This window comes from Kumtagia sp., from assembly GCF_059502445.1.
The window spans coordinates 1-56918 of record NZ_JCACER010000039.1; the positions used below are offsets into that span (position 1 = coordinate 1).

At 66.8% G+C, this 56918-nt stretch carries 47 protein-coding genes (1 of these 47 running past the window's edge); 20 read left to right on the forward strand and 27 right to left on the reverse strand.

Annotation, left to right across the window (positions count from 1 at the left end; genetic code table 11):
• From AC5JDC_RS14405 to AC5JDC_RS14415, 3 genes are all read right to left on the reverse strand, one after another.
• Positions 1 to 451: endonuclease domain-containing protein (locus tag AC5JDC_RS14405; protein ID WP_495842094.1), on the reverse strand; the 451-nt coding region annotated here is incomplete at its 3' end.
• A 324-nt stretch (positions 452 to 775) separates the two neighbouring features.
• Positions 776 to 1261 (reverse strand): hypothetical protein, encoded by a 486-nt coding sequence (locus AC5JDC_RS14410; RefSeq protein ID WP_495842096.1) that lies wholly within the window; start codon positions 1259 to 1261, stop codon positions 776 to 778.
• Between the two features lie 65 nt (positions 1262 to 1326).
• Positions 1327 to 2109: an ABC transporter ATP-binding protein gene (locus AC5JDC_RS14415; protein WP_495842098.1), complete on the reverse strand. Its 783-nt coding sequence runs from the start codon at positions 2107 to 2109 to the stop codon at positions 1327 to 1329.
• A 130-nt stretch (positions 2110 to 2239) separates the two neighbouring features.
• Between AC5JDC_RS14415 and AC5JDC_RS14420 the strand changes: the two genes are divergently transcribed.
• The gene (locus AC5JDC_RS14420; protein WP_495842100.1) at positions 2240 to 2704 is read left to right on the forward strand and encodes a cupin domain-containing protein; all 465 of its coding nucleotides are present in this window, start codon (positions 2240 to 2242) and stop codon (positions 2702 to 2704) included.
• Here AC5JDC_RS14420 and AC5JDC_RS14425 read toward each other — a convergent pair.
• Positions 2652 to 2798 carry a hypothetical protein gene (locus AC5JDC_RS14425; protein ID WP_495842102.1) on the reverse strand — a complete coding sequence of 49 codons (147 nt, stop codon included), beginning with the start codon at positions 2796 to 2798 and terminating at the stop codon, positions 2652 to 2654. The two genes, AC5JDC_RS14420 and AC5JDC_RS14425, sit on opposite strands and share 53 nt — an antisense overlap.
• Before the next feature lie 194 nt (positions 2799 to 2992).
• Complete coding sequence (locus AC5JDC_RS14430) at positions 2993 to 3229, reverse strand: antitoxin MazE-like protein (protein WP_495842104.1); 237 nt, start codon at positions 3227 to 3229, stop codon at positions 2993 to 2995.
• Between the two features lie 234 nt (positions 3230 to 3463).
• Between AC5JDC_RS14430 and AC5JDC_RS14435 the strand changes: the two genes are divergently transcribed.
• Positions 3464 to 3739, forward strand: coding sequence for a hypothetical protein (locus AC5JDC_RS14435; RefSeq protein WP_495842106.1), 276 nt, complete (start codon positions 3464 to 3466; stop codon positions 3737 to 3739).
• 106 nt (positions 3740 to 3845) lie between these two features.
• Here AC5JDC_RS14435 and AC5JDC_RS14440 read toward each other — a convergent pair whose 3' ends face one another.
• The 4 genes from AC5JDC_RS14440 to aptA form a co-directional block, all read right to left on the reverse strand.
• The gene (locus AC5JDC_RS14440; protein ID WP_495842108.1) at positions 3846 to 4259 is read right to left on the reverse strand and encodes an NUDIX hydrolase; all 414 of its coding nucleotides are present in this window, start codon (positions 4257 to 4259) and stop codon (positions 3846 to 3848) included.
• Between the two features lie 16 nt (positions 4260 to 4275).
• Entirely contained in the window at positions 4276 to 5526 is a 1251-nt protein-coding gene (locus tag AC5JDC_RS14445) for a Zn-dependent hydrolase (protein WP_495842110.1), read from the reverse strand.
• A 253-nt stretch (positions 5527 to 5779) separates the two neighbouring features.
• Positions 5780 to 6073: a cupin domain-containing protein gene (locus tag AC5JDC_RS14450; RefSeq protein ID WP_495842112.1), complete on the reverse strand. Its 294-nt coding sequence runs from the start codon at positions 6071 to 6073 to the stop codon at positions 5780 to 5782.
• A complete protein-coding gene (gene aptA / locus AC5JDC_RS14455) occupies positions 6073 to 7401 on the reverse strand; it encodes an omega-aminotransferase AptA (RefSeq protein WP_106770881.1) in 1329 nt (442 codons plus the stop codon). Before aptA ends, AC5JDC_RS14450 begins: the two co-directional genes overlap by 1 nt.
• A gap of 239 nt (positions 7402 to 7640) precedes the next feature.
• On the opposite strand from aptA, the gene AC5JDC_RS14460 reads away from it, so the two are divergent.
• Genes AC5JDC_RS14460 through AC5JDC_RS14470 form a run of 3 tightly spaced genes read left to right on the forward strand, consistent with a single transcriptional unit; the run spans position 7641 to position 9330 of the window.
• Positions 7641 to 8273 carry a TetR family transcriptional regulator C-terminal domain-containing protein gene (locus tag AC5JDC_RS14460; RefSeq protein ID WP_106770880.1) on the forward strand — a complete coding sequence of 211 codons (633 nt, stop codon included), beginning with the start codon at positions 7641 to 7643 and terminating at the stop codon, positions 8271 to 8273.
• Positions 8274 to 8311: 38 nt separating this feature from the next.
• Positions 8312 to 8956, forward strand: a complete 645-nt coding sequence (locus tag AC5JDC_RS14465; protein WP_495842116.1) for a sigma-70 family RNA polymerase sigma factor — start codon at positions 8312 to 8314, stop codon at positions 8954 to 8956.
• Positions 8953 to 9330 carry a VOC family protein gene (locus AC5JDC_RS14470; protein WP_495842118.1) on the forward strand — a complete coding sequence of 126 codons (378 nt, stop codon included), beginning with the start codon at positions 8953 to 8955 and terminating at the stop codon, positions 9328 to 9330. Before AC5JDC_RS14465 ends, AC5JDC_RS14470 begins: the two co-directional genes overlap by 4 nt.
• Before the next feature lie 315 nt (positions 9331 to 9645).
• On the opposite strand, the gene AC5JDC_RS14475 is transcribed toward AC5JDC_RS14470, so the two are convergent.
• From AC5JDC_RS14475 to AC5JDC_RS14485, 3 genes are read right to left on the reverse strand one after another with little or no spacing between them, the layout of a single operon-like run.
• Positions 9646 to 10014: a DoxX family protein gene (locus tag AC5JDC_RS14475; protein ID WP_106770877.1), complete on the reverse strand. Its 369-nt coding sequence runs from the start codon at positions 10012 to 10014 to the stop codon at positions 9646 to 9648.
• 58 nt (positions 10015 to 10072) lie between these two features.
• Entirely contained in the window at positions 10073 to 10534 is a 462-nt protein-coding gene (locus tag AC5JDC_RS14480; RefSeq protein ID WP_106770876.1) for a carboxymuconolactone decarboxylase family protein, read from the reverse strand.
• A gap of 38 nt (positions 10535 to 10572) precedes the next feature.
• On the reverse strand, positions 10573 to 11070 hold the full coding sequence (locus tag AC5JDC_RS14485; protein ID WP_495842173.1) for an RrF2 family transcriptional regulator: 498 nt from the start codon (positions 11068 to 11070) through the stop codon (positions 10573 to 10575).
• Between the two features lie 206 nt (positions 11071 to 11276).
• Between AC5JDC_RS14485 and AC5JDC_RS14490 the strand changes: the two genes are divergently transcribed.
• Together AC5JDC_RS14490 and AC5JDC_RS14495 are read left to right on the forward strand one after the other, a co-directional pair.
• Complete coding sequence (locus AC5JDC_RS14490) at positions 11277 to 12263, forward strand: TAXI family TRAP transporter solute-binding subunit (protein WP_495842121.1); 987 nt, start codon at positions 11277 to 11279, stop codon at positions 12261 to 12263.
• 71 nt (positions 12264 to 12334) lie between these two features.
• Complete coding sequence (locus AC5JDC_RS14495) at positions 12335 to 14392, forward strand: TRAP transporter permease (RefSeq protein WP_495842123.1); 2058 nt, start codon at positions 12335 to 12337, stop codon at positions 14390 to 14392.
• 47 nt (positions 14393 to 14439) lie between these two features.
• On the opposite strand, the gene preA is transcribed toward AC5JDC_RS14495, so the two are convergent.
• A complete protein-coding gene (preA, locus tag AC5JDC_RS14500; protein ID WP_106770872.1) occupies positions 14440 to 15753 on the reverse strand; it encodes an NAD-dependent dihydropyrimidine dehydrogenase subunit PreA in 1314 nt (437 codons plus the stop codon).
• A gap of 82 nt (positions 15754 to 15835) precedes the next feature.
• On the opposite strand from preA, the gene AC5JDC_RS14505 reads away from it, so the two are divergent.
• Both AC5JDC_RS14505 and AC5JDC_RS14510 read left to right on the forward strand, forming a co-directional pair.
• Complete coding sequence (locus AC5JDC_RS14505) at positions 15836 to 16066, forward strand: type II toxin-antitoxin system HicB family antitoxin (protein WP_106770871.1); 231 nt, start codon at positions 15836 to 15838, stop codon at positions 16064 to 16066.
• 3 nt (positions 16067 to 16069) lie between these two features.
• Positions 16070 to 16306, forward strand: a complete 237-nt coding sequence (locus tag AC5JDC_RS14510) for a type II toxin-antitoxin system HicA family toxin (protein ID WP_495842126.1) — start codon at positions 16070 to 16072, stop codon at positions 16304 to 16306.
• Here the strand turns inward: AC5JDC_RS14510 and AC5JDC_RS14515 are convergent.
• The 3 genes from AC5JDC_RS14515 to AC5JDC_RS14525 form a co-directional block, all read right to left on the reverse strand.
• On the reverse strand, positions 16303 to 17667 hold the full coding sequence (locus tag AC5JDC_RS14515; RefSeq protein WP_495842128.1) for an NAD(P)-dependent oxidoreductase: 1365 nt from the start codon (positions 17665 to 17667) through the stop codon (positions 16303 to 16305). The genes AC5JDC_RS14510 and AC5JDC_RS14515 overlap by 4 nt on opposite strands.
• A gap of 123 nt (positions 17668 to 17790) precedes the next feature.
• On the reverse strand, positions 17791 to 18282 hold the full coding sequence (locus AC5JDC_RS14520; RefSeq protein WP_106770868.1) for a DUF1772 domain-containing protein: 492 nt from the start codon (positions 18280 to 18282) through the stop codon (positions 17791 to 17793).
• A 121-nt stretch (positions 18283 to 18403) separates the two neighbouring features.
• Entirely contained in the window at positions 18404 to 19939 is a 1536-nt protein-coding gene (locus tag AC5JDC_RS14525) for a trimethylamine methyltransferase family protein (RefSeq protein ID WP_495842175.1), read from the reverse strand.
• Positions 19940 to 20153: 214 nt separating this feature from the next.
• Between AC5JDC_RS14525 and AC5JDC_RS14530 the strand changes: the two genes are divergently transcribed.
• Positions 20154 to 20744 carry a transglycosylase SLT domain-containing protein gene (locus AC5JDC_RS14530; RefSeq protein WP_495842131.1) on the forward strand — a complete coding sequence of 197 codons (591 nt, stop codon included), beginning with the start codon at positions 20154 to 20156 and terminating at the stop codon, positions 20742 to 20744.
• 30 nt (positions 20745 to 20774) lie between these two features.
• Here the strand turns inward: AC5JDC_RS14530 and AC5JDC_RS14535 are convergent, their stop codons facing one another.
• The 6 genes from AC5JDC_RS14535 to AC5JDC_RS14560 all read right to left on the reverse strand — a co-directional run bounded on the left by AC5JDC_RS14535 (position 20775) and on the right by AC5JDC_RS14560 (position 35347).
• Positions 20775 to 23213, reverse strand: coding sequence for a dipeptide ABC transporter ATP-binding protein (locus AC5JDC_RS14535; RefSeq protein WP_495842133.1), 2439 nt, complete (start codon positions 23211 to 23213; stop codon positions 20775 to 20777).
• 210 nt (positions 23214 to 23423) lie between these two features.
• Positions 23424 to 24581, reverse strand: a complete 1158-nt coding sequence (locus AC5JDC_RS14540) for an ABC transporter permease (RefSeq protein ID WP_106770864.1) — start codon at positions 24579 to 24581, stop codon at positions 23424 to 23426.
• Positions 24582 to 24593: 12 nt separating this feature from the next.
• Positions 24594 to 25631 carry an ABC transporter permease gene (locus AC5JDC_RS14545; RefSeq protein WP_106770863.1) on the reverse strand — a complete coding sequence of 346 codons (1038 nt, stop codon included), beginning with the start codon at positions 25629 to 25631 and terminating at the stop codon, positions 24594 to 24596.
• Between the two features lie 95 nt (positions 25632 to 25726).
• The gene (locus AC5JDC_RS14550; RefSeq protein ID WP_495842135.1) at positions 25727 to 27379 is read right to left on the reverse strand and encodes an ABC transporter substrate-binding protein; all 1653 of its coding nucleotides are present in this window, start codon (positions 27377 to 27379) and stop codon (positions 25727 to 25729) included.
• A gap of 266 nt (positions 27380 to 27645) precedes the next feature.
• Positions 27646 to 33405 (reverse strand): translocation/assembly module TamB domain-containing protein, encoded by a 5760-nt coding sequence (locus AC5JDC_RS14555; protein WP_495842137.1) that lies wholly within the window; start codon positions 33403 to 33405, stop codon positions 27646 to 27648.
• Positions 33406 to 33415: 10 nt separating this feature from the next.
• Positions 33416 to 35347 (reverse strand): autotransporter assembly complex protein TamA, encoded by a 1932-nt coding sequence (locus AC5JDC_RS14560; protein ID WP_495842139.1) that lies wholly within the window; start codon positions 35345 to 35347, stop codon positions 33416 to 33418.
• 255 nt (positions 35348 to 35602) lie between these two features.
• Between AC5JDC_RS14560 and AC5JDC_RS14565 the strand changes: the two genes are divergently transcribed.
• The gene (locus AC5JDC_RS14565) at positions 35603 to 41068 is read left to right on the forward strand and encodes an alpha-2-macroglobulin family protein (RefSeq protein WP_495842140.1); all 5466 of its coding nucleotides are present in this window, start codon (positions 35603 to 35605) and stop codon (positions 41066 to 41068) included.
• A gap of 125 nt (positions 41069 to 41193) precedes the next feature.
• Here AC5JDC_RS14565 and AC5JDC_RS14570 read toward each other — a convergent pair whose 3' ends face one another.
• Positions 41194 to 41580: a helix-turn-helix domain-containing protein gene (locus AC5JDC_RS14570; protein ID WP_495842142.1), complete on the reverse strand. Its 387-nt coding sequence runs from the start codon at positions 41578 to 41580 to the stop codon at positions 41194 to 41196.
• A 280-nt stretch (positions 41581 to 41860) separates the two neighbouring features.
• Between AC5JDC_RS14570 and AC5JDC_RS14575 the strand changes: the two genes are divergently transcribed.
• Positions 41861 to 42925: an SGNH/GDSL hydrolase family protein gene (locus AC5JDC_RS14575; RefSeq protein ID WP_495842144.1), complete on the forward strand. Its 1065-nt coding sequence runs from the start codon at positions 41861 to 41863 to the stop codon at positions 42923 to 42925.
• Positions 42926 to 43035: 110 nt separating this feature from the next.
• Positions 43036 to 45309 (forward strand): penicillin-binding protein 1C, encoded by a 2274-nt coding sequence (locus tag AC5JDC_RS14580; protein WP_495842146.1) that lies wholly within the window; start codon positions 43036 to 43038, stop codon positions 45307 to 45309.
• Between the two features lie 106 nt (positions 45310 to 45415).
• Here the strand turns inward: AC5JDC_RS14580 and AC5JDC_RS14585 are convergent, their stop codons facing one another.
• Positions 45416 to 46447 (reverse strand): histone deacetylase family protein, encoded by a 1032-nt coding sequence (locus AC5JDC_RS14585; protein WP_495842148.1) that lies wholly within the window; start codon positions 46445 to 46447, stop codon positions 45416 to 45418.
• Between the two features lie 203 nt (positions 46448 to 46650).
• On the opposite strand from AC5JDC_RS14585, the gene AC5JDC_RS14590 reads away from it, so the two are divergent.
• From AC5JDC_RS14590 to AC5JDC_RS14615, 6 genes are all read left to right on the forward strand, one after another.
• A complete protein-coding gene (locus AC5JDC_RS14590) occupies positions 46651 to 48315 on the forward strand; it encodes an amidohydrolase (RefSeq protein WP_495842150.1) in 1665 nt (554 codons plus the stop codon).
• Between the two features lie 138 nt (positions 48316 to 48453).
• The gene (locus tag AC5JDC_RS14595) at positions 48454 to 49548 is read left to right on the forward strand and encodes an ABC transporter ATP-binding protein (RefSeq protein ID WP_495842152.1); all 1095 of its coding nucleotides are present in this window, start codon (positions 48454 to 48456) and stop codon (positions 49546 to 49548) included.
• 2 nt (positions 49549 to 49550) lie between these two features.
• On the forward strand, positions 49551 to 50474 hold the full coding sequence (locus AC5JDC_RS14600; protein WP_495842154.1) for an ABC transporter permease: 924 nt from the start codon (positions 49551 to 49553) through the stop codon (positions 50472 to 50474).
• Complete coding sequence (locus AC5JDC_RS14605) at positions 50467 to 51270, forward strand: ABC transporter permease (protein WP_495842156.1); 804 nt, start codon at positions 50467 to 50469, stop codon at positions 51268 to 51270. Before AC5JDC_RS14600 ends, AC5JDC_RS14605 begins: the two co-directional genes overlap by 8 nt.
• 28 nt (positions 51271 to 51298) lie before the next feature.
• On the forward strand, positions 51299 to 52333 hold the full coding sequence (locus tag AC5JDC_RS14610; RefSeq protein WP_106770856.1) for an ABC transporter substrate-binding protein: 1035 nt from the start codon (positions 51299 to 51301) through the stop codon (positions 52331 to 52333).
• A 61-nt stretch (positions 52334 to 52394) separates the two neighbouring features.
• Entirely contained in the window at positions 52395 to 53561 is a 1167-nt protein-coding gene (locus AC5JDC_RS14615) for a serine hydrolase domain-containing protein (RefSeq protein ID WP_495842158.1), read from the forward strand.
• Positions 53562 to 53699: 138 nt separating this feature from the next.
• On the opposite strand, the gene AC5JDC_RS14620 is transcribed toward AC5JDC_RS14615, so the two are convergent.
• Together AC5JDC_RS14620 and AC5JDC_RS14625 are read right to left on the reverse strand one after the other, a co-directional pair.
• Positions 53700 to 54914: an MFS transporter gene (locus tag AC5JDC_RS14620; protein WP_495842160.1), complete on the reverse strand. Its 1215-nt coding sequence runs from the start codon at positions 54912 to 54914 to the stop codon at positions 53700 to 53702.
• A gap of 253 nt (positions 54915 to 55167) precedes the next feature.
• Positions 55168 to 55482, reverse strand: coding sequence for a hypothetical protein (locus tag AC5JDC_RS14625; protein WP_495842162.1), 315 nt, complete (start codon positions 55480 to 55482; stop codon positions 55168 to 55170).
• A gap of 138 nt (positions 55483 to 55620) precedes the next feature.
• Here AC5JDC_RS14625 and AC5JDC_RS14630 point away from each other — a divergent pair, with 138 nt between their 5' ends.
• Positions 55621 to 56391: a pyrroline-5-carboxylate reductase gene (locus AC5JDC_RS14630; RefSeq protein WP_495842163.1), complete on the forward strand. Its 771-nt coding sequence runs from the start codon at positions 55621 to 55623 to the stop codon at positions 56389 to 56391.
• A 69-nt stretch (positions 56392 to 56460) separates the two neighbouring features.
• On the opposite strand, the gene ilvD is transcribed toward AC5JDC_RS14630, so the two are convergent.
• A protein-coding gene (gene ilvD, locus AC5JDC_RS14635; RefSeq protein WP_495842165.1) for a dihydroxy-acid dehydratase crosses the window boundary here: on the reverse strand, positions 56461 to 56918 show its final stretch. It continues 1378 nt past the right edge of the window; 458 of the gene's 1836 nt are visible here — the last part of the coding sequence; its start codon lies beyond the right edge, outside the window; it ends in the stop codon at positions 56461 to 56463.

Below are 56918 nucleotides of genomic sequence, written 5' to 3' on the forward strand. Positions count from 1 at the left end.
ATTTCGATTCACCAACAACTTTCCCCGGACAGCCCTGCCCTTGTGGGGAGGGGTTAGGGGTGGGGGTACCTTCCTGATTTTCCATCAATCCCAAAGCATGCAGAATTTCGATGATGCAGCCTTCGAAGGAATCAGAAAGTTCGCCAGTGGTAAGGCGCAGCACCTTGTATCCTTGTGACGCAAGCCATTCGTCACGCCGCAGATCTCGTGACATCCGGTCGGGCAGAAAATGATGCTCGCCATCGACCTCGATGACCAATCTATGGTCATGGATCACGAAGTCGGCAACATACGGGCCTATGGGTGCCTGTCGTCGAACATGGATGCCGTACCACCAGCGAAATTCTCGCAACTCGGTCCAGAGTCTGCGCTCCCCGTCAGTCATCCCTCGCCGCAACTTGCGTGCGCGGGATATTGCCGCTGGCGGGATCGAGGTCGGCACGATCAGCATCCCTGCTCCTCAAGGACAACGCAAGATGGGAAAAGCATCCAAGGACGTCGCCTGGCAGCACCCCCACCCCTAGCCCCTCCCCACAAGGGGGAGGGGGACCGGACGGCACGTCCCCCAGGCGCCAATCGTCGCCGGTTTCGCTCGGCATAGCGGCCGGAAAGTCCCCCTCCCCCTTGTGGGGAAGGGCTAGGGGTGGGGGTACCTTGATTTGCCACTGCCTCGCCCACAAGAATGTCAATCCTCATAGCTGTGTCCCGCCCCTCCAGCCGTCGCGCATATGCGCCACCGTTTCCAGGCGCTCCGGGTCTCCCGGATGTCGAGCGGTCATGAGCGCCCCCTGTCGAGCCCCAACCGTTGCCGAAGGGTGCTGACTATATACTCGCCCTCGTCGGAGTCGGCGCCTTTGGCCATCTGGATTGTCTTTGCGCCATAGTCGAAGGCAACGGACGACGGATCGCCGTAACGGCTCCATTGCGATCCACCACCCTCTTTCCAGCGTAGCTTGGTGATGGATGCTGGATTGAACCTGCGGGTACGCGACCAGAAGAGCAGTCGGTAAGAATGGGTCAAACTGACACTAGTCACTCCGATCACTTCGACACCGCAAATCTGCCAGACAATGGTGCCGGCTGCCGCCGCCCAAGCCAAGGCCCATGCACATAACCAGAAACTCAGAAACCCTTGAGCGCCTCCCTGTGCAGCACCTGACCATAACTGGTCGAATGCCATTACCCCGCCGATCGTCCAGCCGCCCAACCACACCAGGAGAAATGCCAAGGCAAACAGGTTGCGACGCGGCGGCACGCGCATCACAGTCTCTCCGTTGACGTTCTCGGTTGCAATCCGCGAAACGCCCAGGATCCTCGAACCCCGAGTCAATCCTCATAGCTGTGCCCCGCCCTCAACCCTTCGCGCACGCGCGCCGCGATCTCAAGAAACTCAGGCGTCTCGCGGATGTCGAGCGGGCGCTCGCGCGGCAGCGTCGATTCGATCACGTCAGTTACGCGCCCGGGGCGCGGCGACATCACCACGATGCGGGTGGAGAGATAGACGGCTTCCGGAATGGAATGGGTGACGAAGCAGATGGTCTTGGTGGTGCGCGCCCACAGCTCGAGGAGTTGCTGGTTGAGATGATCGCGCACGATCTCGTCGAGCGCCCCGAACGGCTCGTCCATAAGCAGGAGGTCGGCGTCGAAGGCGAGCGCCCGGGCGATCGAGGCGCGCTGCTGCATGCCGCCGGAGAGCTGCCAGGGATATTTCTTCTCGAAGCCGGTGAGATTGACCATATCGAGGGTGCGGCGGACCCGCTCCCTGCGGTCGGCTTCTGCGAGCCCCATGACCTCCAGCGGCAGCGCCACGTTCTTCTCGATGGTGCGCCACGGAAACAGCGCCGCCGCCTGGAAGACGTAGCCGTAGGCCCGCGCCTCGCGCGCCTGCTCTGGCGTCATGCCGTTGACCAGGATGGAGCCGGCGGTCGGCTTCTCCAGGTCGGCGATGACGCGCAGGAAGGTCGTCTTGCCGCAGCCCGACGGTCCGATGAAGGAGACGAACTCGCCCTTGCCGATGGTGAGGTCGACGTTGGAGAGGGCGTTGACGGGTCCGTCATTGGTCTGGAAGGTAAGCGACAGGCCGCTTGCGGAAACCACGGGTGAGGTCATGCTGCTCATCTTGCTGGGCCGGCACGCGGCGGCTGGACGGAAACGGATCGCGCCACCGATTTGAACAACGGCGGCGGGCCGACTGCAAGCGGCGGACGCCGCGTCGCGACGAAAGGCTGGGGGAAAGCGAATGGATCAGTCACCGAAACCGACCTGCCGGCTGGTGCGGCCCGACAGCATCTATGACGGGAAGCAGGGTTTCAGCTATTTCGAGGGCATCGCCCGCGAGACCGTCGGCGCGCAGGGCATCTGCATGCACCTGCTCACCGTGCCGCCCGGCAAGCGCGCCAAGGCACATATGCACGAGAGCCACGAGACGGCGATCTACGTGCTCTCCGGCGAGGTCCACACCTGGTACGGGGACGCTCTGGAGCATGTGCAGGTCGCCCGCGCCGGCGATCTGTTCTACATCCCGGCCGGCGTGCCGCACCTGCCCGCCAATCTCTCCTCCGAGCCCGCCTCGGCGGTGATCGCCCGCACCGATCCGCACGAGCAGGAGAGCGTCGTGCTGCTGCCGCATCTGGATGCGCTGGTGCCGGCGCCTAATCCGGAGAGTAGCCTTGCTTCAGCGGATCAAGGTCCAGCATCATCATGAGAGCCAGGTCGATCCGACGCAGGGAGTCGCGATCCAGCTTGCCGATATGCTGATGTATCCTGTGCTCAGGTATTGCATAAAGCTTGTCGACCATGACCTTGGACGCTTGTTTCAGGCCATTTCGGCGCAACGTCGACGCGCAACAGCTTTGCGCCTTCGTCGAAGGTCGTCATAAGAGCGATGATGTAACTTTCCAGTCGCCCTTCCAGCCTGTCATTCTGCAGACAACGGCCGGTCTCGGTTTGCCATAGTCACCCGGAAGCGAAACGATGACGATGTCCCCGCGCTTCACCGGCCATTCTCTTCCATTTCTTCAATGAGCCGCATGGTTTCCCGGGCGGCTCCCTCCACCCAGAGGTTAACGTCGGCCCGTTCTTCGGAAGCGCGGATCAGGTCGCAATCCTTGAAAGCCTGTTCCCATACCTCGTCCGACCAGATATCAGGCACCCACACCTCGACAGGCCGATAGCCCTTGGCGATCAGCTCGGCACGTTCCTCATCCGTAAATTCGCGCGGTCGTCCCATGACGGCCTCCTGTCGTCGATAGCCGCAATATCGGCCTTTTCGCTCAGTCTTTCAACGCCACAGAGCGGCAGCGACGGCAGGCAGTGCGACCGCCGCGAAAACCATCGCCAGTGCGCCGCTCGCGACCGGGGACAAAACCGTCATCGACAGGACATCGAGCCGTCGCCTCAGCGTCACCACCCATTCATGGCGCCGCCATAGGGTCGCTTCCGCAACCCTTTTCCGGAGGCCGACATGGCGGACGAAACCAACACCCTCGTTCACGAACAAACCCCTTCCCCGGCCGCATCCGAGGAAATCGATGCGGCCGCCCGGCTGCAGATTGAGGCCGGCGAGGCGGTCGAACAAGCTGCAACCGACGTCGAGGAAGACGAAGCCGTTGCCGAGGCCGACGAGGAATCCGGCGACACCGAAAGCAAGGACGACGAGTCCGAAGACGACGATGATGATGATGACGACAAGGAAGAGGACGGCGGCGACAAGGACGAAGACGAGGGCAAGGACAAGTAACGCCCTCGGGCACGCTCTTACGCCTCTTATCTGTCGGATGCTCCGGCCCACGCCGCGCCAGGCTGAATCATCGTTGGAGGAAGCGCGGCGAAGGGCTTGAGCGGGTTCATCTTTCCTGCCGGAGGCTGCGGGCCAGCGGCAGCATGAAGTCGCGCGTCAGCGCCGCGAGTGGCAGGTCGGCCGGCGCGTGCGGATCCACCCAGGCGAGCTCCTCGATCTCGCCGGAAACGCCGACCGGCCGGTCGTGCCCGAAGGCGAACACATGCGCCTCGACGGTGCGGCCCGGCTGGTGGGCGGCGGGAGCCCGGAACACGCCGTGCTCCGAGACCTGCGAAAGGTCCGGCAGCGTCACGCCGATCTCCTCGACCAGCTCGCGCGCCAGCGCCTGCACGGGCGTCTCGCCGGGATCGATCTTGCCGCCCGGCTGCATGAACTCGACCGTGCCGCGCTTGCGCACGGTGAGCATCCGGCCTTCCGCGTCGAGCAGGACCGCCGCGGCGATGACGATGGGCTCCTCCATCAGCGGCGGACGGCGCTCAGGGGACGATCTCGGCAGTCTCGACGACCGCGTGGAACAGCACGTCGGCGCCAGCGGCGGCCCATTCCTTTGAGATGTCCTCGGCTTCGTTGTGGCTGAGCCCGTCGACGCAGGGGCAGAACACCATCGCCGTCGGGGCGACGCGGTTGATCCAGCAGGCGTCATGGCCGGCGCCCGAGACGATGTTGCGATGCGTGTAGCCGAGCCGCTCGGCGGCGTCGCGCACCGCCTTGACGCAGGTCTCGTCGAAGGTGACGGGGTCGAAATGGCCGACCTGCTCGATCTCGTATTTTATGTCGAGCGCCTCGCAGACCAGCTCGATGCCCTCGCGGATGCGCTGATCCATGGCATCCAGCACCTCCTTTTCGGGCGAGCGGATGTCGATGGTGAACACGGTGCGGCCGGCGATGATGTTGCGCGAGTTGGGGTAGACCTCCATGTGGCCGATCGCGCCGACGGCGTCGGGCTGGTAGTCCATCGCCACCTCGTGCACCATCTCGGTGATGCGCGCCATGCCGAGGCCGGCGTTGCGGCGCTTCGGCATCGGGGTGGAGCCGGTGTGGCTCTCCTTGCCGGTCAGCGTCACCTGCAGCCATTTCAGGCCCTGGCCGTGGGTGACCACGCCGATGTCGATGCCCTCGTCCTCAAGGATCGGCCCCTGCTCGATATGCAGCTCGAAGAAGGCCTTCATCCTGCGCTCGCCGACCGGCTCGTCGCCCTTCCAGCCGATGCGCTCCAGCTCGTCGCCGAAGCATTTGCCCTTGGCGTCCTTCCGGTCGTAGGCCCAGTCCTGCTCGTGCACGCCGGCGAACACGCCCGACGCAAGCATGGCGGGCGCGAAGCGGGTGCCCTCCTCGTTGGTCCAGTTGGTGACGACGATCGGATGCCTCGTCCTGATGCCGAGGTCGTCGAGGGAGCGGATCACCTCCAGCCCGCCGAGCACGCCGAGCACGCCGTCGAACTTTCCGCCGGTCGGCTGGGTGTCGAGATGGCTGCCGACGTAAACCGGCAGCGCGTCGGGATCGGTGCCCTCGCGGCGGGCGAACATGGTGCCCATCCGGTCCACCGCGACGTCCAGCCCGGCCGCCTCGCACCAGCGCTTGAACAGGTGCCGCCCCTCGCCGTCCTCGTCGGTGAGCGTCTGGCGGTTGTTGCCGCCGGCGACGCCGGGGCCGATCTTCGCCATCTCCATGAGCGAATCCCACAAACGGTCTGGATTGATTCGCAGATTTTCGCCGGGGGCTGCCATGGGTCAGGACCTTGTTGGGTGGGTGGGATGGCAGTTCGCAGAGGCGGGCGCTCCTTCGCACCCCCCTCTGTCCTGAGCTTGTCGAATGGGCCGGACATCTCCCCCGCAAGGGGGGAGATCAGCCGTCAGTTCCGATTTCGCCAATCGGCTAGGTCGCAGGATGGGCGCCGACAAGGCGGTCGTCCAATCGCCCCCCTTGAGGGGGAGATGTCCGTCAGGACAGAGGGGGGCAACGTAAGGTGCCAACACCGGCCTACTTCAACTCCACCTCGACGAACGCCATCGGCGTGTCGCCGCCGTTGATCACGTTGTGCTCGACGCCCTCGTCGCGGCGGTAGGCGACGCCGGCCTCGAAGTCGACGCGCCGGGTCCCGCCGCCGGGCTCCTCCAGAAGCATCGAGCACGGCGTGACCGTCGTGATGACATAGTCCATGCCGTGCCGGTGCCAGCCGGTTTCGGCGCCGGGCGCAAAATCCCAGCGCGTCACCTTCACGCGGTCGTCGTCGACCAGGACCGTCGGACGGGCGACCTCGCGCGCTATCATCATCAGTCGATCATCCTCAAAACTTCGCGGATGTGGTCGATCAGCTCGTTGATCTGGCCCTTGGTGATGATCAGCGGCGGCGACAGCGCGATGATGTCGCCGGTGGTGCGGATCAGCGCGCCGCGCTCATAGGCCTTGAGGAAGGCCGAGAAGGCACGCTTGGTCGGCTGGCCGGCGATGGGCGCGAGCTCGATCGCGCCGATCAGGCCGATGTTGCGGATGTCGATGACATGCGGCTCGCCCTTCAGCGAATGCAGCGCGTCCTCCCAGTAGGGCGCGAGCTCGGCGCCGCGCGTCAGCAGCCCCTCTTCCTTGTAGGTGTCGAGCGTGCCCAGCGCGGCGGCGCAGGCGATCGGGTTTCCCGAATAGGTGTAGCCGTGGAAGAACTCGATCAGATGCTCCGGCCCGGTCATGAAGGCGTCGTGGATCTGCTTGGTGGCGAACACCGCGCCCATCGGGATGACGCCGTTGGTGACGCCCTTGGCCGTGGTGATGATGTCGGGCTGCACGCCGAAATAATCGGCGGCGAACGGCGTGCCGAGGCGGCCGAAGCCGGTGATGACCTCGTCGAAGATCAGCAGGATGCCGTGCTTCGTGCAGATCTCGCGCAGCTTCTGCAGGTAGCCTTTCGGCGGGATCAGCACGCCGGTGGAGCCGGCGACCGGCTCGACGATGACGGCGGCGATGGTCGAGGCGTCGTGCAGGGCGACGATGCGCTCCAGCTCGTTGGCGAGCTCGGCGCCATGCTCCGGCTCGCCGCGCGTGAACGCGTTCTTCTCCGGCAGATGCGTGTGCGGCAGGTGGTCGACGCCGGTCAGCAGCGAGCCGAACATTTTTCGGTTGTTGACGATGCCGCCGACCGAGATGCCACCGAAATTGACGCCGTGGTAGCCGCGCTCGCGGCCGATGAGGCGGGTGCGTGCGCCATCGCCCTTCGCCCGGTGATAGGCGATCGCCATCTTCAGCGCCGTCTCGACCGATTCCGAGCCGGAATTGGTGTAGAAGACATGCTCCATGCCGGCCGGCGCGACGTCGACCAGCCGGTTGGAAAGCTCGAACACGGCGGGATGGCCCATCTGGAAGGCCGGCGCATAGTCGAGCTCGGCCGCCTGAGCCTGGATCGCCTCGGTGATCTTCGGCCGGCAATGGCCGGCGTTGACGCACCACAGGCCGGCCGTGCCGTCCAGCACCTTGCGGCCGTCGCTGGTGGTGTAGTGCATGTCCTTGGAGGCGACGAACATGCGCGGCGCCTGCTTGAACTGGCGGTTCGCCGTGAACGGCATCCAGAAGGCGCTGAGATCGTTCGGCGCGACTTTCAATCTGTTGGACATGACCAAGCCTTTCCCAGAAATTCCCCGTTGAGCTAACGGCCGACGCTTGGTCTATGCGGCGTTTGATGCTACGCAAATTTTGACCGATTGGACAAACGTTAGCACCGCCGGATCGGCGGTCAAGACAATAGTAGCGGAAATGCCGCGCAGAAATCGCGCTCCACAGCAGGTCGGCAAACTGGTCCAGAGAATTGGGCCAGGAAACCGTTTTCCTCAATCGGAATAAGGTGGGTCCCTGAATGGAAAGCGCAGCGCGCCGGCCCCGCACCCGCATCCAGCAGGAGAAGCGGGAGCTTATCCTGGAGGCGGCGCTGGAAGTGTTTTCCGTCAACGGCTTCCGCGGCTCGACGGTCGACCAGATCGCCGAGGCGGCGGGCATGTCCAAGCCGAACCTGCTCTATTATTTCCGCAGCAAGGAAGACATCCACGTCACGCTGATGCAGCGGCTGCTCGACACCTGGCTGGCGCCGCTGCGCGAGCTCGACGACGTCGGCGACCCGATGACGGAGCTGCGCAGCTATATCAGACGCAAGCTGGAGATGGCGCGCGATTTTCCGCGCGAGAGCCGGCTGTTCGCCAACGAGATTCTGCAGGGCGCACCGCGCGTCATGCCGATGCTGGAAGGCGAGTTGAAGGTGCTGGTGGACGAGAAGGTGGGGGTGATCAAGGGCTGGATGCGCGCCGGCAAGATCGCCCGCACCGATCCCTACCACTTGATCTTCTCGATCTGGGCGACAACCCAGCACTATGCCGATTTCGACGTGCAGGTGCGCGCTGTGCTCGGCCCCGACCGGGGCGCGGACGGCCGCTTCGAGGACGCCGCGCGGTTTCTGGAGCAGCTCTATCTGAACGGACTGAAGCCGGCTCGCTAGCGGCTTGACGGGCCTGCGTGCCGTCGCAAGGATGCCTAATGGCCGGCGAACTGAACGACGGGACTTTGATTGCACTGCGGCGCCTTGCGGCAAGGCATTCGCAGGCGGCCTGCGACGTAGACGATCTCGTTCAGGACGTGCTTCTCGCCGCGATCGGCAGCGGCCGCCGCTGCGCTGGTCCCGGCTTTCTCGCCTGGGCGCGGGGCGCGATCAGGAACCATGCCAAATTCGTCGCGCGCGGCGCGGCAAGGCGGCGGTTTCGCGAGCGTCTGTTCGCCGATGTCCATGCCGCCGCCGCAGTGCCGCTGCCACGTCTGCCCGAGGACGCGATCGAGGTCCTGCCGCCGGCCCAACGCGTTGTCGCCCGCCTCATCAACGCCGGCATGAACCGCCGTGAGATCGGCTTCCTGCTCGCACTGAGCGAGGTCGCGCTGCGCCAGAGGCTGACCGGGCTGCGCCGTTCGCTGCGGCTGCATGGAACCGCGCCGGATTATGAACGGCCGGAGCCATTTGAAGGGGACGGCCCCGCCCGGCGCGCCCTGAAGGCAGCCATTCCGGCTGTACCACCGCGCAGCTTCGCCATCCGCGACCCCGACGGCACGCCGATTTTCTTTTCTGTCCGGGCTCACATTTTGGCCGGCGGCGGCAACTCTATGCGTCAACACCATGGAGAGACCCAATGACCGTCAAGCTCAACGGCGTGACCATCATCTTCAACGTCACCGACCTCGACCGCACGGACAAATTCTACCGCACCCATCTCGGCCTCGATTTCGTCCGCTACGAGGAGGCCGGTTCCACGTTCCTGATGACCAAGATCGGTCCGGACATCGACGTGATGGCGTTTCGCGGCGACCCCAAGCCCGGCAATACGCCGAACGTCGTCTTCGGCCTGGCGGAAGGCGGCATAGACGGCTTCGTCGAACGCCTGGCGGCGGCCGGCGTCGAGATCGTGACACCGGTGTCGGAGGCGCCGGACGGCCTCTATGCGGACTTTCGCGATCCCGACGGCCACACGGTGTCGGTCTACCAGCCGGCGACGCTGCCGCGCAGCTAGGCGGCGGCTCCCGAGGACGCGGTGACCTGGCGGCCGGCCGGCTTGGTATCCTGGCAGGTGACCAAACTGGCCATCACCGGGGTCAGAATTTGATACCGGCGGGCATTGTCCTGACCGTCGGTGCCGCCCCTTGCTGTTCTGCCGGACATCTCTTCCGCCAGCGGGGAGAGATGCCCAAGTTTCACCGATTTCGCCAACCGCGAAGGCTGGCGATTGGCGAAAGCGTTGCGGGCAGCCGCTCTCTCCCCGCACGCGGCGAGATGTCCGGCAGGACAGTGAGGGGCAGTGCCGACGACGAGGAAATGACCTTTGATTTCATACCGCCGCGATCAGCAGCCCGCCGGCGAGCGCGACGTTACTGACCCAGCCGTTGATCTTGGCGGCCCGGTCCGGTCCCGCGACATCCCAGAAATTGTGGAACATCGGCGTGGCGGCGATCAGGAAGACGATCAGCGCCGCGGCGGCATAGGGCACCAGGATGCCGGCGGCGAACAGCACGCCGGCAACAATCTGCAGCACGATGCCGGCATAGAGCGCCGTGCCTGCCATCGGCACGCCGCGCGCCTCCATCAAACCGCCCACCAGCGACGCGTTCATGACGTTGCGGATACCGGCGAAGACGAAGGCGCCGCCGAGCAGGATGCGGCCGATGACCACCAACGCGGTCGTCATGTCGGATTCCATCGTCTCCTCCTTGGTATCGCGCGCGGCACGGTTGCGCAGCGCCGTTCTCGGCGCGATCTCACGCCGCCTGCGCCTGCCGGTCGATCGGGTGCTGCGACCGGAAGCCGACGGCGAGCCGATTCCAGCCGTTGATGGCGACAATCAGCATGGTCAGCTGCACGATCTCCTCGTCGGAAAAATGCTGCTTCAGCGGCTCGTAAAACGCGTCGTCGGCGCGGCTCTGCGGCAAAAGCGTCAGCGCTTCGGTCCATTCCAGCGCGGCCCGCTCGCGCTCGCTGTAGAGCGGGCTTTCGCGCCAGGCGCTGATCAGGTGCAGGCGCTGCTCGGTCTCGCCGTCCCTGCGCGCTTCCTTGACATGCATGTCGACGCAATAGGCGCAGCCATTGATCTGCGAGGCCCTGAGCTTCACCAGGTGCAGCAGCATGTGGTCGAAGCCGGACTCCTTCACCGCGGTCTCGAGCCCCACCATCGCCTTCATCAGCTCCGGCGCCTTGGCGTAATAGTTCATGCGCGTTTTCATGGCTTTTCCTTTCGTGGTCGGGACTCGGATGGAACTGTTCAGCGCGGCATGCGCTGGCTGCGTTCGAGGAAGGCGCAGCTGAACGCCACCGCCCTGGGGTCGGCGTCGGCCACGTACCCCTCGATCAGGTCGGACAATTTTGTTTCGGCGAGCACCGCCCGGTAGGCGCGCTCGGCCCGCAGCATGGCGGCATTGATGCCGCACGGCTTCTTGTAAGCCGCCGGCTCCAGCGCGCCCGGACCCTTCTGGCGAATCTCCAGGCAGCGGAAGGCCGGCTGCGGTCCCTCGATGGCGAGCACCACGTCGAGCAGGCTGATCTTTTCGACGCCGCGCGCCAGCCGGTAGCCGCCGGCCGGCCCCGGCACCGATTCCAGGATTTTTGCCGCGACGAGGTCCTTCAGGTGCTTCAGCAGATAGCTGCCGGAGACGCCGTGATATTCGGCGAGCGCCGAGCCCGGCAGGGTCGCCCCGTCCGGCAGGTCGGCCAGCACGATCGCCGAATGGATCGCCGCCTCCACACCTTCGCTTAGCTTCATCTCGCCCTCGTAATCATGGATAAACAATATCATGGATATATCATGTCCTCAATGGAAGGAGATAGTCTCCTGACACATCGTGACAGCCGCTTTCGCCAGCTCGAATCCATCCTTGCCGGCGGCTGTTCACCCGGCAGCCGAGGAGAGCGAGGTTGACATTCGGCTCACGGACTTCTCAATCTCCGGCACGAAACAGGAGAACGATGATGGCCTTTTCAATCACCCGACGCGCCTTCACGGCAGGTGCCGCCTTGCTCGCCGCCGGAGCCGGCGCGGGACGCGCCTTCGCCCAGCAGGCTTTCTTCCGGATCGGCACCGGCGGCACGTCCGGCACCTATTACCCGATCGGCGGACTGATCGCGAACGCCATCTCCGCAACCGGGCCGAACGGCGTGCAAGGTCTGGTCGCCACCGCCGTCTCGTCGAACGGCTCGGTGGCCAACATCAATGCCATCCAGAGCGGGGCGTCCGAATCCGGCTTTTCGCAGTCCGACGTCGCCTTCTGGGCGCATTCAGGCACCGGCCTCTACGAAGGCAAGGGCAAGGTCGAGGACCTGCGCCTGATCGCCACGCTCTATCCTGAAACCCTGCACGTGGTGGCGCGCGCCGACGCCGGCATCAAGTCGATCGCCGACCTGAAGGGAAAGCGCGTTTCGATCGACGAGCCCGGCTCGGGCACGATCGTAGACGCCCGCATCGTGCTCGGCGCCTTCGGCATCACCGAGAAGGATATCAGCCCCGAACATCTGAAGCCCGGCCCGTCCGGCGAGAAGATGCGCGACGGCGCGCTCGACGCCTTCTTCTTCGTCGGCGGGTTTCCAGCGGGCGCGATCACGGAACTGGCGGCCTCCACGCCGATCACCCTCATCCCGGTGGAGGGCCCGGAAGTCGATAAGCTGCTCGGCGAATATAAGTTCTTCTCTGCCAACACGGTGCCGGCCGAAACCTACAAGGGCGTCCCTGAAATCAAGACGCTGGCAGTCGCCGCGCAGTGGGTTACCAGCGCCAAGCAGCCGGACGACCTCGTCTACAACATCACAAAGTCGCTCTACAGCGAAGGCACCCGCAAGGCGCTCGACGCCGGCCACGCCAAGGGCAGGCAGATCACGCTGGAGAATGCCGTCACTGGCGCTGGCATTCCCTTCCATCCGGGAGCGGAAAAATTCTACAAGGAGGCGGGCGTCCAGAAGTAAGCTGATACGGTCCCGGGGCGGAAAGCCGGCTTTCCGCCCCGTTTGCATTGCGAGGCCAACGGCATGATCCGATGACGGAAAAGAACCAGGACGACGTTCACCTCGCACCAATGGAGCTCGACGAGCAGAAGGCGCGCGAGCTCGAGGAGAAATTCGATTCCGAGATCCGCTTCCGCCCTCTTTCGCGGACGGCGATGTGGATCGTCGGCGGGCTGCTGATCGTCCTGTCGATCTTCCACTATTACACCGCCGGCTTCGGCCTGCTGCCGGAAATGATCCACCGGGGCATTCACCTCTCGCTCGTGCTTGCCCTGGTCTTTCTCGTCTTTCCCGCCTGGAAAGCCGGCTACGACCAGCCGGCCGCGTCCACGCTGCTGCGGCCGCTCGGCATCCCGATCCTCGACTGGGCGCTTGCCATCCTCGCCGTCGTCGCGGTGGCGCATGTGCCGCTGATCCCGCTCGACGAACTCGCCTTCCGCGTCGGCAACCCGACCCGCACGGACGTGATCCTGGGCGGAGCACTCATCCTGCTTCTGCTGGAGGCGACCCGCCGCTCGGTCGGCTGGCCTCTGCCGATTATCGCCCTGATCTTCATGGGATACGCCCTGTTCGGTCCCTGGATGCCGAGCATCCTCGTCCACCCCGGCGCGACGGTCCCGCAGCTCGTCGATCATCTCTATCTGACCACGCAGGGCATCTACGGCATCGCGCTGGGCGTGGTTGCGACCTACGTCTTCCATTTCGTGCTGTTCGGCGTCTTTGCGACCCGCATCGGCCTCGGGCAGCTTTTCCTCGACTGCGCCGCCTTCGTCGCCGGACGCTTCGCCGGCGGTCCGGCGAAGGTGTCGATCTTCGGCTCGGCGCTGTTCGGCATGATTTCCGGCTCGTCGGTCGCCAACACCGTCACGGTCGGCTCGCTGACCATCCCGGCGATGATCCGCCTCGGCTATAAAAGGCCCTTCGCCGCCGCGGTCGAGGCGGCCTCCTCGACCGGCGGCCAGATCACGCCGCCGATCATGGGGGCGGCGGCCTTCCTGATGATCGAGTTCCTGGAACTGCCCTATACGACCATCATCCTGGCCGCGATCGTGCCGGCCTTCATGCACTTTTTCGGCGTGCTCATGCAGGTGCATTTCGAGGCCAAGCGCAACGGCCTGCGCGGGCTGCGTCCCGACGAGATGCCCGACATCGTCGACGCGCTGAAGCGCGACTGGCCGACGATCATCCCGCTGATCGTGCTGATCGGCGTGCTGCTTTCCGGCTATACGCCCTATCTCGCCGCCTTCTGGGGCATCACGCTGTGCGTGCTTGTCGGCCTGCTCAATCCGCGCCGGCGGCTCACCATCGTGGAGATTTTCGAGGGCCTGCGCGACGGCGCCAAATATGCGCTGGCCGTGGGTGCTGCCGCCGCCACCGTCGGCATCGTCGTCGGCGTGGTGACACTCACCGGCGTAGGCTTCAAGGTCTCCTTCATCGTGACCTCCACCGCCGCCCAGCTCGCCGGCGTGTTCGGGCCGCTGATGCCGTGGTTCGCCGCCAACACGCTGACGCTGCTCTTCACCCTGATCATGACAGGCGTCGTCTGCATCCTGATGGGCTGCGGCATCCCGACGACGGCCAACTACATCATCATGGTGACCATCGCCGCCCCGGCGCTCGGCCTGCTCGGCGTGGAGCCGATCGTCGCCCACTTCTTCGTGTTTTATTACGGCGTTCTGGCAGACATCACGCCGCCGGTTGCGCTCGCCGCCTATGCGGCGGCGGGCATGGCCGGGGCCGATCCCTTCAAGACCGGCAACACGGCGTTCCGGCTGGGCCTGGGCAAGGTGCTGGTGCCGTTCGTCTTCGTCTTCTCGCCGTCGCTGCTGCTGGTCACCAAGGATTTCACCTGGCCCGATTTCGCCCTCGCCTTCGCCGGCTGCACGATCGGCATCACCTGCCTGGGCGCGGCGCTGTCGCGTTTCATGCTGGTGCGGACGAGGGCCTGGGAAAATGCGCTGCTGCTGGTCGCCGCGCTGCTGCTGGTCGCGCCCGAGCTTTATTCGACCCTGCTCGGCCTGGTGCTCATCGTGCCGGTGCTGGTCCGGCAATGGACGGCGTGGCGGACGGAACGGCCAGTGCCGTCGTGACACGCTCGCCATCGGCGACGGGTTTCCGCCTGGAAGAGCGTTGATAGCTACTCCGCCGCCACCTTGGCCATCGGGTTGTTCGGGTGCGTGGTCCAGTTGGCGTAGACCGGCGAGACCGGTTTCTGCGTGCGCTTGTCGAGCGCGCCGGCCGCCAGCGGCTCCATGGTGATGCAGCCTTCCACCGGGCAGACGTTGACGCACAGATTGCAGCCGACGCACTCCTCCTCCATCACCTCGAAGTGCCGCACGCCGTCGACCATCGCGGTGATCGCCTGGTGCGAGGTGTCCTCGCAGGCGATGTGGCAGCGGCCGCATTTGATGCAGGCGTCCTGGTCGATATGCGCCTTGGCGACGTAGTTGAGGTTGAGATACTGCCAGTCGGTGACGTTGGGCGTGGCGCGGCCGACGATCGAATCGAGCGAGGCGTGGCCCTTCTCGTCCATCCACGCCTTCAGCCCCTCGATCATCTCCTGCACGATCTTGAAGCCGTAGGTCATCGCCGCCGTGCACACCTGCACGTTGCCGGCGCCGAGCGCCATGAACTCGGCGGCGTCGCGCCAGGTGGTGATGCCGCCGATGCCGGAAATCGGCAGGCCGCGCGTTTCCGCGTCGCGGGCGATCTCGGCCACCATGTTCATGGCGATCGGCTTCACCGCCGGGCCGCAATAGCCGCCGTGAGATCCTTTGCCGTCGATGGTCGGCTCCGGCGCGAAGCTGTCGAGGTCGACCGCGGTGATCGAGTTGATGGTGTTGATCAGGCTGACGGCGTCGGTGCCGCCGGCATGAGCGGCGCGCGCGGGCTTGCGGATGTCGGTGATGTTGGGCGTGAGTTTTGTGATCACCGGCATGCGGGTGTTCTGCTTGCACCAGCGCACCACCATCTCGATATATTCCGGCACCTGCCCGACCGCCGCCCCCATGCCGCGCTCGCTCATGCCGTGCGGGCAGCCGAAATTGAGCTCGATGCCGTCGGCGCCGGTGTCCTCGACCACCGGTAGGATCGCCTTCCAGGCCTCTTCCACGCACGGCACCATCAGCGAAACCACCAGCGCCCGGTCCGGCCAGTCGCGCTTGACCTGCTTGATCTCCTGAAGATTGAGCTGCAGGTCTCGGTCGGTGATGAGCTCGATGTTGTTGAGGCCGAGCAGCCGTCGGTCCGCCCCCCAGATCGCGCCGTAGCGCGGGCCGTTGACGTTGACCACCGGCGGCCCTTCCTCGCCGAGCGTCTTCCACACCACGCCGCCCCAGCCGGCCTTGAAGGCGCGGATGACATTGTAGGCCTTGTCGGTGGGCGGCGCCGAGGCCAGCCAGAACGGGTTTGGCGACTTGATGCCGACGAAATTGTTGCGGATGTCAGCCATGGGATATCCTCCGGAGTTGGAGATTTCCTGGTGAGAGAGTATCTTCGGTGAAGGAGAAACTGTCGCCGCGAGGTCGCGAAGAATGCCCACCGAGAGACGTTTCACAATCCATCTGCTGCCCGAGCCAGAGGGTGGCTTTACCGTCCGCGTCCCGGCGCTTCCCCCGGTCGTCACCTATGGGGAGACTTACGAGGAAGCTCTCGCCAATGCGCGGGAAGCGATCGAGGCCGTCCTCGACGTCTATCGGGAAGACGGGATCGAAATCCCCCCCGACATTGAGACACGCATCGACACACTTACGATTGCAGCCTGACAGGTGAACCCACGCCGGCTTCCGGTCGTAAGCGGCAAGGAGGTCGTCCGCGCATTGCGGAAGGCAGGCTTCGAACTGCGTCATGTTCGCGGCAGCCATCATATTCTGATCCACGCCGGCCCCCCGCGCAGAATGGTCTCCGTGCCGGTCCATGGCAGCCGGCATGTTCCCGTCGGCACGCTGTCAGACATTCTCGACGAAGCAGGTCTTTCCGCCGAAGCGTTCATTGCGCTGCTCTAGGCTTCCCGTGACATAAGCGCCCGATGCATGCTCTCCGCCGCGTCGCGCCCCGCGGCGACCGCCGCGACCGTCAGATCCTCGCGCGCGTCGACGACGCAGTCGCCGCCGGCCCAGACCTTCGGCAGCGAGGTGCGGCCTTCGGCATCGACCTTGATGCGGCCCTTCTCCAGCGCGATCGCCGGCGTCGATCCGTTCAGCGCCGTGGGCACGAAACTCTGGCCGATCGCCTTGAACACCTGGTCGGCGGCGAGCGTCAGCGTCTCGCCGGTGCCCGCAAGCCTGCCGTCCTGCATCGCCGTGTATTCCAGCTCGATGCCGGCGACCTTGCCGAACTGCACGACCACGCGCTTCGGCTGCAGCCAGTGGCGGATGGTGACGCCCTTGGCGGCGGCGAGTTCCTGCTCGAACTCGGAGGCGTTCATGTGCTCCTTGCCGCGGCGATAGCAGATTGTCACCTCCTCGGCGCCGAGCAGTTTCGACTGCACCGCGGCGTCGATCGCAGTCATGCCGCCGCCGATCACCACCACCCGGCGGCCGACCGGCAGTTCGGCCAGGTCGTCAGCCTGTCGAAGCACGGCGATGAAATCGACAGCGTTGTCGACGCCCGCGGCTTCCTCGCCTTCGGCGTTGAGCGCGTTCACGCCGGCCAACCCCATGCCGAGGAACACCGCGTCGTACATGGCGGCAAGGTCCGATAGATGCACGTCGCTGCCGAGCGCCCGGCCGTATTCGATGGCGATGCCGCCGATCGCCGTCACGTAGTCGACCTCGGCATGGGCGAAGTCGTCGGTGCTCTTATAGGCGGCGATGCCGTATTCATTGAGGCCGCCGGCCTTCGGCCGCGCCTCGAAGATCGTCACCTCGTGACCGTAGCGCGCCAGCCGGTGCGCGGCGGCGAGCCCCGCCGGCCCGGCGCCGACCACGGCGATCTTGCGGCCGGTCGGCTGGGCGCGCTGATAGAACTGCTTGCCCTGGCGCATCGCCGTATCGGTGGCGAAACGCTGCAGCCGGCCGATCTGCACCGGCTTGCCCTCGGCCGTCTCGCGCACGCAGGCTTCCTCGCACAGCGTCTCGGTCGGGCAGACGCGGGCGCACATGCCGCCCAGAATGTTCTGGTCGAAGATGGTCTTGGCCGAGCCGATCGGATTGCCGGTGGCGATCTGGCGGATGAACAGCGGGATGTCGATCGACGTCGGACAGGCGTTCATGCACGGCGCGTCGTAGCAGAAATAGCAGCGGTCGGCCTCGACCAGCGCCTCGTGATGGTCGAGCGGCGGGTGCAGGTCGGAGAAGTTCTCGGCGTACTGCGCAGGCGCCAGTCGCGCGCCGGCTATGCCCTCTTTGAATTGACCAGCGGCCATCCAACTTCCCCATTCTTGATCTTTTGAGGGAAGCTAGCACGTTTTGTTTTTTTATCAATCGGTCAAATTTTTCGAGACTGGGCTAAGTTGCGGAAATACTTGATTAAAGTACTCATGATTATGTCAGCCGGCCAGCGAGACCGCCGCGGCAAGCAGGATGAAGCTCAGCACGGAAAGCCCGGCGCGGATGACATGCGACCATTCCCATTGGGCGCGCAGCGCGCGCCAGTCCGCCTGCTCCTCCGCCGTCCGGCCGGTTCCGAAAAAGGCGATGCCGGCCCGGGAAAGCCTGGTGTCCTTCAGCCAGAAGTCGTTCACGGGGTGCGTCATCCCCCAATAGACGGCATGGGCCGCTGCCAGTGCCGCGAACGCGCCGGCAACCAGCCAGAAACCCGCACCCAGGGGCACCGAGAACAACAGGACGAGCAGCGCGAGCACGCCGAGCGGCTCGGCGGCGCCGCCGATGGTGAAGCCGGGATAATAGATCGGCTGCACCGCCAGATATTCGGCTTTCTCCAGCCGCATCTTGCCGGGCAGTTCCAGCGCATGCGCCAGCGACAGCGCCATGGCGACTGCGACCAGCAAGAGACTGACGATTTCCAGCAGTTGCAGCATGGCCTTCGATCCGCCGGGCCTTGCCGGCGGTCCTAAGGTGTCAAACAACTGGCGTCTCGTGAGGTTCCCGGGAGCGATCGGCGGAGAGAAGGGTATTTCGTTGGCGAACGGCCGGCAGTCCTCACGGCTCGCCGTCGCCGATCTCTTCCCGGCGTTTCGCCACATACGCCTCGAGGGCCTCGCGTACCGGCGCATCCATCACCGGCTCGGCATACTCCTCCAGCGCCTTCTTCCACAGTTTTGTCGCGCGCTGGGTGGCGTCCAGTCCGCCGGCTTCCTTCCAGGCTTCGAAATTCTGCCAGTTCGATACCAGCGGCTGGTAGAAGGCGGTCGAATAGCGCTCGAGCGTGTGCGGATCGCCGAAGAAATGGCCGCCCGTCGGCACCCGGCCGAGCGCGTCGAGCGCGAGTTCGGCGTCATCGACCTCGATCGGCTTCAGGAACTCGGCCATGTGCTGGATCATCTCGACGTCGAGGATGAGTTTTTCGAATGACGCCGTCAGCCCGCCTTCCTGCCAGCCGGCGGCATGGTAGACGAGGTTGCCGTGGCCGAGCACCGCGCCCCAAAGGGCCATCATGGTCTCGTAGGCGCCCTGTGCGTCGGCGGCGTTGGAGGCCGATCCGGGCGTGGTGCGGTAGGGCAGGCGATAGCGCCGCGCCAGCTGCCCCGAGGCGACGTTGGCCTTGGTGTTTTCCGGCGTGCCGAAGGCCGGCGCGCCCGAGCGCATGTCGACATTGGAGGTGAAGGCGCCATACATCACCGGGGCGCCCGGCCGGACCAGCTGTGCCAGCACGATGCCGAACAGCGCCTCGGCATTCTGCTGCGCCAGCGCACCGGCGAGCGTCACCGGGCTCATCGCCCCCATCAATGTGAATGGCGTTACCGCCACGGACTGGCCGTGCTCCGCCATGGTCATCAGGCCTTCGGCCATGGCGTCGTCGAAGCGGCGCGGCGAGTTCACCGAGATGATGGTGGTGACGCCGGGATCGGCGGCGAACGCCTCCAGCGTCAGCCCGCGCGCGATCGCCATCATCGCGATGCCGTCGAGTGCCCTGCCCCGGCCGATCGCAGAGACGTGGAAGGCCTTGTCGGTCAAGGTCAGGTTGGCGAAGTAGGTGTCGAGATGGCGCGAGTTTGCCGGCAACTCGACCGGAGCGCAGACCTGATTGCCCAGCATCGTGATGCAGTTGAAATGCTGGGCCAGCCGCACGAGGTCCTGGTAGTCGCGCAGGTTCCCGGCGCGGCGGCCGCGCTCGCAGTCATGCACGTTGGGCGGTCCGGCAACCAGGGTGAAGTTGATCGTGTCGCCGCCGACGTGGACAGTCCGCCCGGGGTTGCGCGGAGTGAGCGTGAAAGCGGATGGCGCCGTCCGCAGTGCCTCTTCCACCAGACCGCGGTCGATCCGCACCGTCTGGCTGGCATGGTCGACCGAGGCGCCGGCCCTTTCGAACAGCGCAAGCGCCCGCGGGCTCATCACCTCGATGCCGAACTCTTCCAGGATGCGCATGGAGGCGTCGTGGATCGCCTCGACCTGGTCGTCCGACAGCAGCGCCATCGGCGGATAGGGGTTGCGCAGCCGGCGGGGCGGCAATTGGGGAATACGAGTGGATCGCGCCTGCGTGCGGTCGGCGCTGCGTCTGCTGCGATGCATGGTCATGGCCGCATCAAAGCGCCACCACGAGACGCCGGCTGTCGAAAATACGTCAAAAACCGGCGTGATTTTAGCCATGGCGGCATATCCTGAACAGATAACATTACAAAAGCGCCCTCCATAGTCGCTATTTTGACACCAGACGAAGAGCGGCCGCGACCGAAATAGTTAAGATGCCCGGCAAGACTCCCTTTATGATTTCGGCCTAAAGCTGCCGGCCATGCGCGCATCGAATTTTAGTAAAATCGTATCGATCGCGGGCGTGCTGGCGCTGTCCGCCTGCGCCACGCCGCCGAGCCGCATCAACGACATCTGCGCGGTGTTCGAGCAGCGCGACGGCTGGTTCGTCAACTGGCAGCGCTCGGCCGAGCGCACCGAGCGCAAATACGGCGTGCCCGTGCACGTGCTGATGGCGACGGTGCGCAAGGAATCCGGCTTCAAGGGCAATGCCCGGCCGCCGCGCAAGAAACTGTTCGGCTTCATCCCGTGGAAGCGCCAGTCGAGCGCCTATGGCTATTCCCAGGCGCTGAACGGCACCTGGACGCAATATGTGAGCGAGACCGGCAACTGGAAGGCGCGGCGCACCAATTTCGACGACGCCATCGACTTCGTCGGCTGGTACCATTCGCGCTCCGCCGACAATCTCGGGATCGCCAGGAGCGACACCTACAACCTCTATCTCGCCTATTATTCCGGCTGGACGGCCTACAAGCGCGGATCGTGGCGCAGCAACACCGGCATCCAGCGCTATGCCCGCGAAACCGACGACATGGCGCAGCGCTACGCCGCGCAGTTGCAGAGCTGCCGCTGAGGCGACGGCGCTCCCGTCGCCGGCTCTCGATCAGCTCTTCTTCGGCCTCTCCGCCTCGTCGTCGAACGCCGACGGCACATCGGCATCATCCGCCTGGCGGCCGTCGCCGACCTGCAGCGGCGAGATCGGTCCGGCGTCGGAATTCGCCGACCGCGTGGCACCGAAATCCTCCGACCGGTCGTCGCGGACCTCATGGGCGCGGGCGTGGCTGCGCGCCTCAGCCTGCTCGGCCGCATCCTCCTCCGCGCCGGCCGCGGAGCTCGCGCGCTTGCCGTGCGGCCGCTTCGGCTTGGCGCCGGCGAAACCCGGGCCGGTGCCGGGGCGGGCGTCTTCCGGAACCGGGTCCTTGACCGGCGGCTCCTGGCCGCCGCCCTCGAAGCTGATGACCGGCTCCATCGTCGCGAGCTGCGCATCGTCGAGCCAGCACAGGCTGCGGTGGCCGGCGCCGAGTTCCCTGAACGGCGGCAGCTGCGTCTCGCACAGATTGTCCGGCACGAACTTCTTCCAGCGGCAGCGCGTCTGGAACGGGCAGCCGGGCGGCGGGTTCATCGCCGACGGGATGTCGCCCTCCAGCACGATGTGCTTCTTCACCACCGAGGTATCGGCGATCGGGATCGCCGACAGCAGCGCCTCCGTATAGGGATGGTAGGGTGGCGCAAAAATCTGGTCGGTCGTGCCATGCTCGACGATGTGACCGAGATACATGACCACCACGCGGTCGGCGATGTAGCGCACGACCGAAAGATCGTGGCTGATGAACAGCATGGTCGTCTTGTTCTTGCGCTGGATGTCCATCAGCAGCTCGGTGACCGCGGCCTGGACGGAGACGTCGAGCGCCGACACAGGCTCGTCGGCCACCACCACCTTGGCCTGGCCGGCGAAGGCGCGCGCCACGCCGATGCGCTGCTTCTGGCCGCCGGAGAGCTGGCGCGGCATGCGCTCGGCGAAGGCGCGCGGCAGCTTGACCAGATCGAGCAGCTCGAACATGCGCTTTTTGCGGTCGGCCACCGACTTGCCGACGCCGAATTTCTCCAGCGTACGGATGATCTGCGAGCCCACCGAATGACTGGGATTCAGCGTGTCGAACGGATTCTGGAACACCATCTGGATCGACGACACGGTGCTGACGTCGCGCTCCTCGATGCCGGTCGACTGGATATCCCTGTTACCGAGCGTCACCTTGCCGGAGCTTGCCGTCTCAAGGCCGAGCAGCACTTTCGCCAGGGTCGACTTGCCGCAGCCGGATTCGCCGACGATCGCCACCGTCTCGCTCTCGCGCGCCTCGAAGCTGATCGCCTCGTTGGCCTTGACGACACGCCCCTCGCCGCCGCCGAACACCTCGTTGGCGGCGACCCTGTAGTATTTCTTGAGATTGTCGACCTTGAGCACCGGCGCTCCGGGCGTAACCGGCGGGTTCTCCTTGCGCGCGCCCTCCGGCAGTGCCGCCCAATCGATCTCGTTGAAGCGCACGCAGCGGCTGAAATGCCGGTCGTGCCCTTCCACTTCGATCATCGGGATTTCCGCGGCGTCGCAGCGGCCGGGCACGAAATGCTGGCAGCGCGGGCCGAAATTGCAGCCGTTCGGCCGCTCATGCGGCAAGGGAAGCTGGCCGGGAATGGCGATCAGCGGCCGCGCATTCTTGTCGGCGCCGGGCAGCGGGATGGAGCGGAACAGCCCCTGCGTATAGGGGTGGCGCATGCGGTCGAACACGTCCTCGATGCGGCCGGTCTCGACCGCCTCGCCGGAATACATGACGGTGATGCGGTCGCAGGTCTCGAGGATCAGGCCGAGATTGTGCGACACGAAGATCATCGACGTGCCGAATTTCTCGCCGAGCCCCTTCACCAGTTCGACGATGCCGGCCTCCACCGTCACGTCGAGCGCCGTGGTCGGCTCGTCGAGCAGCAGCAGCGCCGGCTTCGACAGCAGCGCCATGGCGATGACGATGCGCTGCTGCTGGCCGCCGGAAAGCTGGTGGGGATAGGAGCGCATGATGCGTTCGGGATCGGGCAACCGCACCGCCCGCACCAGGTCCAGCGCCCTGTCGTAGGCCTCCTGCTTCGACACCTTGTCGTGCAGGATCGGCACTTCCATCAGCTGCCGGCCGATCTTCATGGCCGGATTCAGGCTGGCCATCGGCTCCTGGTAGATCATGGCGATCTCGTTGCCGCGGATCGCCCTGAGCTCGGCGTCGGACATCTCGCCCATGTCCTTGCCCTTGAACCTGATCCGCCCGCCGACGATTTTGCCGATGTTGGACAGGTCGCGCATGATGCCTAGCGACACCGTCGACTTGCCGCAGCCGGATTCGCCGACGATGCCCATCGCCTCGCCCGGCATGACGTTGCAGGAGAAGTCCATGACCGCGGGAATCTCGCCGCGCTTGGTGAAGAAGGAGATGGAGAGGTTCTCGATCTCCAAGATGGGATCGGCGCCTTTGATGTTCGTGGCTCTGACGGCTTCGTTCATCGTGATGCTCCTCTTACCCTCCCCCTTGTGGGGAGGGTCGATCCGCGCTGCGGATCGGGGTGGGGGTCAAGACGTGAGGGGTTCGACGCTGCATCGGCGGGAATTGGAGGCACCCCCACCCCGTCTCGCGGTATTCCGCTTCGCTCCAACCGCTCGCCGACCCTCCCCACAAGGGGGAGGGTGAGGCGGAGAGACCGGCGCCCATTGGCCTCAATCCTTCATCGACTGCTCGCGCAACGCGTCGGCGAGCAGGTTGAGGCCGAGCACGAAGCTCATCAGCGCGAAGGTGGGCGGCAGCGCCGGGTGGATGAAGGAGCGCAGCAGCCGGCTGGAATCCTTGATCGCCGTGCCCCAGTCCGGGCTTTCCGGTGCCAGGCCCAGCCCGAAATAGCCGAGCGTGCCGAGCAGGATGGTGGTGTAGCCGATGCGCAGGCAGGCATCGACGATCAGCGGCCCGCGCGCATTGGGCAGGATCTCCCACAGCATCGTGTACCAGGGCGTCTCGCCGCGGGTCTGCGCGGCGGCGATGTAGTCGCGCGTCTTGATGTCCATCACCAGCCCGCGCACGATGCGGAACACACCCGGCGACGAGGCGAACACCACCGCCACGAAGATGTTGAGCTCGTTCGGCGCGATCGAGATGACGCCGAGCGGGTCGGCATCGAAGACCAGCCCGACATAGACCCAGCCGCCGATCAGGATGGTCAGGCCGAGCAGCAGGTAGAGCCGCTCCGGCCGGTTCTTGAAGCGCGTGTAGAAAAGGGTCGCGAAAAAGATGATCGGGAACAGGAAAAACAGCCCCGCCATCCAGCGCGGTAGTCCCGTCTCGACGATGCCCGGCGTGACCAGCAGGTAGAACAGCAGGATGACCGGAAAGGCCAGCACGAGGTTGGCGAGGAACGACAGCACCGAGTCGATCCTGCCGCCATAGTAGCCGGCCGGCAGGCCGAGCGTGGCGCCGACCATCAGCGCGAAGGCCGTCGCCGCCGGCGCGATGATCAGCACGATCTGGCTGCCATGGACCATGCGGCTGAACACGTCGCGGGCGAGCTTGTCGCCGCCGAACAGATAAACCCCACCGCCGTCCGGAACGACCGCGCCGGGCAGCGCGTCCTTCATGATCGGCACCTGGGCGAGCGGATCGAAGGGCGCCACCCACGAGGCGGAGATCGCGGTGAACAGCCAGAACAGGCAGATGAAGACGCCTGTGACGCCGACGCCGCTGTCGAAGAGCTGCCCGTAGAGCCCGAGCTTCTTGCGGTAGAACAGGCTGGCGGCGAAGACGATGGCGAGCGCCAGCCACACCGGCCAGAAGCGGGCGATCACGCCGAGGACGATCTGGAAGGCGCCGATGAATTCGAGCTGCATCGCGCTGTCCCCCTATTGAACGCGAATGCGCGGGTTGAGATAGGCGTAGCCGACGTCGGAAATCAGCTGCGTGAACAGCACGACGAAGACGGAGACGAGGCTGCAGCCGAGCAGAAGGTCGATGTCGTTGTTGCCCGCCGCCTCGACCAGCGTGAAGCCGAAGCCCTGGTAGCGGAACATCGTCTCGACGATGACCACGCCGGTGAGCAGCCACGGGAATTGCAGCATGATGACGGTGAAGGGCGCGATCAGCGCGTTGCGCAGCGCGTGCTTGACGACCACCCCGGAGAAGGAGAGCCCCTTCAGCCGGGCGGTGCGGATATATTGCTGCGTCATCACCTCGACCATCGAGGCGCGGGTCATGCGGGCGATGTAGCCGATGCCGTAGATCGCCATCGTCATCACCGGCAGGGTGAAATTGTAGAAGGTGATGCCTTGCCCCGTCGCCGAGGCGGCCGAGCCGTTGAGCCAGCCCAGCCAGGTGGCGAAGATGACGGTGAAGATGACGCCGGAGACATATTCCGGCGTCGCCGTGGTGGTGATGGAGGCGACCGACAGCGAGCGGTCGGTCTTGGACCCCTCGCGCATGCCGGCGAGAATGCCGATCAGCAGCGCGATCGGCACCATCGTCACCATCACCCAGAACATCAGAATGCCGGTAGCGCCGAGCGCCGGCCACAGCTTCGCCGACACCGTCGTCTTGAACTTGGTCGAGCAGCCGAAGTCGCCCTGCAATATGCCGCCGTAATAGGGCTCGGCCGGCTCGTTGCAGAAGGAGAAGCGCGGCGTCGCCTTGCCGGTCGCCGGGTCGACATTGGGCTGTTTCTGGACGACCCCGATCCACTGGCCGTAGCGGACGAAGAAGTTCTGCCGGTAGCCGTTCTTGACCAGCCAGCTTTCCAGTTGCTCCGGCGGTGAGCGCATGTCGAGCTGACTGATCGCGAGCTTCTTCAGGTTCGGCTCGAGATTGACCATGAAGAACACGACCATCGTCAGGCACAGCATGGTCACGACCATGGTGCCTAGACGGCGCAGAATGAAAGCAAGCATCGTCACCCCCTGCCGGACGGGTTGGGGTCAGAGATCGTCACACCCGATTGAAGCGCCATAGGGGGCGCCAGCGCCCCCTATGAAACAAACGTCGCTCACGCTTCGTCCAGCCAGACCTTGCCGAAATCGTGCTCGAAGGTCGGATGCATGGCGTGGTTCTTCACCACCGGCATCGAGCTGTTGTAGAGCTTGCGCCAGTACGGCTGGATGATGATGCCCGAATCCTGCAGGATCTTCTCGATGTCGGCCATCGCCGCCTTGCGCTTCTCGGCATCGGCGATTCCCAGCGCCTCGCCGATCTTGGCGTCGAGCTCGGGATTGGAGTAGGCCGCCTCGTTCCAGGCCTCGCCGGTGCGGTAGGCGATGGCGACCACCTGGATGCCCAGCGGGCGCATGTTCCAGTTGGTCATCGAGTAGGGATACTTGGTCCAGTCGTTCCAGAAGGTCGAGCCGGGCAGCACCGTGCGCTTCACCTTGATGCCGGCGTCGCGCAGCTGCGCGGCGATGGCGTCGCCGGTGTTCTTGTGCCAGTCCTCGTCCACGGTGATCAGGTCGTGCTCGAAGTCGGCCTGCCCGGCTTCCGCCATCAGCGCCTTGGCCTTGGCCGGATCGCGGGCCACCTTCGGCAGCTCGACATATTCCGGATGGATCGGCGCGACGTGGTGGTTTTCCGCCGGCACGCCGGCATTGCCGTAGCCGAGCTGCAGCACGACGGCGTTGTCGACGGCAAGCTGAAGCGCGTTGCGCACCTTCTGGTCTTCGTAAGGCTTGTTGGCGACGTTGGTGCGCGCCACGATGGTCGCGGCGGTGACCGTCTCCGAGGTGATGGCGCCGACGCCTTCGAGGATCGACACGTAGTCGGCCGAGGTCTCGTGATTGGTGTGGACCTCGCCCGCCTCGTAGGCCGAGACCATGGCCGAGGGATCGGTGCCGTAGTCGATGAACTCGACGCCGTCGAGATAGACGTCGCCGTTCCACCAGGTGCCGTTCTCGCGGCGCTTGTAGACCACCTTCTGGCCAACGTCGTAGGAGACGAGCTCGAACGGGCCGGTGCCGATAGGGTTCTGCACGAAGTTGGCACCGGTCTCGTCGAAGGAGCGGTGCACGACCAGCGCCGGGTAATCGGTCAGGTTCGGGATCAAGGCAATGTCGGGCTTGGTCAGCTTGAGCTTGACGGTGTGGTCGTCGACCTTCTCGATCGAGCCTTCGCGCAGCTTGCCGGTGGCTTCGTCGACGAGCGTGCCGAGACGGCCCGGCATGGAGTTGCCTTCGGAGCTCTTGTCTGCCCAGCGGGTGAAGTTGAAGATGACGTCGTCGGCGTTGAAGGTGTCGCCGTTGTTCCAGGTCACGCCCTGGCGAAGCTTCAGCGTGTATTCGGTGGCGTCGTCGTTCACCTCCCAGCTTTCCAGGAGATAGGGCTCGAAGGTGTAGTCCTTGGTGTATTTGACCAGCGGCTCGAGCGCCTGGCGCTCGGCGTTGGAAATCTCCGACCAGTCGGCGGTGCGCGGATCCTTCGGATCCTTGATCCACATCGCCACCTTGAGGATACCGCCCTTTTTGGGCTCCTGTGCCGCCGCCGGCGTCGGCGCGGCAAGCCCGATCATGCCGTAGGCCATGGCCGTCGACGCACCGAACACGCTGGCCATGGCAAGGAATTCGCGGCGGTCGACCTTGCCCGCCCTGGCGCTCTCGGCCATTCGCTCGATATGGGCCGGAACACGATCACCGTTACTCTTGTAGACCGTCATTGCAAACTCCCCATTGTTGGCTTTTCGCCTGTTAGCATTCCGCATCCCCTCCGCGATGTCAAAGCGCGGGGATGATGTTCCCGGAACGGAATGTGCAACTTTGCGGGAAGAGCGGTTCGCGTGAATACGACAAGAATGGCGCAAATTCGCAAATTTGCGGCGGGCCGGCTCAGAATTTTCGCGGGGTCAGGATGCGCGTTGTCCACAGCCCGCAACAGCGCCAGCGGCGCCCGGTAGTCGTGCCACAGCCGGCGGGACGAGAGGAATCAGTATTCGCGTTCGTAGAAGATGCCGCCCTTGGCCTCGCCGTCGTCGCGCGCCTCGCCGCGCAGCTTGACGCCGCGGCCGACGTCGAGGTCGATGGCCGCCCGGCCGGAGCCGGCGCGATCGCCGGTCTCGATCGTCAAATAGGTGCGGTCGTTGAGATATTTGCCGACCGACACGGTCGTGTCGCCCTCCTCGTTGGTCTTGAGGTCGAGGTCGTCGACGCCGAGCCGCTCGCGCAGCGAAGTGAGCAGCGAGGTCGTGCCGCCGCCGCCGGCAAGCTGCGCCGCGGCATCCGCAAGCTGCGCGATCTGCAGCGGCGACAGGTTGGACATGGGCCGGCCGAAGATCAGCCGCGCCAGCACCTCGTCCTCCGGCAGCGCCGGAACGGACGAGAAGCTGAACTTGGGATTGTTGGCCGGGCCGGAGACCAGAACCGTCACCGTGGCGTCGCCCGCCGTGGATTCGGCGGAGAGGTCGAGATAAGGCACCAGCGAGCCGGCAAAAGTGAGCGTGCCATGGGTGAAGGTCAGCCGCCGCCCAAGCAGCGCCAGCCGGCCGCGGCGGAGGTCGAACTCGCCGGTGGCCTGCGGCGACGAGGCCGGCCCGACGAGCCTGAGCGAGCCGCCCAGTTCGGCGTCGAGGCCCCTGCCCTGGATGAAGATGCGCTGAGGCGCGTTGACGGTGATGTCGATCTCCAGCCCGGAGCCGCCACCGCCGCTGGCCGACGCCGGGCGCAGCGCCTGCGCCTGTTTCCTGACGGCTTCCGGCGCGTTCCGGTGCTGGACGTCGAGTGCGGCCAGCGAGCCGGGGAGCCGTTCCGGCACGGTGATCACAGTGCGCGCCAGGTCGATCGTGCCGGTCAGCCGTGGCGCCGACAGCAGCGGCCCCTTGACGGCCAGGTTGCCCGACAGCGTGGTCGCCACCATCTCGCCGTCGGTATAGCGGGCGTCGGCCAGCCGGATGGCGATGTCCGCCGGAAAACCCTGATTGGCTTCGATGCCGACCGTGCCGGAGGCCGAGACGGTGCCGCCGCTCGACAGCGAGCCGCTCAGCCGGTTGATGGTGGCGCGGCCGGAGGCGATGCCGACATCGGCGGCGATGTCGTTGAGCGCGATGCCGGAGCGCGCATCGACCAGCCGCGCGCCGGAGGTGCGGATGCTGCCGCCGATCACCGGAGCAGCCGCGGCGCCAGTGACCGTCAGGTTCACATTGGCCGTCCCGGACAACGACAGCGCCTGTGCGGCGAGGCGCGACTCGATCAGCGAGAACGGCACGGCGCCCTCGAAGCGCAGGTCGAGGCGCGGCGGTTGCGCCACGGCGACGCTGCCGCCCCCGCGGATCGAAAGGCCTGAGCCGTTGCCGAGATTGGCGTCGAAGGTGAGCCGGTTCGCGGCGAAGGTGCCGGTCGAGCGGATCGTGACCGGGCCGACGCCGGCGCCGCGCGTCTGCGCCGTTTCCGCGCCGCCCCAGTCGGCGGAGTAGCGCACCGTCGGATTGGCCGCGGCGCCGCTGACGTTGACCGTACCGGAGATGGTACCGCCGGCGTCGAGGCCGGGCGCGAAATTGTTGGCGACGGACGCCGGCAGCCGCGCCAGCGCCACGTCGAGCGCAAGGTTCGCGCCGGCCGTGCCCGACACCGTCGCCGTGCCGCCGCCGACCGCCAGTGCGAGGTTGTCGAGCCGGGTCTGGCCGCCGGCGATGCGTACCGTCGACGGTCGCGCCAGCGTGGCGCGGATGCCGCGCATCGTCGCTTCCGCCGAGGCAAGCTCGACGGTGGTCGTGCCGCCGGCCGAGCGGACCCGCCCGGCCGCCCGAGCGGGAATGTCGTTGACCTCGGCTCCGCCGGAAAAGCGCGTCCAGTCGCCCTCGCGCGACAGGTCGACGCTGATGCCGCGGATGACCGTGCCGCCCGACCGCACCTCGTCGGCGCGCACCGTCCCGGCCACGCCGGGCTGGGCAAAATAGTCGCTGATGGTCGCGTCGATGCTGACCGAGCGCACGGAGAGGTCGCCGCGCGTGATTGCCGGCGCATTGGCGGAGATTCTTGCCTGCGGCCTGCCGCCGACGCGGGTGAAGGCGGCATTGCCGCGCACGCTGCCCTCGACTGTCTCCAGCGCAAGCGCGGCCAGCCGGCCGAGATCCGGCAGGTCGAAGTCGACCGTGCCTTCGGGCACGAAATTCTCGTCGAGCGCCAGCGCCCCGGCGATGCGGTTGCGCCCCAGCGACAGGTTGAGGTCGCGGACAGCGCGTCGGCCGTCGGCGGTGTTGAGCACCGCCCTGCCGTCGAGTTTTTCACCGGCGACGGTGCCCGTCAGCGTCACGTTGGCTTCCGGGTTTGCCAGGTCGGTCCGGCCGGAGGCGTTGAGCGCCAGGTTCTCGATGGCGCGCGCCGCCACCGTCATCCTGTCGCTGGTGACGGAGAGTGTCACGTCCGGCGCCGACAGCGCGCCCTTGGCGGTGGCGGAGAAGGCGACGGAACCGCTCGCCTGCTCGGCCAGCGGCGAAATGTCGGTAAGCGCGCCCTTGATGTCGGCGTCGAGCTGGCCGCCGGTCAGTTGGATGACGCCCTGCCCCGTCAGGCCGCCGGACTGCAGCGCCAGCGCGTTGGCCGACACCTTGCCGCCGGCGTCGCGCTCCAGGCTGGTGGAGAGCGCCAGCTGCTCGCCGAGCACCGGCCGGACCGCGGCGGGCAGCGCGGCCGACAGCACGTCGGCCTTGAGATCGAGCGTGATCACGCCGGTCGGCAGCGAGACGGTGCCGCTGAAGCCGCCGTCGATGGCGTCGCTGCGCAGCACGCCGCGCTCGACCCTGAGCGCCTCCGTGGACAAGGCGCCGTCGATCTCGGCCCGGATCTCGCCGGCCACCAGCGGCGCCACTGTCGGGTTGTCGATGGTGAGTGACGCGGCGGTGACCGAGCCGGTCATCGGGCCGGTGCGCGAGGCGAGGTTGAAGCCGTCGGAACGCAGCGCGATCGCCATGCCGGCCAGCTGCACATGGTTGGTCGCGACCTGTGGCAGGCGCGCGGCGATGTCGAGGCGCGGCGCGTCGATATCGCCCACCGCCCGCAGCGTCGCCGAATCCAGCGTGATGTCGATCGGCGCCTCGTCGGTGCCGAAGGACAGCGGCAGGTTGCTGGTGCCGGTGCCAAGCTGCACGGTGAGGTCGACCGGGCCGGCCGGGTCGACGCTGCCGCTGGCCTGCGCTCGCAGCGCGCCGTTGGCGAGCTCGGCCCGCTCGATGCGCAGCGCACCCGCCTCTCCGGTGGTGGCGGCGACGTCGAACGTCGTCTGGCCGTCCAGCAGCCTTCGCGCCCGCTCCGGCGCGAAGCGCGCGAACGCGCCCGTCCCCTTGATCTCGACCGATCCGTCAGCCGCGCGGCGGGCGAGCGAAAAGTCGGCGACCTTGGTGCCTTCCATGGCGATGGTGCCCGTGCCGCCGATGTCGGCCGCGGTGCCCTCGACGCTCATGCGGATGTCGGCCGGCGGCTGGCCGGGCAGCAGATCGGCGAGCGTGGCGCCGAGCGTGCCTGATATCGCAGGCGCCTTGAGGAAATCGGAGACCAGCGCATCGACGGCGATAGACCGCACGTCGAGCGTGCCGCGCCTGACGGAATCGGAATTGAGCACCACCTGGACGCGCGGCGTTCCGCCCCCGCTGGAGAAGGCCGCGCTGCCTCTGGCGCTGCCCTCCACCGTCTGGCCGGCGAGTGCCGCCAGCTCGCCGAGATCGGCGAGATCGAGGTCGAGCGTGCCGGCGGGCAGGAAGCTTTCGTCCAGCGTCAGCGCGCCGGCGATGCGGTTCTGGCCTAGCGTGAAGGCGATGTCGCGCACCTCGCGCTTGCCGCCGGCCGCTGCCAGCACCGCATTGCCTGCCAGCGCCTGGCCCTGGAACGCGCCCTTGAGCGCGACCGAAGCCTGCGGGTTGGCAGGATCGACCCGGCCGGTCACCCGCAGATCGAGATCGTCGAGCGCACGATCACCGAAACCCAGCCGCTCGCTGGTCAGCGACAGGTCGACGTCGGGCGCCAGCAGCGCGCCCTTCGCCGTCGCCGTCAGCGCCAGCGCGCCGGATGCGTTCGGCGCCAGCGGGGCGATGTCGGCCAGCGTGCCTGATAGCTCGGCGTCGACCGTGCCTTCGCGCAGACGCGCCGAGCCGGTGGCGCTGAGCCCGCCGGATTCCACGGTCAGCGAGCGGGCGGCAACGTTGCCCGAGGCGTCGCGCTCCAGGCCGGCAGCCAGCGCCACCTTGTCCCCGAGCAACGGCCGCGCCCCGGCCGGCAGCGCCGCCGACAGGAAGTCGGCGTCGAGTTGCAACGTGATCGCGCCGTTCGGCAGCGACACCGTACCGGAAAAGCGGCCGTCGATCGCGTCGCTGGCGAGCGTGCCGGCGGTGAGCGTCAGCGCCTCGGCGGCAAGCGTTCCCTCCAGCCCGGCACGGATTTCGCCGGCAACCAGCGGCGCGACCGTCGGGTTGTCGATGGTGAGCTGCGCGGCCGTCGCCGCGCCCCTGATCGGGCCGCTGCGCTCGGCCACGTTGAAGGCGTCCGAGTGCAGGACGAGGCGGAGGTCGGCCAGGCTGACGTCCCTGGTGGACACCGAAGGCAGGGTGACGGTGACGTCGACGCCGGGCTCCCGGCCATCGCCGAGGGCACGGATCGACGCCTGCCCGACCGTGAGATCGATCGGGCTCTCGCCGGTGCCGAGGGCGAGCTGCACGCCGCCGTTCTTGGGCTCCAGCTCGATCGCCACGTCGGTGGCTCCGGCCGGATTGAACGCCCCGATCGCCGTCGCCGTCAGCGCACCGCTCTCGATCTCGGCCCGGCTGATGTCCACGCCGCCGTCGCCGGTCAGCGTGCCGGCGAGGTCGAAATGCGTCTGCCCGGCAAGCAGCGGCCGGAACCGTTCAGGCAGGAAGCGGTCGAACACGCCATTGCCGATCGCCTCGACCACCCGGCCGGCCTCGGTCTGCCTGTGCGTCGCCGACACGCTGGTGATCAGGCTGCCGTCGACCGAGAAGGTGCCGTTGCCGCGCCAGTCCGCCATCGGACCGGAGCCGCTGACGACGATGTCGACGGCGGGCTGTCCCGGCAGCTGCAGCAGATTGGCAAGGATGCCGCCCGTCGGCTCCGATGCTTTCAGGTCGACCTGCAGGCGGTTCTGGTCGGGAGCGAAATCGATCGAGGCGAGCACCTGGCCGGCCGTGCCGTCGGTGCGCGAGACGTTGAGGTCGGCCGCCACGACCAGCGGTGCGCCTTGCGCCACCACCTTGCCCTCGGCGGCTGCGCTGGCCACCTGGCCGCCGGTGACGGCCTCGCCAAGCGCGATGTCGGGGAAGTCGAGCGCGTCGATCGAGATGTCGACCGGCAGCGTCGACGATCCGCCCTCCGCGGGCGGCTGCGCCGACGGCTTAGGCAGCCTGGCGAACTCGATCCGCTCGGCGGCGATGCGCTCGGCGTGGAAGCGCGACCGCAGCAGCGCCATCGGCGACCACCGGACCTCGACGCCGCGCGCCGCCAGCCAGGGGCCGTCGGCATCCGCCAGCACGAGCTGGTCCATCGCGAAATTACCCGACCAGATGCCGCGTATGCCGCTGATGGTCACCGTCCGCTCGGGCGACGAGGCGAGGTCGGAGACGATCCCCGCCAGATTCTCCCTGCCCCGCTCGGTGAGCGTCAGCACCGCCACCGCGCCGATGGCGAAGGCGAGCAATGCGAGGAGCGTGTAGCCCAGTATCCGCAGCACCTTCTTGAACACCGTCATCGGCCGGCTCCTAGAAAGCCTGGCCGACGCCGGCATAGATGCCGAAGTCGGGATCGTCGGGACCGGGATTGAGCGGGATGGCTGCGTCGACGCGCAGCGGCCCGAACGGCGTGATGTAGCGGATGCCGACGCCGGCGCCCGCCTTCATGTCGGAGAAGTCGGGAAACTCGTCCAGCGACACGGTGCCGACGTCGACGAAGGGCACGACACCGAACGTCTCGTTGACGGCATAACGCAGTTCCAGCGAGCCCTCGGCCAACGACAGGCCGCCGGTGGGCGTGCCGTCCGAATCCTTCGGCCCGATGCCCTGATAGGCGTAGCCGCGCACCGAGCCGCCGCCGCCGGCATAAAAGCGGCGGTCGGCGGGGATGTCCTCGACGCCGGCTCCGACGATCGAGCCGAGCACCGCCCGGCCGGCGATGACGAACCTGCCGCCGGAATCCAGGGCCTGATAGACGGACCCCTCGCCTCTCATCTTGACGAAGGTGGTGCCGCCGATCGTGTCGTAGGCCGGCTCGACATAGGCGAGCGCCCGGAAACCCTTGGTCGGGTTGAGCCGGTTGTCCCGGTTGTCGAAGATGTATTGCAGCGGCGTCGACACGATCAGGTATTCGCGATCGTCGACGAAGGCGTCGGTGATGCGCGAATAGTCGACCGCTAACTCGCCGGAAACGCTCTGCGTCTTGCTGATCTCGTAGGCGAGGCCCGTGCTCGCCTTCACCGAAAAGCGGTCATAGGCGTCGGGATGTTCGTAGACGCTCCTGAGGCTGGTGAAGAATTTCGACGCCGGCCCGACCACGCCCGGCTTCTCGAACATGATGCCGGCATTGTAGTTGAGCTTGTCGACTCCCTCGGCATCGCCGATCCGCCCGATCGAACCTTCGATGCGCAGCTTCTCGGCCTTGCCGAACAGGTTGCGATGTCCCCAGTAGCCTTCCAGCCCCAGCCCTTCGGTGTTGGAGAGCGTGGCGCCGACGCCGTAGAAGCGCTGCTTGCGCTCGCTCACCGTGACGTCGATCGGGATTTGGCCGGCGGCGTCGAGCGCGTCGGCTTCCGTCACCGCCACGCTGTTGAAGACGCCGAGGCCGACCAGCCGCTCGCGTGCGTCGTCGATGTCCTTGGGCGAATATCTCCGGCCGGGCTCCAGCCCAGCCATATAGGCGGTGAAGTCGCGGTCGACCGCTTCTGTGCCCTTCACCGTGGTCGGACCGTAGCCGGCCACCGGCCCGGCGGCGACGGTGAGGGAGACATCCAGCGTCGTGGTATTGTGGTCGGCCACGATCTCGCGGCTGGTGACGGCCGCCAGCGGCCGCCCGCCCTCCTTGAGCCGCCGCACGATGTCGGCTTCGGCCCGCAGCACCCTGTTCGAGCCGGCATCGCCGCCGGACACGAGACCGAACTCCTGCGGGGCAAGGCCGGCGGCGTCCCCCTGCAGCTGGACCCGGCCGAGCCTGAACACGGCGCCCGGGTCCACGGAAATGGTCACCGGCACCGGCCCCGCGCCGAATTCGGCGTCCGGCGGCAGCGTGTCGATCGACTTGCCGGCGATCAGGATGCGCACGACGCCGTCGTAACGGGCCTGCTCGTAGAGCGCCGCGACCAGCCGCTGCCGGTCGCTGCGCGCCTTGGTCAGCAGCCCCAGCGAACCCGAGACCGGCCGCTCGGCATCGGCGACCAGCAGCGACGCGTTGTTCAGCGCCTCGGTCAGCTCGGCATCTCCGCCGGCCACCTCGATGGATACGGTATAGTTGAGAGGATCGACGATGTCGGCGTCCTCGTCCTCCTCCTTCCCGAAGAAGCGGAAGCCGAACAGCTCGAATGCGGCGGCCCGTGGCGGCAGGGCAATGACCACCGAGGAGCACAGAATCCCGGAAAGCACGAGGCGCGCGAACCAAACCGTCGCGGGAACGCTCCTCGAACTCTGCGGTTTCCGCTTCATCATTAACGCGAACTTACTCCGGCACCTAATTTTGAAGTGCCGATATGAACCGTTCGTAAAGGGGCCACAATCGCTCTGTCAGAATTTGATGGGCAGAACATGACCATCCGTGCTCCTGTCGCCCCCATAGGCGGCCTACCACGGAAGAACGCGATGGCCAACCGCCGAAGAGACCTTCGCTTTTCTTCGGCCTGGATTGACAGACGGTCGGGGCGATGCTGGTCTGTGCCGACGACCGCGATGCAAGGGGGAGTTGTGATGCGCCCGGTTCGTCTTCTGTCGGCCCTTTTTCTACTTGCAGGCATATTGGCCGCGCCGGTCTTCGCAGCGGATGGCCGTGCCATCCGGACGACCGAGAACGGCGACTATTTCGGCTTCGACCTGCGGGCGGAGCAGAACGTCTCGCTCGACCAGTGCAAGACGATTTGCCTCGGCGATTCGCAGTGCCGCGCCTTCACCTACAATACCAAGGCCAAGTGGTGCTTCCTGAAGTCGGACTTCGCCACGCTGAAGACCTTCAATGGCGCCGTCGCCGGCAAGGTCGTTCCGATCGACGGCGAGCCCGACATCGGCGCCCCGCCGGCGATGCCGTTCTTCCCCTCCTGGATGGCCGACGAAGCATGGCAGTACCGCGCCGCACTGACGGCCACGCCGCCGGCCGCCGACGCCGGCCTGGCCGGCCTCGTCGACGTGGCCGAACAGGCGATGCGCACCAACGATGCCTCAGGCGCACGCGACAGCTACATCGCCGCGATCCGCATCTCGCCCGACGACGGCAAGCCGTGGCTGGGCCTGTCGCGGGCGCTGCTCGCCATTCAGGGCGCCAACGGCCAGGAAACGGCCGCGCTCAACCGCGACGCCACGTCCGCTGCCTGGAACGCCTACCAACTCCTGCGCACCGCTTCCTCCCGCGCCGATGTGCTTGCCGCGATCGCCGCCGGGCTCGACCGGCGCGACCTGTTCCGACCGGCGCTGCAGGCCTATGAATCGAGCCTGGCGCTCGTCAATTCGGCTGCCGTGCGCGCCGACTACGAGGATCTGAAGGCCCGAAAAGGCTTCCGCGTCGTCGACCATTCCATCGATGCCGACACCGGCTCGCCGCGCGTCTGCGCCCAGTTCTCGGAAGAGCTGGTCAAGACCGGCGTCGACTACGCGCCGTTCGTCACCGTCGACAACGCCGCCCCGAAAGCCATCGAGGCCAAGGACAAGCAGATCTGCGTCGAGGGCCTCGAGCACGGCAAACACTACAGCATCACCTTCCGTGCCGGCCTGCCGGCTGCGGTCGGCGAGGTCATCCAGGCGCCGGTCGTGCTCTCCATCTACGTCCAGGACCGCGGCGCCTCCGCCCGCTTCACCGGCGACAGTTTCGTGCTGCCGGCTGCCGGGCGCCACGGCATCCCGCTGGTCACAGTCAACCTGCCGGTGGCCGACGTGAAGCTCTACCGCGTCGGCGACCGCTCGCTGGCGCAGCTCCTCACCGGCTACCAGTTCCTGCGCCAGCTCGATGGCTACGACGTCGAGACCATCGCCGACCAGCTCGGCCAGCCTGTGTGGGAAGGCAAGCTCGAGACCGCCGGCGATCTCAACAAGGAGGTCACCACCTCCTTCCCGGTCGACGAGGCGCTGCCCGAGCGCAAGCCCGGCGTCTATGTGCTGACCGCCCAGCCGGAGAACGACACCAGCGACAGCTGGAGCTCGCGCGCCACGCAATGGTTCGTCGTCTCCGACATCGGGCTCTCCACCTATAGCGGCCAGGATGGGCTCAACGTGTTCGCCCGCTCGCTCGGCTCGGCCAAGCCGATGGCCGGCGTCGAGCTGACGTTGCTTGCCCGCAACAACGAAGTGCTCGGCACCGCCACCACCGATGCCGACGGCCGCGCCACCTTCACCGCCGGCCTGACGCGCGGCAGCGGCGGCATGCTGCCGGCGGTGCTGACGGCGAACGCGGCCGGCGAGGACTTCGTCTTCCTCGACATGACCCGTGCCGGCTTCGACCTCTCCGACCGCGGCGTCACCGGCCGCGCCGCCCCCGGCGCGCTCGACGTCTACACCTGGACGGAACGCGGCATCTATCGCGCCGGCGAGACCGTGCATGTCGCCGCGCTCGCCCGCGACGACAAGGCGAAGGCGGTCGAAAAACTGCCGCTCACCTTCGTCTTCACCCGGCCGGACGGCGTCGAGGACCGGCGCGTCGTCAGCGACGGCGCTGCGGCCGGCGGCCATGCCGTCGACCTCGCGCTGGCGGCCAACGCCATGCGCGGCACCTGGACGGTATCGCTCTACACCGATCCCAAGCAGCCGGCGGTCTCCAGCCAGATGTTCCTGGTCGAGGACTTCGTGCCCGACCGCATCGAGTTCACGCTGGCCAGCGACCGCGACGAGATCGCCCCGGGCGAGCCGGCCGAGATCACCGTCGACGGCCGCTTCCTCTACGGCGCGCCGGCCGCCGGTCTGGCGCTCGAAGGCGAGGCGACGATCGACACCACGCGGGACTGGGAGGATTTCCCGAATTTCCAGTTCGGCCTGGCCGACGAGGATGCCGTCGAGGCGACCCGCATCCCGCTTGCCGACCTTCCCGTGGTCGGCGATGACGGCAAGGCCACCTTCCCTGTCGCGATCGACGCGCTGCCCGCCACCACCCGCCTGCTGACCGCGACCGTGACGGTGCGCATGCTGGAGAGCGGCGGCCGCGCCGTCGAGGAGGCGATCGACCTCGGCATCCGCTCGCCCGCCGACGTCATCGGCGTCCGACCCGACTTCTCCGGCGGCGAGGTGCCGCAGGGCGGGACCGCGAAATTCACGGTGATCGCCGTCAACCCGGACGGCAACCGCAAGGCGCTGCCCGGCGCCCTGTGGTCGCTGGTCAAGGTCGAGCGCAACTATCAGTGGTACCGCAGCGGCAATGCTTGGAACTACGAGCCGGTCACCTCGACCAGCGCCGTCGCCAACGGCACGCTCGACATCGCCGCCGACGGCAGCGCCAGCCTGTCCATGCCCGTCGACTGGGGCCGTTACCGCCTCGAAGTGACGACCGCCGATCCGGAAGGCCCGGCGACCAGCGTCGAGTTCGACGCCGGCTGGTACGTGGCGGCGACCTCGACCGAGACGCCGGACGGGCTGGAGATCGCGCTGGACAAGGACCGCTACGCGGCGGGCGAGATCGCCAGGCTGAAAATCTCGCCGCGCTTCGCCGGCGAGCTGCTGGTCACCGTCGGCGCCGAGCGGCTGCTGTCGACCTTCACGGCGAGCGTGCCGGAGGGCGGCTCGACCATCGACATCCCCGTCTCGGCCGATTGGGGCGCCGGCGCCTATGTTACGGCGACGCTGTTCCGGCCGGGCGACGCCGCGCAGTCGCGCATGCCGGCCCGCGCCATCGGCCTGAAATGGCTGGCTATCGACCCCGGCGCGAGGAAGCTGGCCGTTGCCCTTTCGCCGCTCGAAAAAACCGAGCCGCGCCAGCCGCTGCGGATACCCGTCAGCGTCACCGGCCTGCCGCCGGTCACCGACGCCTATGTGACGGTGGCGGCCGTCGACGTCGGCATCCTCAACCTCACCGACTACAAGGCGCCCGACCCGGCGGCCTGGTATTTCGGGCAGCGCATGCTCGGACTGGAGCTGCGCGACCTCTACGGCCGCCTGATCGACGGCTCGCTGGGCGCCGCCGGGCGGCTGCGCACCGGCGGCGACGGCGCCGCGATGGCCTCGCAGGGCAGCCCGCCGACCGAGAAGCTCGTCGCCTTCTTCTCCGGACCGGTCAAGCTGGATGCGGACGGCAAGGCGACAGTCGACTTCGACATCCCGCAGTTCAACGGCACCGTCCGCGTCATGGCCGTCGCCTGGACCGGGGACGCCGTCGGCCATGCCTCGACCGACGTCACGGTGCGCGACCCGATCGTCGTCACCGCCGGCCTGCCGCGCTTCCTCGCCCCCGGCGACGCCGCGGTCATGCGGCTCGATATCGCCAACACCGACGCGCCCGACGGCGACTATCGCTTCGCCGTCGAGACCACCGGCGATCTTTCCACCGGCAGCGCCGCCCTGCCGGAGACGGTGACGCTGACGTCAGGCAGGCGCCAGTCGATCACCGTGCCGCTGACGGCGCAGACAGCCGGCAACGCCAGCGTCACGCTGAAGCTCGCCCGCGACGGTGGCCCCTCGGTCGAGCAGACGCTGCATATCCCGGTGCGCCCGGCGACGCTGCCGGTCACCAACCGGATGGTCGTCGACCTCGGCCCGAACGGCAAAAGCCTGCGCATCGACCGCGAGCTGCTCGCCGCCAGCGTGCTGCCCGGCGCCTATGTCAGCGTCGGCGTCTCGCCCTCGGCCGCCTTCGACGTGCCATCGCTGCTCTTGGCGCTCGACCGCTATCCCTATGGCTGCGCCGAGCAGACCACCAGCCGGGCGCTGCCGCTGCTCTATGTCGGCGAGCTGTCGGCCGGCGCAGGCATGCAGGACGACCCGGCGCTGCGCGGCCGCATCCAGGAGGCGGTCTACCGGGTGCTCAACAACCAGTCCTCCACCGGCAGCTTCGGCCTGTGGGGACCGGGCTCCGGCGATTTGTGGCTCGACGCCTATGTGAGCGACTTCCTGACCCGGGCGCGCGAGATGAACTACGACGTGCCCCGCCAGGCGATGCTGCAGGCGCTGAACAACCTGCAGAACTCGCTCTCCTACGACATCGACGTCGAGGACCGCGGCAGCGAGATCGCCTATGCGCTCTATGTGCTGGCCCGCAACAAGAAGGCCTCGGTGGGCGACCTGCGTTATTATGCCGACACCAAGCTGGAGGCTTTTTCCAGCCCGATGGCGGTAGCCCAGCTGGCGGCCAGCCTGGCGCTCTACGGCGACGCCCAGCGCTCGGAAGCGACTTTCCAGGCGGCGCTGCAGCTCGCCAGAAACAATCCCGAGCACGACTATTCCCGCTCCGACTACGGCTCGCGGCTGCGCGACGGCGCCGCCATGCTGGCGCTGGCGGCGGAGAGCAGGCCGATGCCGTCGGTCGTGCCGCAGCTGGTCAGCCTTGTCGGGGCGCAGCGGCAGGCGACGCGCTGGACCAGCACGCAGGACGACGCGTGGATGCTGCTCGCGGCGCGGGCGCTGCGCGCCAACGCCGCCGACATGAAGCTCACGGTGAACGGCGCCCGGCACACCGGTGCCTATTCCGAGCGCTTCGACGGCAGCGCCCTGGTCGACAGCCCGGTGACCATCGCCAACGCCGGATCGAGCGCCGTGCAGGCAGTGGTGACGGCGGTCGCAGCGCCCGCCGAGCCGCTGCCGGCCGGCGGCGACGGCTTTGCCATCGAGCGGACCTACTACCGCCTCGACGGCAGCGAGGCCAACGTCACCGAGGTGGCGCAGAACGAGCGCTTCGTCGTCGTGCTCAAGGTGACGGAGCAGAATTCGTGGCCGTCGCGCGTGCTGGTCAGCGACCTCTTGCCGGCCGGTTTCGAGATCGACAATCCGGGCCTGGTCAGCAGCGCCAATCTCTCCAACTTCGGATGGCTCGACCAGACGCAGGCGGCGCATCTCGAATTCCGCGACGACCGTTTTGTCGCGGCGTTCGACCGCAACGGCGATTCCGGCCGGGAATTTACGCTGGCCTATGTCGTGCGCGCCGTGACGCCCGGCACCTACGCCCATCCGGCGGCGAGCGTGGAGGACATGTACCGGCCGCAATTCTCGGCCCGCACGGCGACGGGGATGATGGAGGTCACGGCGCCGTGACAAAGCGCGCCGGCTCTCCCTCCCCCTCGAGGGGAGGGTGGCCGCGAAGCGGCCGGGTGGGGTCGCCGCGGCCGGACGCCGGCCTTGTCAGGCGTCGGAGCTTTTCGTCAGCGGCCCTGCGCTTGTCAGGCCAGCCAGTCCACCGGCACCTCAAGTGCCTGGGCAAGCCCAGCGATGGTTTCGGCCGAGCCCGATTTCCGGCCATGTTCGAGCTCGGAAAGGTAGCCCTGCGTAATTCCCACGCTGGCCGCCAGCTTGAATTGAGCGATCCCGCGCCACTTGCGCAGGGCCTGAAGTCTGGTGTGTCCGTGCAGGAGCAGGCTGCTTACCTCCGCGGGCAAATGCGGGTTCGGGTCGCCGGCAAGCTCGCCCTTGCGGGCGTCGTACATCGCAATGTCGGCCGCGTCCTCGTCGGTGTCCGCCGCGGCCGCGACGAGGGCCTCATACTCGGCGCGAGGAAGCACGACGAGTTCATCGCCGCTCGGGCTATGGATGATCTGGACGTCGGACATAGGTCGTTTCCTCCACCGTTTCCGGTATGTAGTCGTTTCGCGTCTTCCAATGTAGATGGCGAGCACTGTGGTTCGATCCTCGTCGAACAGCACACGATAGTTGCCCACGCGCATCCTGAAGCCGTCCCGTCCTTGCAGGCGCTCTACGTCTCCTTCGCCGGACGTGCAGCGGCGCCGACCCGTCGATCTGCCCTTCCGCTGGGGCCATGCATCCTCTATCAATTCATCAGATCGTCTCATCAGGTCGTCGTGTGGTCGTGGAGCCAGAAAGGCAGGTTGGATGCAGCAACTCAACATCGCTATTCTTGGGGGGTCGAATTCCCTCATTCGCGGTGGATATACCGCACTTCTTCCGGAGGTACTCAAGCATAGCGGTGTTGATTGCCAGGTATTGAACTTGGCAGTCGGCGCAAACACCTGCTTGCGCGGCCTGAGCACCGCGCTTCAAAATGATCTGTCCGAATGCGACGTCATCGTCGTCGAATACTTCATCAACGACTACTCCTTTTATGCACATTGCGGGTCGGAAGCCTGGATGGCTGCCTATGAGGGCCTCATCCGGCACCTTTTGGCGAAGTACCCCAAGACCCTGATCGTCCCCCTCATCCTGGGCCGGCGCGACCCGGGATGCCAGAAAGTCCAGCAGGCAATGCGGGCAGACCTTCTGCGGCTGCTGGACAATTACGGCATCCGGGCAGCGGATTTCGACCAGTTGCTCCGCGGCCAGTTCGCGGATTGGAAGCAATTCAGGCTGCTGTACTCCGACGGCGGACATTTCCGTAAACCTTATCCGACCAATTACCTTGCCGCCTTTCTGTCGACTCACATCCTCGCAGCCTTGAGGGTTGCCAAGCGGGCGAGGGTCCGGAAGAAACTGCCGCCGCCCGTTTCCGCCTCGCCGTTGGAGCAGGCGCGCATGCTGAACCTGGCGCATCATCCGGAAAACACATTTCCCGTTCAGGAGTTCAAGAACTCGAAATTCACGGCAACCGCGGTTGCAGTTCCTGTCGGATCGCAGATCGAGATGACGATGACGGATCGTCCGCTGCTTCTCGAATTCGTGTCGGCACCCCAAAGCTGCGACCTCATCTTCGAGAAGGGCGGGATGATCCAGAGATTTCGAACACTGCACAAGCGCGTCGACTCGAGCGAGTTCGGCTTTCTGCTGCTGAGCGCGGTCTTGTTGCGCAATGACTGGCAGGCGCCGCCAGGCGACTGCAGGATCGTTATCAAAGCCGTGCCCTCTGATGATGATCGGACCGGCTTTGTGCCGCAGTACAATTTGATCCCCAATACACGGCAGAATGAGCAGTTTGTCTATCTTACCGGATTGACGACAGCTTGAGACTTGGTCCGGACAGTGCGAGGCCTTCCGAAATAACAGGTTAAGATGCAATTTCGTCGATGAACCGAACCGGAAGCGAGGGCGTTGCAAAGGGCGTGGGATGAACGGCCATGAGGTCGGTTCTTGGCAAATTTGACAAGGATAAGGGCGTTGCCATCGGCGCAACTGCCCTCGTCGCGCTCGCCCTCATCTCCACCGCAGGCTTCTACGCTCTCGACCTCGCCTTCCCGCCTCCCCTGCCCGAGACCCCTGCCGTCTCCCAGGAAGTTGTCGACCGGGACGGCGCCCTGCTGCGCGCCTACGCCACCCCCGACGGCTACTGGCGCCTCGGCGTTTCGCTCGACCGGGTCGACCCTGAATTCATAAAAATGCTGGTCGCCTATGAGGACAAGCGCTTCTGGGAGCACTCCGGCGTCGACCCGTTGGCGCTGCTGCGCGCTGCCGCCCAATTCGCCGCCAACGGCCGCATCGTCTCGGGCGGCTCGACGCTGTCCATGCAATTGGCGCGCCTGATCGAGCCGCGCGAAAGCCGCAGCATCGGCTCGAAACTCGTCCAGATCTTTCGCGCCTGGCAGATCGAGCGGCGGCTCGGCAAGCGCGATATTCTCGAGCGCTACCTGACGCTGGCGCCTTATGGCGGCAATCTGGAAGGGGTGCGCGCCGCCTCCCTCGCCTGGTTCGGCAAGGAGCCGAAACGGCTGACCGTCTCGGAGGCGGCGTTGCTGGTGGCGCTGCCGCAACTGCCGGAGCGGCGCCGCCCCGATCGCTTCCGCGACAACGCGGACGCGGCGCGCGACCGCGTGCTCACCCGCATGGTCGATGCAAGACTGCTTGGGGAACACGAGGCGGCACGCGCCGCCGACGACGAGGTCTCCGCCACCCGCTTCGCCCTGCCGTCGCTCGCCGCCCATCTGGCTGACGACGCGCTGCGCGCCGGTGCGATTGCATATGGAACTACCCCCACCCCTAACCCCTCCCCTCAAGGGGAAGGGGGACCGGACGCCGTTTCCGATGAGCGCCAAACGTTCACGATCTCACCCGACACAGCGGCCGCAAAGTCCCCCTCCCCCTTGAGGGGAGGGGTTAGGGGTGGGGGTACGGAGCCGGGCGAGACGCGGCACCAGCTCACCCTCAGCAAATCCGTGCAGTCCGGCCTGGAGGCCGTGGCGAGGGGCGCCGCGCGAAAGCTCGGCGAGCGCGTCTCGGTGGCCATGGTGCTGGCCGACGCCCGCACCGGCGACATCCTGGCTTCGGTCGGCTCGGCCGACTATTTCGACCCGCGCCGCTTCGGCTGGATCGACATGACGCGGGCCCGCCGCTCGCCCGGGTCGACGCTGAAACCGTTCATCTACGGGCTCGCCTTCGAGCAGGGTCTTGTCGCGCAGGAAACGCTGATCGAGGACCGGCCGGCCGATTTCGGCGGTTACCGCCCGAAAAACTTCGACCTCGCCTATCAGGGCGACGTGAGCGTGCGCCAGGCGCTGCAGCTGTCGCTCAACGTGCCAGCGGTGCGGCTGCTCGACGCCGTCGGCCCGGCGCGGCTGACGGCGCGTTTCCGCGGCGCCGGCGTGGTGCCGTCGCTGCCGCCCGGCGAGCGGCCGGGGTTGGCGATCGGACTGGGCGGCGTGGGGTTGAGCCTGCGCGACCTCGTCCAGCTATACGCCGGGCTCGCCAATGGCGGCCGGGCCAAGCGCCTGCGCGACGGCACGGAGAAAGACTTCGTGCCGCTCGCCGACGGCACGATCCTGGAAGCGCCGGCCGCCTGGCAGGTCACCGACATCCTGGCCGGCGTGCGCCCGCCGGAAGGCGCCAGCCCGCGCGGCATCGCCTACAAGACCGGCACCTCCTACGGCTACCGCGACGCCTGGTCGGTCGGCTACGATGGCCGCCACGTGCTGGGCGTATGGGTCGGCCGCGCCGATTCCGGCTCCGTGCCGGGGCTTGCCGGCTATGCCTCGGCGGCGCCGATCCTGTTCGAGGCGTTTGCGCGCTCAGGCCTCGCCGCCTTGTCCCGGCAACCGCCACCGGCCGGTACGTTGCGCGCCGCGCCGAAGGATCTGCCGGTAACGCTTCGGCGCTTCGGGTCCGCGCTGGACGCTTTTCCCACCGCCGGGGCAATCGTGCCGGAACCCGCACCCACCATCGTCTTTCCGCCCGAGGGCGCGCGGGTCGAGCTCGGCGCCGCGTCTCAGGCGTGGAGCCCACTCGTCCTGAAGCTGCAGGGCGGCCGCGCGCCGTTCCGCTGGCTGGCCAACGGCAAGCCGCTGGCCGAGCCGGTGCGCCGCCGCACCGCCACCTGGACGCCCGACGGCACCGGATATGCGACGCTGACCGTCATCGACGCCGCCGGCCGGGCCGCCAGCGTGAAGGTGTTCGTGGAGTAACGGCGTCGATCCCCGGGGCGGATGAGGGTGCACCACGCTATCCAACGTACGCGCCGCCCCTCATCTGCCTGCCGGGTCTACCCGCTACCGGGGAGAAGAGAGCTGATCATCCCTGCTCGAACCCGGTCAGCACGCCGACTGCGTTGATGCCGATCTCCTCGACCGCATAGCCGCCCTCCATGACGAACAGCGTCGGCAGGCCGAGTTTGGCGACGCGCCGGCCGATCTTCGGATAGTCCTCGCTCTTCAGCTTGAACTGGCTGATCGGATCCTTCTCGAAGGTGTCGACGCCGAGCGATACCACCACCACGTCGGGCCGGCAGGCTTCGAGCCTGGCGCAGGCGTCCTCCAGCGAGGCGCTCCAGCCGTCCCAGGCGGTGCCGAACGGCATCGGGTAGTTGACGTTGAAACCCTCTCCGTCTCCCGAACCCTTCTCGTCGGCATGGCCGAGGAAGAACGGGTATTCGGTCATCGGGTCGCCATGCAGGTTGAGCACCTGCACGTCGGCGCGCGCGTAGAAAATCTCCTGCGTGCCGTTGCCGTGATGGTAGTCGACGTCGAGGATCGACACCTTCGCCGCACCCCGATCGCGGAAGAATTGCGCGGCGACGGCGGCGTTGTTGATGAAGCAATAGCCGCCCATGAAGGCGGCGCCGGCATGATGGCCGGGCGGCCGGCAGAGCGCGAATGCGGCGCGCTCGCCGTCCTTGACCAGCCCGGCGGCGGTCAACGCCACGTCGAAGGACGACTTGATCGCCGTCCAGGTGCCCGCGACGAAACTCGCCCCGGCGTCGAAGGAATAGTAGCCGAGCAGCGCGTCGATGGTTTTCGGCCGCACGTCGGCGCGCAGTCCGCGCGTCGGCCAGGTGAAGCCGAAGGCCGAGCCTGAACGCCCGGCCTTCTCCCATTCCGGCCAGACGGTCGGCAGGAAATCGATATAGTCGGCCGCATGCACGCGCCTGGCGGCCGCGATGTCGTGCTCCGCCGGCGGCAGGATCGGCCCGAGCTTCTCCGTTTCGACGCGGGCGCGGATGTATTCGGCCCGCGACGGCTTTTCGAAGCCGGGCACCAGCCCGCCGGAGATCAGCTCCATCTGCCCGGCATGTCCCGCATGCAGCGGCGAAAAGATCGTCTTCATGAAACCCCTCTCGTTGACGTCGGCCGGACCCTAGCCGCAGCCGCCAGCTTTTCACAAGCGCTACCGCTTGCCGCAGGATGGACCACTCCAGCTCGTTCGTCCGCTCCATGTCCGGGCATCTGCGCCTCCAGCCCGGCGAACCATCGATCTGGCGTCGTCGGTCGCGCCGGTGCTAGAGCAGGATGTCCAACCGGAAATGCCCTATGACCGCACATGCCGAGCTGATCGTCGTCAACGGCCGCATCAGGACCATGGATCCCGAGCGGCCGGCAGCCGAGGCGCTTGCCGTTTCCGGCGGCAGGATCGTCGCGGTCGGGGACCGCGCGGCGATCGCCGACCTGCGCGGCCCGAACACCAAGGTGATCGACGCGGCGGGCAATTCGGTCGTTCCTGGCTTCGTCGAAGGGCATATGCACCTGTTCTCGGGTGCCGCCGAACTCGCCCATCTGCAACTCGCCGGCGTGCATGGCGAGGCGGCGCTTTCCGCCGCCATCCGCGGCTACGCCGCGGCGCGGCCGGACGCGCCGATGCTGCTCGGCCAGGGTGCCGACTACACCATCCTCGGCGGGCGCCCGCTTACGCGGCACGACCTCGACCGCATCCTGCCGGACCGGCCCTTCGCCATGGCGGCACCCGACCATCACACGGTGTGGGCGAACACCAGGGCGCTCGAGTTGGCCGGCATCCTGCATGGCCGGCAGGTCGGAGCCGGCAACGAGGTGGTGATGGCCGCCGACGGCCTGGCGACCGGCGAACTCCGGGAGAACGAAGCTTTCGCGCCGGTGCTGGCGCTGGCGGGCGAGGAGCGGGCGCGGCTCGGCCTGTCGACCGGCGGCGAGCCGGATCCCGTCCCCTCGCCGGCCGAGCGGGAGGCCGACCGCGCCATCCTGCGGCGCGGCCTCGACTGGTGCGCCCGCCACGGGATCACCTCGATCCACAACATGGACGGCAATCTCTACCAGTTCGAGCTGCTGTCGGAGATCGAGGCCGAGGGCGGACTGCTGTGCCGCGCCAGGATTCCCTTCCACTTCAAGAACTTCATGACGCTGGACATGCTGGAGAAGGCCTCGCTCATGGCCGAGCGCTACCGTTCGGACTGGCTGTCCTCGGGCATGGTGAAGGTCTTCTACGACGGCGTGCTGGAGTCTTGGACGGCGGTGATGGTCGAGCCTTATGCCGACCGGCCGGACTGGCGCGGCGAGCCGCTGTTCTCGCCGGAGGACTTCGCCGCGGTCGCCGTCGAGGCCGACCGCCGCGGCCTGCAGATCGCCGTGCACGCCATCGGCGACGGCGCCGTGCGCGCTGTGCTCGACGGCTATGAGCAGGCGCAACGCGTGAACGGCCGCCGCGACAGCCGCCACCGTGTCGAACATATCGAGGTGACCGCCGCCGCCGACATCCCGCGCTTCGCAAGGCTCGGCGTGATCGCCTCCATGCAGCCGACGCATCCGCCCGGCTCGGCCGGCCTGCCGCTGCAGCCGACCGTCTCGCGCATCGGCACGAGCCGCTGGCCCTTCGCCTATCCCGTCCGCACCTTGAAGGAGGCCGGTGCCCGAATCGTATTCGCCTCGGACTGGCCGGTCGCACCCATCGACCCGATCCTCGGCATCCAGGCGGCGATGCTGCGCAAGCCTTGGGCGGACGGCTGCCCCGACCAGAAGCTTTCGCTCGACGAGGCGCTGGCAGCCTATACGACCGGCGGCGCCTATGCCGAGTTCAACGAGCACCGGAAAGGTGTTCTAAAGCCGGGATTCTTTGCCGATTTCGTCGTGCTTTCCGGAGAACTCGATGCTGTTTCCGCCGAAAACCTGACGGAAATCCGGCCAACCCTGACGGTTTGCGGCGGCCGCATCACCTTCGAAGGTTGAGCATCGGCATCTCTTTTCCGTCCGGCAGGAACCGGATGTGAAATCCGGTTGCGCCTCTGTTGCCAAACGCCGGCGCTTGTGCTGACAATCCGCCCGGGGAACGAGAGGTCGACAGACCCGCAAAGCCATAGGGGTATCGTGTCAGATCGACCTGCCAGGAACGCGATCGAAGTTCGCAGCGTCAGCAAGATTTTCGGCAGCGGGGAGGCACGGTTCGCCGCGCTCGACCGGGTTTCCGTCGAAATCCGCGAAAACGAGTTCTTCACCCTGCTCGGCCCCTCGGGTTGCGGCAAGACCACGCTTCTCAGGCTGATCGCCGGCTTCGATTTTCCGAGCGAAGGCGAGATCTTCCTCCACGGCGAGGACATCGCGCCGCTGCCGCCGTTCAAGCGGCCGGTGAACACGGTGTTCCAGAGCTACGCGCTGTTCCCGCATATGACGGTGGCTGAGAATATCGGCTTCGGCCTGGAAATGCTCGGAAAACCAAGGGCCGAGATCGAGGCGCGCGTGGCGCAGATGCTGAAGCTGGTGCGCATGGAGCAGCTCGCCGGGCGCCGCACCAGCCAGATCTCCGGCGGCCAGCAGCAACGCGTGGCGCTAGCCCGGGCGCTGGCGCCGCAGCCGAAGGTGCTGCTGCTCGACGAACCGCTGTCGGCGCTCGACTTCAAGCTGCGCAAGGAGATGCAGATCGAACTCAAACGGCTGCAGCACGAGACCGGCATCACCTTCATCTTCGTCACCCACGACCAGGAGGAGGCGCTGACCATGTCCGACGGCATCGCGGTGATGTCGGCCGGAAAAATCCTGCAGGTCGGCACGCCCTGGGACATCTACGACAAGCCCGCCGAGCGCTTCGTCGCCGACTTCATCGGCGAGACCAACTTCCTCACCGGCACGGTCGACGGCATCGCCAACGGGGTCGGCCGCGCGCGCCTGGGATCCGGCATCGAGATTCCGGCGACCATCGCCGAAGGTTTTGCACCCAACGGCGCGGCGACGATCATCGTGAGGCCCGAGCATGCCCGCGCGGTCAAGTCGGGCGGGCATCTCGCCGGCACGGTCGAAACCATCGTCTACTTCGGGACCGACACGCATATCCACGTCCGGCTGGACCAAGGGGACGTCTTCACGGTCCGCCAGCAGAACTCCCGCAGCCAGTCCTGCGGTTTCGAGATCGGCGACCGTGCCGGCATCGAGATCGCCGCCGACGGCGCCCAGGTTCTGAGGGACTGACGGTGACCACCGCCGCGGAGACCGCGAAGCACGCCGAGCAGGAGCAGGTTCGCAGGCGCTGGCTGCTGTCGACGCCCGCGCTCATCATCATCTTCGTCGCCGCCATCGGCCCGCTGTTCGTCATGCTGGCCTATTCGTTCATGGCGAAGGGCGACTACGGCGACGTGAAGTTCGGCACCTTCTCGCTCGACGGCTGGACCTCGGTGCTGTTCCAGCGCGACATCTTCGACGACACGCTCGGCCTCGCCGACGCGCATCTGAGCATCCTCTGGCGATCGCTCCGCCTGTCGTTCTACACGACCGTGCTGACGCTCGTGTTCGGCTTCCCCACCGCCTACTTCATCTCGACCCGGCCGCCGCACACGCGCGAGATCTGGGTGTTCCTCGTCACCATTCCCTTCTGGACCAACCTCTTGATCCGCACCTTCGCCATGCAGCAGGTGATCCGCAACGAAGGGTTGGTGAACACCGCGCTCATCTGGCTCGGCATCATCGAGCGGCCGCTGCAGATCATGCACACCGACGTGGCGATCCTGCTCGGCATGGTCTACGTCTACCTGCCGCTGATGGTGCTGCCGCTCTATGCCAGCATGGAGAAGCTCGATTTCCGCCTGGTCGAGGCCGGATACGATCTTTATGCGAGCCGGCTGCAGGTGCTGTGGCGCATCATCATCCCGCTGGTGAAGCCGGGCATCATCGCCGGCTCCATCCTGGTCTTCATCCCTTCGCTCGGCGCCTATGTCATCCCGCGGATTCTGGGCGGCGGCAAGAACATGATGCTGGGCAATCTGATCGAGCTGCAGTTCGGCTCCGGCCGCAACTGGCCGCTGGGCGCGGCGATCTCGATCACGCTGATGGCCATGGTCATGGTGGCGCTGCTGGTCTATGTGCGCAACGCAACGCGCTCGGGGGCCGGTCATGGCTAGGCGACCCTTCGACATCCGCGCCCAGCCGGGCTTCGGTTTCATCGCGCTGATCACCTTCTTCGCGCTCTACCTGCCGATCGCCGCGCTGGTGGCCTATTCGTTCAATGCGGCGGAATCGCTCTCGCATTGGGAAGGGCTTTCGCTGCGCTGGTTCGTCTCGGCTTGGCAGAACACCGCCGTGCAGGACGCCGCGATCCGCTCCCTCGTGCTGGCGGTGTGGGCCGCCGCGCTGGCGACGATCGCCGCCACCATGGCAGCGCTGGCGACGACCCGCACCGCCCCCTATCGAGGCCTGACCTTCAAATACGCCTTCATCAACCAGCCGCTAATGGTGCCGGAGATCGTCACCGCCGTCGCGCTGCTGATCGTCTTCTCCCGCATCAAGGTGTGGACCGGCTATTCCGGCATGGGTTACCTGATCCTCGCCCATACAGCCTTCTGCATCCCGTTCGCCTACCTGCCGATCCGGGCAAGGCTCGAAAGCATGGACCTGACGCTGGAGCGCGCCGCCGCCGACCTCTATGCCACGCCGTGGAAGGCGTTCCGCCATGTGACGCTGCCGCTGCTGCGGCCCGCCATCATCGCCGGCTTCATGCTGGCCTTCGTGATTTCGCTGGACGACGTGGTCATCACCGAGTTCGTCAAGTCCGGCGGGCAGGACACGCTGCCCACCTACATGCTCGGCCAGCTCAGGCGCGAGACGTCACCCGAGATCAATGCCATCGCCACGGTGTTCCTGGCCCTGTCGGTCCTGTTGGTCACCGTGTTCTTCTTCGTCAACCGGCGAAAGCCATGACCAACCACAAGACCAACGGAGAACAGCCATGAGGTGGAAGACGACGGCCGCAGCGGCGGCGATTGCGGTGCTGGCCCTGGCGGGAAGCGCCGCGGCGGAGGGCGAGCTCAACATCTTCAACTGGGGCGACTACACCAACCCCGAGCTGATCAAGAAGTTCGAGACCCAGCACAACGTCAAGGTGACGGTCACCGACTACGATTCCAACGACACCGCGCTCGCCAAGGTGCGGGCCGGCGGCCACGGCTTCGACATCGTCGTCCCCTCGGCCAACTACGTGCCCATCTGGGTGAAGGAGGGGCTGCTGCTCGAGGCCCGTCCCGACCAGATGGAGAACTTCAAGAACGTCGATCAGCGCTGGGTCGACGTCCCCTGGGATCCGGGCCGCCGCTATACCGTGCCGTGGCAGTGGGGCGTGAGCGGCATCGGCGTCAACACCAAGGTCTATGGCGGCGACATCAACACCTCGGCGATCTGGCTCGACCCGCCGGCGGAGCTGGTCGGCAAGATCAACGTCGAGCCCGAAATGACCGACGTGCTGTTCGCCACCATCAAATATTTCGGCGGCGACTGGTGCACCAAGGACCTCGAAGTGCTGAAGAAGGTGCGCGACAAGCTGGTCGAGGCCAAGCCGAAATGGCTGGCGATGGACTACAGCGTCACCGAGAAGCTGCCGGCCGGCGACTACTCGGCAGTGTACTACTGGAACGGCGCGATCATGCGCTCGCGCCTGAAGAACCCCGACATCAAGTTTGGCTATCCGAAGGAAGGCTATCCGGTGTTCATGGACAGCGTCGCCATCCTCGCGGACGCCAAGAACGTCGACAACGCCAAGCTGTTCATGAACTTCATCATGGACCCGGAGAACGCCGCGCTGATCTCGGCCTTCGCCAAATACGCCAACGGCATCAAGGGCTCCGAGCAGTTCATGCCGGAAGACATGCGCACGGCGCCGGAACTGGTAGTGCCGGCCGAGTTCGAGAAGGCGGGCGAGTTCCTCACCACCTGCGAACCGGACGTGCAGGAACTTTACACGCGCATCTGGACGGAAATCCAGAAATAGCAGACGCGGGCGGCGGGACGCTTCCGCCCCGCCGCCCCCAACACATGCGATGACACCCGGCATGACGACTGCCTTCGAACAGCGCTACGGCTTCCCCCGCCGCGACGTGCGGCTGGAGAACTGGCGCACCCGCCCCTATTGCACATGGTCGTTCCAGAACGTCTCGGAACTGGTGCCGTCGGCACAGGTGTCGAGCGCGGCGGAGGCCGAACCGGGCGAAGACCCTTCCGATATCCTGGCGTTGACGCTCGACCTTCCGGCCGGCCGCGAAACCGTGTCGGCGTTCCTCGAACGGTCCTTCACCGATTCGCTGGTGGTGATGAAGCGCGGCCGCTTCATCGCCGACCATCACGCGCCGACCTGCGAACCCGCCTCGCCGCACCTGGTCTTCTCGATTGGCAAGTCGCTCACCGCGCTGCTCGCCGGCACGCTGGAGGACGAGGGAAAGCTCGATCCCTCGGCGCCGGTCACCCGCTACGTCCCGGACGCCGCCGGCTCCGCCTATGGCGACGCCAGCGTGCGCGATGTGATGGACATGCGTGTCAGCCTGGATTTCGACGAAGCCTATACCGATCCCGAAAGCATCTTCGCGCGCTACCGCCGCTCCATGCTGTGGAATCCGGGACCGCGCGGCCAGACCTTGCGCGAATTCGTGCTGTCCCTGCGCAAGGGCCCGGGGCCGCATGGCGGGCCCTTCCGCTACCAGTCGCCCAACTCCGACATGCTCGGCCTGATCGTCGAAGCCGCCTCCGGCGAGCGCTACGCCGATCTGCTCAAAACCCGCATCTGGGAGAAGGTCGGCTGCAAGGGCCATTGCATGGTGTCGATCGACGCCGAAGGCAATGCGCGGGGCGCCGGCGGCGTATCGATCACCGCGCGCGACCTTGCCCGTATCGGCGAGATGCTGCGCAACGGCGGCATGGCCGACGGCCGCGTCGTGCTCTCCGAGCGCTGGGTTCGCGATACCACGACCGGCGGCGACCGCCAGGCCTGGAAGGACGGCGACTTCGCAAAACTGCTGGAGAACGGCAGCTACCGCAGCAAGTGGTACCAGTCCGGCTACGCCAGCGGCGCTTTCATGGCCATCGGCATCCACGGCCAGTGGCTGTACATTGATCCCTCTGCCGAAGTGGTGATCGTCAAGCAGTCGAGCCAGCACCTGCCGGTGGACGATCCGCTCGACCATGAGACGCTGCGGTTGTTGAGGACGATCGCGGAAAGGGTTTGAGGGCTGCTGAAGACCCTTGCTGCCAACACGGCACGACCGCCGAAGCCCCCTCTCGCCCTTCGGGCTCGCCATCTCTCCCCCACTTCGTGAGGGCGAGGGAACCCCAAGCTGGAGAAGCGCCGGCCGCCTCAGCCCGAGCTACCCCGCCGCCCGCAACTGTTTTGCCGACGGCAGGAAGATGGTGAGCAGGCCGAGCAGCGGCAGGAAAGAGCAGATCCAGTAGACATATTCGATGCCTTTCGCATCGGCGACGACGCCGAGCACCGCGGCCGCGATGCCGCCCATGCCGAAGGCGAAGCCGAAGAAGATGCCGGCGATCATGCCGACCCGGCCGGGCACCAGCTCCTGCGCGAACACCACAATGGCCGGGAAGGCCGAGGCGAGCACCAGGCCGATGACGCCCGACAGCACCACGGTCCAGAACAGGTCCATATAAGGCAGGGCCAGCGTGAACGGCAGGATGCCGAGGATCGAGAACCAGATCACGAATTTGGCGCCGAAGCGGTCGCCGATCGGCCCGCCGAGCACGGTGCCCAGCGCGGCGGCGCCGAGGAAGACGAACAGCAGGTATTGCGAGGCCTGCACCGACACGTCGAAGCGCTCGATGACGTAGAAGGTGTAGTAGCTGGAAATGCTCGCCATGTAGATGTTCTTGCTGAAGGTGAGCATGGTGAGCACGACCAGCGCCAGCACCACCTTGCGGCGCGGCAGCGTCAGCGACACCGGCGCGACCGGGCGCTTGGCGGCGTCGCGGCGATAGGCGGCGTACCAGTTGCCGACCTGCCACAAAATGACCATGCCGAGCAGCGCCGCGACCGAGAACCAGCCGACGCTGCCCTGCCCCATCGGCACGACGATGAAGGCGGCGAGCAATGGGCCGAGCGCCTGGCCGAAATTGCCGCCGACCTGGAACAGCGACTGCGCCAGGCCGAAGCGGCCGCCCGACGCGAGGCGCGCCACGCGCGAGGATTCGGGATGGAAGATGGACGAGCCGACGCCGATGCAGCAGGCGCCGATCACCAGCATCCAGTAGTCGTGGGCCACCGCCAGCAGCATCAGGCCGACCATCGAGCAGCCCATGCCGACGGTCAGCGAATAGGGCAACGGCCGCCGGTCGGTATAGATGCCGACCACCGGCTGCAGCAGCGACGCAGTCACCTGGAAGGCGAGCGTGAGCAGGCCGATCTGCCAGAAGTCGAGGCCGAAATCGCTCTTCAGCATCGGATAGATCGCCGCCAGCAGCGACTGCATGACGTCGTTGAGCAGGTGGCAGAAGCTGACCGCGAGGATGATCGCGTAGACCGTGTTGTTTTGGGCCGAAGTTCGCCCCGCTGTCGCCGCAGCGTCCGTCATGTCTTGGTCCTAGCCGGAATTTCAATTCCGATTCGGCCGGCCGCGCTGGCCGCGGTCGACTTGGTCTTGGGAGTAATCGTCCCTCTACTGCCAATCCGCAAGGCTTGATTGTGTCAGTTGCGGCTGCCGCTTGGGGCAGCCGCAGCGCCGCCCTGACATCCATCCACGCGCCGGCGCAGTGCCATGGGGAAGATTATCCCGGTCCTGGCCGCGGCATCGGAATGAGATGCCGATCTGCTCGGTGCTCGAAAAATCAAATCCCCGAGCCGAACAGTTCCTCGGCGTCCTCGCCCTCCCAGGGCGCCGGCATGCCGGGCGCACTCGCTTCGCCGGTATTGGCCTTGGGCAGCGGCATCCAGCATTTCAGCTCGGGATCGGCATAGCCGACGATGTTGCCGGGGTGCGATTCGGCGGCGCGCCAGCCCTCGATGCCGAACTGGTCGGCCCGCGCCCAGTAGGCGACGTCGACCTCGGCCGGTCCTTGCTCCGACGAGCGCACCGTGACCAGGATCCGCGTGCCGTCCTTCGGCGCGCCGTTCATGTGCCGCCAGCCGGTGGGTTCGCTCATGCCTGCCTCCTGCAACCTCGCGGGGCAGCATAGGCGGGGAAGGCGGTGGCAGGCAACCGCGCCCGGTGTCGCAAAAGCTTGCCGCCGGGCCGGCCGGGGTTATTGTCCGTCGAGGATTCGAAAATTCTGGGAGACGCCATGAAACTCGGCTTCATCGGCACGGGCGCGCTGACAGCCGCGATCGTTACCGGGCTGAAATCGCAGGCGGACGAGCCCGCGGCGATCATCCTGTCGCCTCGCAATGCGGACATCGCCGCCGGCCTGGTGTCGCGCTTTCCGGACGTGCGTGTCGCCGCCGGCAACCAGGCCGTGCTCGATCGGTGCGACACCGTTTTCCTCGCGGTACGGCCGCAGGTCGCGCACGCCGTGCTCGCCGACTTGCGGTTCCGGCGCGACCACCACGTCGTCAGCCTGATCGCCACCCTGTCCGGCAAGGAGGTCGCCGCGCTCGCCGCTCCGGCGGAGCGGGTGATCAAGGCGCTGCCCATGCCCATGGTCGCGTCGCGGCAGGGACCGACCATGATCTGCCCGCCCGATCCTCGTATGGCGGCCCTGTTCGGCCGGCTCGGCAAGGTGATCGAGGTTAAGGATCCCGCCGAGTTCGACGCTCTCAGCGTCGCCACGGCGACCTTCGCCAGCTATTTCAAATATCTCGACACGCTTCATACCTGGCTGAAAGACCACGGCGTCGCCGATGCGACCGCGCGCGACTACGTCACCGCCCTGTTCAAGGCGCTGGCGAGCGCCCCCGACACCGCGCCGGACATGGACTTCACGCACCTGGCGCAGGACTATGCGACGCGCGGCGGCATCAACGAGCAGGTGTTGCGCGAACTCACTGCGAAGGGGTTGTTCGACGCCTTCGCCGAAAGCCTCGACGGCGTGCACCGGCGTATTCTGGGAGGGTGAGCCGACATGGGCGGCGACGTTGCGTCCGTCGCGAACGTTCGCCCATGTCGCTCCGTCCAGTACCCGCCCCTACTCCGGCAGCTTGCGCACCGCGCCCTTGTCGGCGCTGGTGGCGAAGGCGGCGTAGGCCTTGAGCGCCGTGGTGACGTTGCGCTTGCGCTGTTCCGCCGGCTTCCAGCCTTTTGCGTCCTGTTCGGCGCGGCGGGCGGCGAGCTTCGCCTCATCGACCAGCAGGTCGATGGTGCGGCCGGGGATGTCGATGGCGATGGTGTCGCCGTCGCGCACCAGGCCGATGGCGCCGCCGGTCGCCGCTTCCGGCGAGGCGTGGCCGATCGACAGGCCCGACGTGCCGCCGGAGAAGCGGCCGTCGGTCAAGAGCGCGCAGGCTTTTCCTAGCCCTTTCGACTTCAGGTAGCTGGTCGGGTAGAGCATTTCCTGCATGCCGGGGCCGCCCTTCGGGCCTTCGTAGCGGATGACGACGACATCGCCCGCCTTCACCTCGTTGCCCAGAATGCCCTTGACCGCCG

Excerpts from the sequence above, each read along its gene's own strand:
- AC5JDC_RS14410 (WP_495842096.1), bottom strand. The coding sequence starts at position 1,261 with ATGCGCGTGCCGCCGCGTCGCAACCTGTTTGCCTTGGCATTTCTCCTG.
- AC5JDC_RS14415 (WP_495842098.1), bottom strand. The coding sequence starts at position 2,109 with ATGACCTCACCCGTGGTTTCCGCAAGCGGCCTGTCGCTTACCTTCCAG.
- AC5JDC_RS14420 (WP_495842100.1), top strand. The coding sequence starts at position 2,240 with ATGGATCAGTCACCGAAACCGACCTGCCGGCTGGTGCGGCCCGACAGC.
- AC5JDC_RS14425 (WP_495842102.1), bottom strand. The coding sequence starts at position 2,798 with ATGGTCGACAAGCTTTATGCAATACCTGAGCACAGGATACATCAGCAT.
- AC5JDC_RS14430 (WP_495842104.1), bottom strand. The coding sequence starts at position 3,229 with ATGGGACGACCGCGCGAATTTACGGATGAGGAACGTGCCGAGCTGATC.
- AC5JDC_RS14435 (WP_495842106.1), top strand. The coding sequence starts at position 3,464 with ATGGCGGACGAAACCAACACCCTCGTTCACGAACAAACCCCTTCCCCG.
- AC5JDC_RS14440 (WP_495842108.1), bottom strand. The coding sequence starts at position 4,259 with ATGGAGGAGCCCATCGTCATCGCCGCGGCGGTCCTGCTCGACGCGGAA.
- AC5JDC_RS14445 (WP_495842110.1), bottom strand. The coding sequence starts at position 5,526 with ATGGCAGCCCCCGGCGAAAATCTGCGAATCAATCCAGACCGTTTGTGG.
- AC5JDC_RS14450 (WP_495842112.1), bottom strand. The coding sequence starts at position 6,073 with ATGATGATAGCGCGCGAGGTCGCCCGTCCGACGGTCCTGGTCGACGAC.
- aptA (WP_106770881.1), bottom strand. The coding sequence starts at position 7,401 with ATGTCCAACAGATTGAAAGTCGCGCCGAACGATCTCAGCGCCTTCTGG.
- AC5JDC_RS14460 (WP_106770880.1), top strand. The coding sequence starts at position 7,641 with ATGGAAAGCGCAGCGCGCCGGCCCCGCACCCGCATCCAGCAGGAGAAG.
- AC5JDC_RS14465 (WP_495842116.1), top strand. The coding sequence starts at position 8,312 with ATGGCCGGCGAACTGAACGACGGGACTTTGATTGCACTGCGGCGCCTT.
- AC5JDC_RS14470 (WP_495842118.1), top strand. The coding sequence starts at position 8,953 with ATGACCGTCAAGCTCAACGGCGTGACCATCATCTTCAACGTCACCGAC.
- AC5JDC_RS14475 (WP_106770877.1), bottom strand. The coding sequence starts at position 10,014 with ATGGAATCCGACATGACGACCGCGTTGGTGGTCATCGGCCGCATCCTG.
- AC5JDC_RS14480 (WP_106770876.1), bottom strand. The coding sequence starts at position 10,534 with ATGAAAACGCGCATGAACTATTACGCCAAGGCGCCGGAGCTGATGAAG.
- AC5JDC_RS14485 (WP_495842173.1), bottom strand. The coding sequence starts at position 11,070 with ATGAAGCTAAGCGAAGGTGTGGAGGCGGCGATCCATTCGGCGATCGTG.
- AC5JDC_RS14490 (WP_495842121.1), top strand. The coding sequence starts at position 11,277 with ATGGCCTTTTCAATCACCCGACGCGCCTTCACGGCAGGTGCCGCCTTG.
- AC5JDC_RS14495 (WP_495842123.1), top strand. The coding sequence starts at position 12,335 with ATGACGGAAAAGAACCAGGACGACGTTCACCTCGCACCAATGGAGCTC.
- preA (WP_106770872.1), bottom strand. The coding sequence starts at position 15,753 with ATGGCTGACATCCGCAACAATTTCGTCGGCATCAAGTCGCCAAACCCG.
- AC5JDC_RS14505 (WP_106770871.1), top strand. The coding sequence starts at position 15,836 with ATGCCCACCGAGAGACGTTTCACAATCCATCTGCTGCCCGAGCCAGAG.
- AC5JDC_RS14515 (WP_495842128.1), bottom strand. The coding sequence starts at position 17,667 with ATGGCCGCTGGTCAATTCAAAGAGGGCATAGCCGGCGCGCGACTGGCG.
- AC5JDC_RS14520 (WP_106770868.1), bottom strand. The coding sequence starts at position 18,282 with ATGCTGCAACTGCTGGAAATCGTCAGTCTCTTGCTGGTCGCAGTCGCC.
- AC5JDC_RS14525 (WP_495842175.1), bottom strand. The coding sequence starts at position 19,939 with ATGACCATGCATCGCAGCAGACGCAGCGCCGACCGCACGCAGGCGCGA.
- AC5JDC_RS14530 (WP_495842131.1), top strand. The coding sequence starts at position 20,154 with ATGCGCGCATCGAATTTTAGTAAAATCGTATCGATCGCGGGCGTGCTG.
- AC5JDC_RS14535 (WP_495842133.1), bottom strand. The coding sequence starts at position 23,213 with ATGAACGAAGCCGTCAGAGCCACGAACATCAAAGGCGCCGATCCCATC.
- AC5JDC_RS14540 (WP_106770864.1), bottom strand. The coding sequence starts at position 24,581 with ATGCAGCTCGAATTCATCGGCGCCTTCCAGATCGTCCTCGGCGTGATC.
- AC5JDC_RS14545 (WP_106770863.1), bottom strand. The coding sequence starts at position 25,631 with ATGCTTGCTTTCATTCTGCGCCGTCTAGGCACCATGGTCGTGACCATG.
- AC5JDC_RS14550 (WP_495842135.1), bottom strand. The coding sequence starts at position 27,379 with ATGACGGTCTACAAGAGTAACGGTGATCGTGTTCCGGCCCATATCGAG.
- AC5JDC_RS14555 (WP_495842137.1), bottom strand. The coding sequence starts at position 33,405 with ATGACGGTGTTCAAGAAGGTGCTGCGGATACTGGGCTACACGCTCCTC.
- AC5JDC_RS14560 (WP_495842139.1), bottom strand. The coding sequence starts at position 35,347 with ATGATGAAGCGGAAACCGCAGAGTTCGAGGAGCGTTCCCGCGACGGTT.
- AC5JDC_RS14565 (WP_495842140.1), top strand. The coding sequence starts at position 35,603 with ATGCGCCCGGTTCGTCTTCTGTCGGCCCTTTTTCTACTTGCAGGCATA.
- AC5JDC_RS14570 (WP_495842142.1), bottom strand. The coding sequence starts at position 41,580 with ATGTCCGACGTCCAGATCATCCATAGCCCGAGCGGCGATGAACTCGTC.
- AC5JDC_RS14575 (WP_495842144.1), top strand. The coding sequence starts at position 41,861 with ATGCAGCAACTCAACATCGCTATTCTTGGGGGGTCGAATTCCCTCATT.
- AC5JDC_RS14580 (WP_495842146.1), top strand. The coding sequence starts at position 43,036 with ATGAGGTCGGTTCTTGGCAAATTTGACAAGGATAAGGGCGTTGCCATC.
- AC5JDC_RS14585 (WP_495842148.1), bottom strand. The coding sequence starts at position 46,447 with ATGAAGACGATCTTTTCGCCGCTGCATGCGGGACATGCCGGGCAGATG.
- AC5JDC_RS14590 (WP_495842150.1), top strand. The coding sequence starts at position 46,651 with ATGACCGCACATGCCGAGCTGATCGTCGTCAACGGCCGCATCAGGACC.
- AC5JDC_RS14605 (WP_495842156.1), top strand. The coding sequence starts at position 50,467 with ATGGCTAGGCGACCCTTCGACATCCGCGCCCAGCCGGGCTTCGGTTTC.
- AC5JDC_RS14610 (WP_106770856.1), top strand. The coding sequence starts at position 51,299 with ATGAGGTGGAAGACGACGGCCGCAGCGGCGGCGATTGCGGTGCTGGCC.
- AC5JDC_RS14615 (WP_495842158.1), top strand. The coding sequence starts at position 52,395 with ATGACGACTGCCTTCGAACAGCGCTACGGCTTCCCCCGCCGCGACGTG.
- AC5JDC_RS14620 (WP_495842160.1), bottom strand. The coding sequence starts at position 54,914 with ATGACGGACGCTGCGGCGACAGCGGGGCGAACTTCGGCCCAAAACAAC.
- AC5JDC_RS14625 (WP_495842162.1), bottom strand. The coding sequence starts at position 55,482 with ATGAGCGAACCCACCGGCTGGCGGCACATGAACGGCGCGCCGAAGGAC.
- AC5JDC_RS14630 (WP_495842163.1), top strand. The coding sequence starts at position 55,621 with ATGAAACTCGGCTTCATCGGCACGGGCGCGCTGACAGCCGCGATCGTT.